Source organism: Bacteroides stercoris ATCC 43183, from assembly GCF_025147325.1.
GTDB classification, from domain to species: domain Bacteria; phylum Bacteroidota; class Bacteroidia; order Bacteroidales; family Bacteroidaceae; genus Bacteroides; species Bacteroides stercoris.
In genome coordinates this window covers 1,440,981-1,498,651 of sequence record NZ_CP102262.1, presented here as the reverse complement: position 1 = coordinate 1,498,651, position 57,671 = coordinate 1,440,981, and the positions used below count along the sequence as shown (strand labels likewise).

At 47.8% G+C, this 57,671-nt stretch carries 35 protein-coding genes and 1 pseudogene (2 of these 36 cut by a window edge); 22 read left to right on the top strand and 14 right to left on the bottom strand.

The genetic code is table 11. The annotated features are described in order from the left end of the window. The 11 genes and pseudogenes from NQ565_RS06140 to NQ565_RS06090 all read left to right on the top strand — a co-directional run. Positions 1-822, top strand: the final stretch of a protein-coding gene (locus tag NQ565_RS06140) for a hybrid sensor histidine kinase/response regulator transcription factor (protein ID WP_005658150.1). Its footprint begins 3,243 nt before the window's first position; only the last 822 of its 4,065 coding nucleotides appear in the window; its start codon lies off the left edge, out of view; its stop codon occupies positions 820-822. Between the two features lie 505 nt (positions 823-1,327). Further along, complete coding sequence (gene hepC / locus NQ565_RS06135) at positions 1,328-3,457, top strand: heparin-sulfate lyase HepC (RefSeq protein WP_005658153.1); 2,130 nt, start codon at positions 1,328-1,330, stop codon at positions 3,455-3,457. A gap of 3 nt (positions 3,458-3,460) precedes the next feature. Further along, complete coding sequence (locus NQ565_RS06130) at positions 3,461-5,641, top strand: surface glycan-binding family protein (RefSeq protein WP_005658155.1); 2,181 nt, start codon at positions 3,461-3,463, stop codon at positions 5,639-5,641. A 20-nt stretch (positions 5,642-5,661) separates the two neighbouring features. After that, positions 5,662-8,810 (top strand): annotated as a pseudogene (locus NQ565_RS06125) (SusC/RagA family TonB-linked outer membrane protein). Positions 8,811-8,829: 19 nt separating this feature from the next. Then, positions 8,830-10,542: a RagB/SusD family nutrient uptake outer membrane protein gene (locus NQ565_RS06120; RefSeq protein WP_005658161.1), complete on the top strand. Its 1,713-nt coding sequence runs from the start codon at positions 8,830-8,832 to the stop codon at positions 10,540-10,542. Between the two features lie 200 nt (positions 10,543-10,742). Beyond that, positions 10,743-12,020 carry a DUF4995 domain-containing protein gene (locus tag NQ565_RS06115; protein WP_005658163.1) on the top strand — a complete coding sequence of 426 codons (1,278 nt, stop codon included), beginning with the start codon at positions 10,743-10,745 and terminating at the stop codon, positions 12,018-12,020. Positions 12,021-12,047: 27 nt separating this feature from the next. After that, the gene (gene hepC, locus NQ565_RS06110; protein ID WP_005658165.1) at positions 12,048-14,048 is read left to right on the top strand and encodes a heparin-sulfate lyase HepC; all 2,001 of its coding nucleotides are present in this window, start codon (positions 12,048-12,050) and stop codon (positions 14,046-14,048) included. Positions 14,049-14,159: 111 nt separating this feature from the next. Then, on the top strand, positions 14,160-15,770 hold the full coding sequence (locus tag NQ565_RS06105; RefSeq protein ID WP_005658167.1) for a sulfatase family protein: 1,611 nt from the start codon (positions 14,160-14,162) through the stop codon (positions 15,768-15,770). A gap of 19 nt (positions 15,771-15,789) precedes the next feature. Then, positions 15,790-17,418 carry a CehA/McbA family metallohydrolase domain-containing protein gene (locus NQ565_RS06100; protein WP_005658169.1) on the top strand — a complete coding sequence of 543 codons (1,629 nt, stop codon included), beginning with the start codon at positions 15,790-15,792 and terminating at the stop codon, positions 17,416-17,418. A 2-nt stretch (positions 17,419-17,420) separates the two neighbouring features. After that, entirely contained in the window at positions 17,421-18,374 is a 954-nt protein-coding gene (locus tag NQ565_RS06095) for an ROK family protein (RefSeq protein WP_117740305.1), read from the top strand. A 1-nt stretch (position 18,375) separates the two neighbouring features. Then, complete coding sequence (locus tag NQ565_RS06090) at positions 18,376-19,641, top strand: sugar MFS transporter (RefSeq protein ID WP_005658173.1); 1,266 nt, start codon at positions 18,376-18,378, stop codon at positions 19,639-19,641. Between the two features lie 110 nt (positions 19,642-19,751). Here NQ565_RS06090 and NQ565_RS06085 read toward each other — a convergent pair whose 3' ends face one another. The 5 genes from NQ565_RS06085 to NQ565_RS06065 form a co-directional block, all read right to left on the bottom strand. Continuing rightward, the gene (locus NQ565_RS06085) at positions 19,752-20,915 is read right to left on the bottom strand and encodes an OmpA family protein (protein ID WP_005658175.1); all 1,164 of its coding nucleotides are present in this window, start codon (positions 20,913-20,915) and stop codon (positions 19,752-19,754) included. 56 nt (positions 20,916-20,971) lie between these two features. After that, positions 20,972-22,141 (bottom strand): OmpA family protein, encoded by a 1,170-nt coding sequence (locus NQ565_RS06080; protein ID WP_016661590.1) that lies wholly within the window; start codon positions 22,139-22,141, stop codon positions 20,972-20,974. Positions 22,142-22,166: 25 nt separating this feature from the next. Continuing rightward, positions 22,167-24,413, bottom strand: a complete 2,247-nt coding sequence (locus NQ565_RS06075; protein WP_005658178.1) for a collagen-like domain-containing protein — start codon at positions 24,411-24,413, stop codon at positions 22,167-22,169. A gap of 217 nt (positions 24,414-24,630) precedes the next feature. Further along, complete coding sequence (locus NQ565_RS06070; protein WP_016661592.1) at positions 24,631-25,248, bottom strand: hypothetical protein; 618 nt, start codon at positions 25,246-25,248, stop codon at positions 24,631-24,633. Positions 25,249-25,252: 4 nt separating this feature from the next. Then, positions 25,253-26,110: a helix-turn-helix transcriptional regulator gene (locus NQ565_RS06065; RefSeq protein WP_005658183.1), complete on the bottom strand. Its 858-nt coding sequence runs from the start codon at positions 26,108-26,110 to the stop codon at positions 25,253-25,255. Between the two features lie 455 nt (positions 26,111-26,565). On the opposite strand from NQ565_RS06065, the gene NQ565_RS06060 reads away from it, so the two are divergent. After that, on the top strand, positions 26,566-26,886 hold the full coding sequence (locus NQ565_RS06060; protein WP_016661593.1) for a hypothetical protein: 321 nt from the start codon (positions 26,566-26,568) through the stop codon (positions 26,884-26,886). A 64-nt stretch (positions 26,887-26,950) separates the two neighbouring features. Next, positions 26,951-29,254, top strand: a complete 2,304-nt coding sequence (locus NQ565_RS06055) for a TonB-dependent receptor (RefSeq protein ID WP_016661594.1) — start codon at positions 26,951-26,953, stop codon at positions 29,252-29,254. Positions 29,255-29,399: 145 nt separating this feature from the next. On the opposite strand, the gene NQ565_RS06050 is transcribed toward NQ565_RS06055, so the two are convergent. Then, on the bottom strand, positions 29,400-31,406 hold the full coding sequence (locus tag NQ565_RS06050) for a hypothetical protein (protein ID WP_005658187.1): 2,007 nt from the start codon (positions 31,404-31,406) through the stop codon (positions 29,400-29,402). Between the two features lie 449 nt (positions 31,407-31,855). On the opposite strand from NQ565_RS06050, the gene NQ565_RS06045 reads away from it, so the two are divergent. Genes NQ565_RS06045 through NQ565_RS06005 form a run of 9 tightly spaced genes read left to right on the top strand, consistent with a single transcriptional unit; the run spans position 31,856 to position 47,254 of the window. Continuing rightward, complete coding sequence (locus tag NQ565_RS06045; RefSeq protein ID WP_005658188.1) at positions 31,856-34,789, top strand: SusC/RagA family TonB-linked outer membrane protein; 2,934 nt, start codon at positions 31,856-31,858, stop codon at positions 34,787-34,789. 20 nt (positions 34,790-34,809) lie between these two features. Then, complete coding sequence (locus NQ565_RS06040; protein WP_005658189.1) at positions 34,810-36,342, top strand: RagB/SusD family nutrient uptake outer membrane protein; 1,533 nt, start codon at positions 34,810-34,812, stop codon at positions 36,340-36,342. A 12-nt stretch (positions 36,343-36,354) separates the two neighbouring features. Next, a complete protein-coding gene (locus NQ565_RS06035; protein ID WP_005658190.1) occupies positions 36,355-37,269 on the top strand; it encodes a DUF4984 domain-containing protein in 915 nt (304 codons plus the stop codon). Positions 37,270-37,288: 19 nt separating this feature from the next. After that, positions 37,289-38,983, top strand: a complete 1,695-nt coding sequence (locus NQ565_RS06030) for a DUF5003 domain-containing protein (protein WP_005658191.1) — start codon at positions 37,289-37,291, stop codon at positions 38,981-38,983. Between the two features lie 53 nt (positions 38,984-39,036). Next, positions 39,037-41,832, top strand: coding sequence for a DUF4458 domain-containing protein (locus NQ565_RS06025; protein ID WP_005658192.1), 2,796 nt, complete (start codon positions 39,037-39,039; stop codon positions 41,830-41,832). A gap of 18 nt (positions 41,833-41,850) precedes the next feature. Continuing rightward, complete coding sequence (locus NQ565_RS06020) at positions 41,851-43,821, top strand: BACON domain-containing protein (RefSeq protein WP_005658194.1); 1,971 nt, start codon at positions 41,851-41,853, stop codon at positions 43,819-43,821. A 45-nt stretch (positions 43,822-43,866) separates the two neighbouring features. Then, complete coding sequence (locus tag NQ565_RS06015; RefSeq protein ID WP_005658196.1) at positions 43,867-45,963, top strand: S8 family peptidase; 2,097 nt, start codon at positions 43,867-43,869, stop codon at positions 45,961-45,963. 17 nt (positions 45,964-45,980) lie between these two features. Further along, positions 45,981-46,754 (top strand): DUF1573 domain-containing protein, encoded by a 774-nt coding sequence (locus NQ565_RS06010; RefSeq protein WP_005658198.1) that lies wholly within the window; start codon positions 45,981-45,983, stop codon positions 46,752-46,754. Positions 46,755-46,777: 23 nt separating this feature from the next. After that, a complete protein-coding gene (locus NQ565_RS06005; protein WP_005658200.1) occupies positions 46,778-47,254 on the top strand; it encodes a lipocalin-like domain-containing protein in 477 nt (158 codons plus the stop codon). An 88-nt stretch (positions 47,255-47,342) separates the two neighbouring features. Here NQ565_RS06005 and NQ565_RS06000 read toward each other — a convergent pair whose 3' ends face one another. From NQ565_RS06000 to NQ565_RS05965, 8 genes are all read right to left on the bottom strand, one after another. Further along, positions 47,343-48,410: an SGNH/GDSL hydrolase family protein gene (locus tag NQ565_RS06000; RefSeq protein ID WP_005658202.1), complete on the bottom strand. Its 1,068-nt coding sequence runs from the start codon at positions 48,408-48,410 to the stop codon at positions 47,343-47,345. 144 nt (positions 48,411-48,554) lie between these two features. Beyond that, positions 48,555-50,102 (bottom strand): Gfo/Idh/MocA family protein, encoded by a 1,548-nt coding sequence (locus NQ565_RS05995; protein ID WP_040316337.1) that lies wholly within the window; start codon positions 50,100-50,102, stop codon positions 48,555-48,557. 53 nt (positions 50,103-50,155) lie between these two features. Then, positions 50,156-51,256, bottom strand: a complete 1,101-nt coding sequence (locus NQ565_RS05990) for an Mrp/NBP35 family ATP-binding protein (RefSeq protein ID WP_005658207.1) — start codon at positions 51,254-51,256, stop codon at positions 50,156-50,158. 48 nt (positions 51,257-51,304) lie between these two features. Further along, on the bottom strand, positions 51,305-52,063 hold the full coding sequence (gene trmB / locus NQ565_RS05985) for a tRNA (guanosine(46)-N7)-methyltransferase TrmB (protein WP_005658209.1): 759 nt from the start codon (positions 52,061-52,063) through the stop codon (positions 51,305-51,307). Between the two features lie 9 nt (positions 52,064-52,072). Next, on the bottom strand, positions 52,073-52,879 hold the full coding sequence (locus NQ565_RS05980) for an MBL fold metallo-hydrolase (protein WP_005658211.1): 807 nt from the start codon (positions 52,877-52,879) through the stop codon (positions 52,073-52,075). A 3-nt stretch (positions 52,880-52,882) separates the two neighbouring features. Further along, positions 52,883-53,902 (bottom strand): branched-chain amino acid aminotransferase, encoded by a 1,020-nt coding sequence (locus NQ565_RS05975; protein ID WP_005658213.1) that lies wholly within the window; start codon positions 53,900-53,902, stop codon positions 52,883-52,885. Positions 53,903-54,553: 651 nt separating this feature from the next. Beyond that, positions 54,554-55,999 carry a clostripain-related cysteine peptidase gene (locus NQ565_RS05970; protein WP_231292998.1) on the bottom strand — a complete coding sequence of 482 codons (1,446 nt, stop codon included), beginning with the start codon at positions 55,997-55,999 and terminating at the stop codon, positions 54,554-54,556. A 55-nt stretch (positions 56,000-56,054) separates the two neighbouring features. Then, positions 56,055-57,671, bottom strand: the 3' portion of a protein-coding gene (locus NQ565_RS05965; protein ID WP_005658218.1) for a hypothetical protein. Its footprint extends 273 nt past the window's final position; only the last 1,617 of its 1,890 coding nucleotides appear in the window; its start codon lies off the right edge, out of view; it ends in the stop codon at positions 56,055-56,057.

Genomic DNA, 57,671 nt, shown 5'->3' with positions numbered 1-57,671 from the left:
GAAATGTATTTCATCGATACGGAGAAAATGGAGAATGAAGCCATAGAGACGGGCGACAAGAAACGCGGAACCATCCTTATTGTGGAAGACAATCAGGAGATTCGCCATTATCTCAGCAGCGGTTTGGCTGCATTGTTCAACATACTGGAAGCCGGAAACGGTGAAGAAGCCTTGGAAAAACTGAAGAACCATGAGGCGGACATTATTATCACCGATGTCATGATGCCTGTAATGGACGGTATCAAGCTATGTAAGAATATCAAACAGAATATTCGTACCTGCCACATTCCGGTTATCATCCTGTCTGCCAAAACCGACATAAAAGACCAGTTGGAAGGCCTGCAAGTAGGTGCGGATGATTATATCTCCAAGCCTTTCTCCATCGCCGTCCTCACTTCCAAGATACAGAACATGATGCGTACCCGCCGCCACATGCTCGAGAAGTACGCCAAATCCTTGGAAGTGGAACCGGAGAAGATTACTTTCAATGCCATGGACGAAGAGTTGCTGAAACGCGCCGTAAGCATCGTAGAAGAAAACATTGATAATTTTGAGTTCTCTACCGATGAATTTGCGCAAAAGATGAATATGAGCCGCTCCAACCTACATTTGAAACTGAAAGCAATCACCGGAGAGTCAGCCATCGACTTTATCCGTAAAGTACGGTTCAAAAGGGCTACCGAACTGCTGAAAAGCGGACGTTATACGGTAACCGAAGTCAGCAGCATGGTGGGATTTAATTCATCTTCTTATTTTGCAACTTGCTTTAAGAAGTATATAGGCTGTTTGCCGACGGAGTACATTAAAAAAGTAAAAGGATAGTCCTTATCCCGCAAGGCAATTTTGCTTTTCAAAACACCGCATGTTAGCGTCCGAAACACCGCGTCTTTGCGAGTGAAATGCCGCGCTATAACAGATAAAATCCCTGAGGTTTGCCTAACAAATGCCTGCACTTTCGGGTGGTAAGGTGTGGAGTTTTAGATGCAACTGTATAGCATTGCCAATGAAGCTCTACAACCGGGCTTCACCCGCTATCCCGCATGAATAAAGAGTTGTGAAGGGTGAAGGAGGTACAGGCTAACATTTTTTCTGATAAGATACTGATAGAATGCACATAAGAAAGGATAGTTCCTATTCATCCAAACACCCCTCTCAGAATACCCCATGCAGGCTTTTTAAACAAATACGATATTTCATTCAACAAATTTAATAATAAAATTCAGATTTCAAAGAAAGCATAAACAAGAGAGATTAGCTCTTAGAAATCAATGTAATATATTTGCGGCAAGGAAAATTGAAACTTTTACTAATAAAAAACAACTTAAGTATGAAGAACACTCTTTTTATCTGTTTGTTCGCAATGTTTGCACTCTCCGGATGTGTTGACGACGAAGAAGAATTCGCCACAGGCGGAAACATCAGTCCTGAACTGACTCCTGAGAACAAAGAAAACGCAGTATTGAACACTGCTGTTTTTGACCAACTCAACCTCGACTATCCCGGCTTGGAAAAAGTAAAGCAATATCATGAAGCAGGTGAGGATTATCTTGCTGCCAGCGCATTGTTGGAATATTACCGAACACGAACTAATGTTATAAATCCTAATCTCTCATTGGTCGATGTAACTTACAGCGATGCTGATTTATCCAAAGCAAATTATGCATTAGAATATCGTTTTTATGTTAACGGACAACTTGAAGATCCTGCTATAGGAAAACCATATTCTGTAGGAAAAGCAGGAGCTATCAATTGGGCCAATAATCCTAAAGGAACAAGTGCAGAATATCAGAAACAGTTACACCGTCATCAATGGTTCATACCGCAAGCTAAAGTATATCGTGGAACCCATGATGAGAAATATATCAATTCCTGGATTGAAGTATATAGCGATTGGATTGTCCAAAACCCGAAGCCAGAAGCAGGACCTATAGACGAAGGTCCTTGGTGGCAGCTACAAGTAGCGACACGCGTTCTTGATCAAGTACAGCTTTTGGATTATTATAAAACATCTTCCAATTTTACTCCTGAATGGCTCACCACATTTCTGGTATCCTTTGCAGAACAAGCTGATTTTTTGCAGGCGTATCCTTATAAGTCTGGTGGAAACATCCTTATAACACAAGCCAATGCGCTTGCTACAGCCGGTACATTAATGCCTGAATTTAAAAATGCAGAAAACTGGAAGAACAAAGGAAATGAAATCTTAAATACTGAGATACAGCAATTTCTTGCAGACGGTTGGCACAAAGAATTTTCTCTGCACTATCATATTGGAGTAATTGATAATTTTTATGAAGCAATGAAGTTAGCTAATGCTAATGGACAATCAGTAGAGTTTAAAGATGCACTCCGAAAAGCAGTCGAGGTGGTAATGCACTTTACCTATCCTAATTTTTTTGCCAAAGGTAGCAGCAGTGACAGCGAAGAGAAATTAGACCAAATAGTTCCTATGTTTAATGATTCATGGAATAAGACTCGTAGTATACTTACTAAAAATTTCAAAAAATACTCAGAAATGTTCCCAGAGAGTGACGAATTGAAGTACATGGCCACATCAGGAAACGGTGGTGCATCTCAAGGTAATACTCCAGGAAACGAAATGAAACTATTTGAAGATGCAGGATTTTATATCATGCGTAATGGATGGGTTCCCGAATCAACAGTAATGATTTTCAGCAATAACAAATTTAATGACGAATCTACCAGTTTTGCTTCTTATAGCCATAACCAGCCGGATAATGGTACATTTGAACTATATATCAACAAGCGAAACTTCTTCCCTGATTCGGGTGTATGTGCTTATGAAAGTAGCGACAAGACCATACAAGGCTACCGTAACTGGCATCGTAAAACAATGCACCATAATACATTGACACTTGATGACCGGAATTGTGAGAAAGCTGACGGTAAGTTACTACAATCTGAAATTAAAGGGAACGTTGAGACACTTGTTTTTGAAAATCAAAGTTATCCCAATATGCGTCATCGCCGTGCCGTATTCTATGTAAATAAGGAGTTTTTTGTATTGGTAGACGAGGGTATCGGCAGCGCGGCTGGTTCTGCAAATTTAAGTTTCAATCTTTGCAGATATGAGTCGGAAATAGAATATGATGCCAATAAAATGGGAGCTCATACTACATTCACAGATAACAATATCGTAGTACGGACATTTACTAACGAAACAGCCACTTTCAATGAAATGGAAGGAAGAGTAGCCTATGTTGTAAAAAATGATGTATTTGACAAGCGCAAAGCTTATCAAATTAAAATAAATAAATTAGCTAATAAAACAGCTCGTTTTATTACAGTTATTTATCCTTGTAAGAAAACAGAAGGACAAACTATTGAAGCAGTATTCACAGATAATGGATACAGTGCAAACGGAGCATCAATCAAAGTAACTATTAATGGTATAGAATACCCATTATCTTATATCTTGCAATCCAATAATTTTTAAAATATGAAATCTAAATTATCAAGCACGTTCAACAAGCTACGAATTATTATGGTAGCTGCATTAACTGTGTTCTGTGTCTCTTGTGATAAGACAGAGACAACAGATACAACAGGGTTTATTCTTCACTATCTGGGTATAACAGATATAGGCCCCAGCATGTCATACACATTAAAAGCACCTGCTTATAAAGGCAGTACGCCTTATGATTTTACAATCACAAAGATTACACTTGATAACGAATCTTTCAGCAACAATGACAACTTTGTGATAAATTCCGAAACTGGTGAAATTACAGTTCAGAACACTGATGAGATGAAACCAGGATTATACAATATTAGCATAGGTTGCTATTCTAATGGCAAATTCTTTGATTTCAAAGATGCTGTGCAAGTAAATATGCTACTCGCAGTACCCGAAGGTGTATCAGTAGAACCTGCAGAAGTATTAGTAAAAATGGAGGATGAAAATTGGTGGGAAGCCAGTGCTAAAGTAATTACCGATGCAGAAAAGCATGTGAGCATCATCAAATACGAATTTGCAGAGGATGAAAGCAGAGAGTACCGGAAATATTTCACCATTGAAAATGGTATCATTACTTTCAATCCTGACCAGAAAGATAATATCGTTCCTGGTGAAAAGTATGTCTTGAGCCTAAAACTTACCACCAAAGCCGGAGAGCATCTCTATCCGGATGCAGTAACATTCAAAGTGATTTCCAAGCCATACAATCTGCAATACAAGCCTAAGGAAGTAAAAGTAGAAAAAAATACAGCACACGAATCACAGTTACCTACTATCCAAGGTTCAGAGGGAATGAACTATTCCATCAAATCTATTTCACCGGAAGCAACCGGATTTACGATTGATGAAAAAACCGGTAAAATTAGCATAGCAGAGAATAGTTTATCTACAATTGGCGCTATCTACAATATCAATGTTATGGTAAGCAACGAATACGGCAGTGCGGAATTCCCCGAAGCCTATACAGTAACTGTTGTAGACTTTATTAACCCTATCGATCCCACAACTTTCAGCTATGTAGTTCCAGAAACTTATGAAGAAATGGAATATACAATACCTGTAGCAGGAGGGCTTATCGGCGATGAAGTAATATATAATTTTGCTGACAACAACTCCGAAGCAATCAAAGAACAAATAGAGAAAGGAAGAATGAGCATTGATATAGAAAGTGGTAAAATTTTCATTGCAAAGAAAAACACATTAGCACCTGGCGATTATACCGTTTCTGTAAAAGCAAGCAATGTTAAAAGCGAAGTTACAACTTCTTTTACACTGACAATCAAAGCTAATCCCAATAAATTTACGTTCTATTACGGTAACAACTTAGGATTGAGCCCGGCAGAGAACTATGCTAATCAATATGAAGTAGATTATGATGGTACTTTTTCTGAGTTAAAAGCTTTGAATTTAACGCCTACAACAACTCTTAATGGCAAAAATGCAAAATGGGAATTAGTCGTTAAGAAAGTATTAGGGGGCAAAGATCAACTATTAGAAACTACAATTAATGAAAATACAGGAACTATTGACTTCTCAAATGCTAAACTACAAAGCGCAGACGTGTGTGTTGGTATGCTTGTTGTAAAAGCAACTGTTGGCGATGGTCCATTAGCTTATTCTGTTACCGCTCCCGTTTTTGTTAGAAGTAGCAAAAAAGCAAGTAAAAATTTAATAAAATACACTCCCTTTGTCATCCAAATGAACCCAAAAACAGGTGGACGCTCGGCAATACCAACAACGGTTGCCTCAGATAATTTAATAATGGACTTCCGTACAAACTTCAACTTCTTCGAGGTCAATACTACAACTGCGAATGGTGTACAACCGTCAACGGCAGGTAGCATAATGAATGATTTATGGGTAAATTTCTATAAAACAACTGGAGCAAACAGTGGCAATGTTAACACTGGTGCTAAAAAGCCTATGTCTTCTTTAGATACATCTAATGGATTTGACAATACAAAGAATTTAGATATGACATTAGGATATTTCGACCAAACAGATAGAAGTATAGTCATAAATCCAGATATGTGGAAATCTGCTACAGGTGAGTATGCCAATGGTGTTTTAATCCCTCAGGTTGCAGTAAGTACCGACGGTAGCGTTCCTGACAAGACAAGAATCATACCAATAGCTATCTGGTTCGATGAAAATTTTGAATAATACTAAAACGACAAATAATTATGTATAAACCAACATATCATACATTGAGCAAAAGAGGGTACATCACCCTCTTGGCTCTCCTCGTTTCCATTATTACTTTTGCACAAGGTGTTACTGTAAAAGGAACAGTGCTCGACGAAAATAAAGAGGCTCTAATTGGTGCTACAATTCAAGTAAAAGGTGAGAACAACGGTGTTGCAGCTGACCTAGATGGTAACTTCACTCTCAAAGTAAAGAAAAACGCCACACTGGTAGTTAGCTACATCGGATACTTGACGCAGGAAGTCCGCCTGCAAGGAAAAACACAGATAACAGTACAACTAACTCCTGACAGCAAAACTCTGGATGAGGTAATTGTCGTAGGCTATGGTACCATGAAAAAAAGCGACTTGACAGGCTCTGTTGCTTCCGTAGCTTCTAAGGACATTGAAGGCTTCCAAACAAGTTCTGTAGCCGGAGCTTTAGGAGGCCAAATTGCCGGTGTTCAAATTACGTCTACTGACGGAACTCCTGGTGCAGGCTTCAACATCAGTATTCGCGGTGTGGGAACATTAACTGGAGATGCCTCTCCGCTTTATATTGTGGACGGATTCGAAGTTTCGGACATAGATTATCTTTCAAACTCCGATATTGAGTCTATCGAAGTATTAAAAGACGCCTCTTCATCTGCTATCTATGGTGCACGTGCTGCCAATGGTGTTGTGTTAATCACTACTAAATCCGGTAAAGCAGGCAAGACAACTATTTCTTACAATGGTTCTGCTACCTACCGTAAAATCTCAAAGACATTAGACCTGCTCTCTCCATATGAATTCGTAAAACTACAAGGAGAAGTCAACGAAGCTTACAGTAGTACTTATTTCAAAGCAGAGAATGACGCAGATGGTAATCCTTATAAATACCAAACACTTGATGATTATATTGGTGTAACCGGAGTAGATTGGCAAGGTGAAACCTTCAACCCTACTTGGTCACAAGACCATAACATAAGTATTATGGGAGGAACCGACAATACTAAATACAACGGCTCACTCTCACGTTATGTGGAAAACGGTATCTTCAAAAACAGTGGTTTCGACAGAACTACAGCTAAATTCCGCTTAGACCAGAAGATCAACAAAAAAGTATCTTTCAATCTAACGGTAAACTATGCCATGACTAACCGTAAAGGTGTAGGTACATCTGGTGACTCCGGTCGCTTCAACATGTTGGCACAGATATTAAGTGCACGTCCTACTGGTGGTCTGAAAATGACTAATGAAGAACTTTTGGAATCGGCTATTGACCCTGAAATGTTAAGTACTGGTGAAAGCTTGGCACAAGTAAATCCCGTAAAACAAGCAGAATCTGTAACGAATGATAAGCGCGCTGAAATGTGGTCGGCCAATGCAGCCGTAAATTGGCAGATTATCAAAGGGTTGACATTCAAGACAAGCGGTTCCTATAACACAACCAATAACCGTACAGATATATTCTACAGAGATGGCTCGAAAGAGGCTTACCGTAACGGACAGAAACCATACGGAAGAACGCAGATGGGACGTGATGTCCGTTGGACTAATACAAATACACTGACATGGAAAGATAAGGTAAAAAAACACAACTATGATGTGATGTTGGCTCACGAAGTATCTTTTAGAAGCAGTGAGTATTTACTTGGTGAAGCAATGGACTTCCCCTTTGATAATTTGGGTAATGACAACTTAGGGTTGGGAGCTACACCAAGTAAAGTTAATACCAACTATTATGACAAAACTTTACTTTCTTTGCCCGTGCCAACTATAACTATGACAACCGTTACTTACTGACAGCAACTGTACGTACCGATGGTTCTACTGTATTCTCTAACAAGAATAAATGGGGTTTCTTCCCCTCATTCTCTGCCGCATGGCGAGTATCGGAAGAAGCATTTATGAAAGACCTTAAATGGATTTCCAATTTCAAAGTTCGTTTTGGTTGGGGTATTGTAGGTAATGACCGTATCAGTAACTATTTGTCTATGGATTTGTATACAGACAACAAATATGGCATTGGTAATAGTACAGTAACTGTTTTGACACCCAAGCAACTAAAAAATTCCAACTTAAAATGGGAAGGTTCAAGTTCTGTTAACTTAGGTTTGGATTTAGGCTTCTTCGATAATCGTTTGAATGTAACAGCCGATTTCTTTATCAAGAACACTAAAGACCTATTATTAGCACAATCGCTGGCACAGGCAACCGGCTTTACCTCACAATGGCAAAATATCGGTAAGATTCAGAACAAAGGTATCGAATTGAGTATAACCTCTACCAACATACAGACTAAAGAGTTTACATGGAATACCAATTTCAATATCTCATTTATCCGGAATGAGTTAAAAGCATTGGCAGACGGTGCAAGCCACATGTATGCACGTTCTGGTTTTGATAGCAATTTTACCAGTTACGACTACATTGCTAAAGTTGGTGAATCTTTAGGATTGATTTACGGTTACGAATTCGATGGAGTCTATCAATATGATGATTTCTATACTGATACAAATGGCAATTTGGTATTGAAACCGGGAATCACCCAAAACTCACGCTACAGCAAGGATAAGAAAGTAGGCGCCCGCCCCGGTGTTACAAAATATAAAGACCAAGATGGCGACGGCGATATTACAACCAATGACCGTACCGTTATTGGTAATGCCATGCCGAAATGGTTTGGTGGAATCACCAATACATTTGAATACAAAGGCTTCGATCTGAGCTTTATGTTCCAATTCAACTATGGCAATGACATCTACAACGCTACACGTTTATATGCTACACAAAGCCGTAGCGGACGTCGTAATATGCTTGCTGAAGTGGCAGACCGTTGGAGTCCGACCAATGCCTCGAATGTGGTTCCTGCTTACGATGGCTACATCACTAATGATGTATACTCACGTTTCGTTGAAGACGGTTCATTCCTGCGCCTGAAGAATCTGACATTAGGATATACTTTGCCGAAAAAATGGACGAACAAGTTCCATGCTTCCAGACTTCGTGTGTATGCTACCGGTCAGAATCTGTTCTGTTTGAGTAATTACAGCGGCTACGACCCGGAAGTCAATAGTCTGAACAACCCAATGATGCCAGGCTTGGACTGGGGTGCTTATCCTAAGAGCCGTGTATTCACAGTAGGAATCGACCTTCAATTCTAATTCATAAAATAATATACATATGAAAAAGTTTATATACTATATAGGAATTTTAGCCTTATGCCTTCTTCCAGCTGCATGTTCTCTGGAAGAAGAAAGTAGCACTGAAGTAGAAAAAAATAAATATATGAATGACGCCAAAGAGGCACAAGATGTACTACTTGGAGTATACCGTTCTACTATAGAAGAAGGAATGTATGGTCATCATCTATCCATTTATTTCTCTATGGGAACAGATATTTCACAAGTAGAGGGAAGCACAACTGAAAATTTCCGTATTCTTCCTACGAACGCATATTCTGCTTCACAAGCTGAAGTACAGACCTCATGGGCATCTCTTTATAGCGGAATCTATAATGCAAATGATTTTCTGGAACGCATTTCTGTGAAAATGGATTCGTATAATGAATCCGACAAACAATTGGCAACAATTTATATTGCCGAAGCAAGAGCTTTACGAGCATTGTACTATTTTGAGTTAGTTCGTCGTTGGGGAAATATTCCTTTAATGACTAATACAGCTATGGCTAATCAACACCCCTCAACTTTCGTACAAGCCGACCCTGTTGATGTTTATAAATTTATCGAAGACGATTTATTGTATGCCTGCGATATTCTTCCATATGCCAAAGATGACACTTATCGTAGTAGTAACGATTATCGTTTTTCAAAAGGAGCAGCTTTGGGATTACTCACTAAAGTATATGCCACTTGGGCTGGATATCCCATACAGGACACAAGCAAATGGGAAGCAGCTGCGGAAACAGCACGTATCCTAATTGAATCGGGCAAACATGATTTGCTGACTGACTATGAAAAATTATGGGAAAATACTTGTAACGGAATTTGGGACCCAACAGAAAGTTTAATTGAAGTATCTTTCTATTCTCCCACATATTCAGGAAACAGTGATCCTGTAGGCCGTATCGGAAAGTGGAACGGCGTAAAGACCACAGTCGATGCCGGTCGCAGCGGAAGTACTGCTGCCAACGTTCAGGTTGTTCATTCATTTGTACTTAATTGGAGAGAAGAGGCACAACCCGATGCAAGCACTGGCATAAGTCCCGACAGACGTCAAAATTTGTCTATAGCCAACTATAAACATGGACACAATGACAGCAAAACCGGAGCAGTTTATTTAGGCGATTACTATTTAGCGGCCAACATTCCAACCGATGATGAAGCCACAGCATTAAGCAAGGATTTAGATCCTGAAAAATCTCAAAAAGCCAAACAAACTTACACGCCGGCCAAATGGGATATTGATAAATACATGGAAAGTATACCTTTTGTCAACAACGACAAATCAACTGTAAACTGGTATGTTTTACGTTATGCGGATGTACTGCTACTATATGCAGAAGCACTGAATGAGTGGAAAGGCGGACCTACCACAGACGCTTATGCCGCTATTAATAAAGTACGGAAACGTGGTTATGGAAATAAGGGCAACTATTCGTTACCAGAAGGTATGGATCAAGCTACTTTCCGAAAGGCTGTTCATAAAGAACGGGCCTATGAATTAGCTTTCGAAGGTCACCGTCGTCTCGATTTAATACGTTGGGGTATTTACTACGAGACCATTCAAGAAACATATAATGAATTGAAAAACTGGTGGAGTTCTGCGAGCTATGTAGTATACGACTACACGAAAAAAGGTCAGCACGAACTGATGCCTATTCCGCAACGCGAAATGGACTTGTGTACCCAGTTCAACCAAAACCCAGGTTGGTAACAACCACCCCAAATACATCTCCAATATGCCCCTCCCCGGGCATATTGGAGATTTTCTAAACTCTTTTCAACAAAAGTGACATTCAAAGAACGCGGATTAATTGCCTTTTCAACATTCTTGCTACAAGAACCATAAAAAATCCGTTAGCTTTGCTTTCGTTACAAAATCTACTAAAATCAATTATTTTAAAAACGAATAACATGAAAAAGAACCTTGTTCTCTTGGCTTTGGGTGCATTGACTTTCGTGTCATGCCAAACACAACCCAAAGAAGACTACAGTTGGATTAAAAAAGGCTTGGACGCAGCCTCTGCGCAACTGCAATTAACCGCAGAAGAAATTTCGTCCACTAATATGCTGCCGCGTTCTATCCGTACAGGCTATGACATGAACTTCCTGTGCCGCCAGTTGGAAAGAGACTCGCTTACTTTCAAGGACTCGCTCCGTGCGCAGCCTACAGCCGACCAGTTGGGAAAACGCCGTTTGTGCAGCGTTTATGACTGGACCAGCGGTTTCTATCCGGGCTCTTTGTGGTATGCCTACGAACTGACGGGCAACGATACACTGAAAACATGGGCCATCCAATATACCAACCTGTTGAACCCCGTTCGTTACTACACCGGTACGCACGACCTGGGCTTCATGGTAAATTGCAGTTACGGCAACGCAGAGCGTCTGGCTCCTAACGACACCATTGCAGCCGTAATGAAAGAAACAGCCGACAACCTGTGCGGACGCTTCAACGATTCCATCTCGGCTATCCGTTCATGGGACTTCGGAACATGGAACTTCCCCGTTATCATCGACAATATGATGAACCTGGATTTGCTGTTCAATGTAGCCAAGGCAACCGGCAACAACTCTTATAAAGACATCGCCGTAAAACACGCAATGACTACCATGAACAACCACTTCCGCCCCGACTATACCTGCTGGCACGTAGTAAGCTACAACAACGACGGTACGGTAGAGAAGAAACAGACATTCCAGGGCAAGAACGACGACTCTTCATGGGCACGCGGACAAGCATGGGCCGTATACGGCTATACCGCCTGCTATCGTGAGACGCAAGACACTACTTTCCTGAATTTCGCCGTAAAAGTGGCCGACATGATTATGAACCGTGTCAAGACCGACGATGCCATTCCTTACTGGGACTACGACGCTCCCGTAACCGAAGAGACTCCGCGCGACGCATCCGCCGCTTCCGTAACCGCTTCCGCCCTGATAGAGCTGAGCACAATGGTTCCCGACGGAAAGAAATACCTGGATTATGCAGAAAAAATCCTGAAGAGCCTGTCGGGCGACGCCTATCTGGCAAAGGTCGGCGAAAACCAGGGATTCATCCTGATGCACTCTACCGGTTCGCTGCCTAACGGTTCGGAAATCGACACTCCGTTGAACTATGCGGATTACTATTACCTGGAAGCTCTGAAACGCTTCATGGACTTGAAAGGTATCAGCTACAAAAACCTCTAATAACCAGACTGTAAACCAACAAACATTATGAATAAGACTTTTAAATATATCGTCCTGCTGGCACTTGCCTGCTTCGTTGGCAAAGCAAATGCCCAGGAATTGAAAACCGAAGTGTTCTCGCTCCTCAATCTGGATTATCCCGGACTGGAGAAAGTAAAGGCCCTGCACCAGGAAGGCAAAGATGCCGATGCAGCCAAAGCATTGCTCGACTACTACCGTGCACGTACCAACGTGAAGACTCCCGACATAAACCTGAAAAAGGTTACCATCGGCAAGGACGAACAGAAAATGGCCGACGAGGCTCTGCAACATACATTCTTTGCCCACAAAGGCTACCAGCCGTCATTCAACTACGGTGAAGACATCGACTGGAGATACTGGCCGGTAAAGGACAACGAACTGCGCTGGCAGTTGCACCGCCACAAATGGTTTACTCCCATGGGCAAGGCCTATCGTGTAAGCGGCGACGAGAAATACGCCGTAGAGTGGACCAAACAGTACATCGACTGGATCAAGAAAAACCCGTTGGTGAAGGTCGACAAGAAAGAGTATGAAATGACCGGTGACAACCAACTGAAAGGTGATGTGGAAAACGCACGTTTCGCATGGCGTCCGCTGGAAGTGAGCAACCGTCTGCAAGACCAGACCTCACAGTTCCAACTGTTCCTCCCGTCTCCCTCTTTCACCCCGGAGTTCCTGACCGAGTTTCTGGTAAACTACCACAAACATGCCATCCATATATTGGGCAATTACTCTGCACAGGGCAATCACCTGCTGTTCGAGGCACAGCGTATGATCTACGCCGGCGCTTTCTTCCCCGAATTCAAAGAGGCTGCTGCCTGGAGAAAGAGCGGTATCGACATCATGAACCGTGAAATCAACGTACAGGTGTATAACGACGGCGGACAGTTCGAGCTCGACCCGCACTACCACCTCGCTGCCATCAACATTTTCTGCAAGGCACTGAACATTGCCGACCTGAACGGTTTCCGCAACGAGTTCCCGCAGGAGTACCTGGATACAATCGAGAAAATGATTGTATTCTATGCCAACGTTTCTTTCCCCGACTACACCAACCCGTGTTTCAGCGATGCCAAACTCACCAATAAGAAAGAAATGCTGAAGAACTACCGCAACTGGAGCAAGATGTTCCCGAAGAACCAGTTCATCAAATATCTGGCAACTGATGGTAAAGAAGGCGCACTGCCCGAATATCTCTCCAAAGGTTTCCTGAAATCCGGTTTCTTCGTATTCCGTAACTCTTGGGGAACGGATGCCACGCAAATGGTTGTAAAGGCCGGCCCGAAAGCATTCTGGCACTGCCAGCCGGATAACGGTACTTTCGAACTCTGGTTCAACGGCAAAAACCTGTTCCCCGATTCCGGTTCGTATGTATATGCCGGCGAGGGCGAAGTGATGGAACAACGCAACTGGCACCGTCAGACCTGCGTACACAACACCGTAACGCTGAACAACAAGAATCTCGACCAGACCGAATCCGTAACCAAGCTGTGGCAGCCGGAAGGCAACGTACAGATATTGGTTACCGAGAATCCGAGCTACAAGAACCTGAAACACCGCCGTTCCGTATTCTTCGTAGACAACAGCTACTTCGTAATTGTAGACGAAATGGTGGGAAGCCAGAAAGGCTCCATTAACCTGCACTACCAGATGCCGAAAGGCGAAATTGCCAACAGCCGCGAGGACATGACTTTCGTCACTCAGTTTGAAGAAGGAAGCAACATGAAGCTGCAATGCTTCGGCCCCGAAGGCATGACGATGAAAAAAGAGCCGGGCTGGTGCTCCACCGCTTACCGCAAACGCTACAAACGCATGAACGTATCCTTCAATGTGAAGAAAGACAGCGAAGATGCAGTACGTTACATCACCGTTATCTGTCCGATAAAGAACAGCGCAGACGCCCCCAAATTGTCTGCCAAGTTCAAAAACAAGGCATTCAATGAAAACGGACTGGAAGTAGAGGTGAAAGTAAACGGCAAGAAACAGTCTTTAAATTACAAATTATAATATAAAAGCAACATGACGAAAGGGAGTGCCCAAAAATGAAAAGCAAAGCGATAGCGATTTTAGTTTTTGAGCAGTCCCTTTCTTCATAATGAAAAGCGATACATCCCGGTTATGAAAAACAATCTTTCCAATGTACTTCTTCCGTTAGCCACATTAAGCCTCGCTTCCTGTGCCGGCCAGCAAAAAGAAGAACCCAAGCGTCCGAACATAATTTTCATGATGACGGACGACCATACCACACAAGCCATGTCCTGCTATGGCGGTAATCTCCTGCAAACTCCCAACATGGATCGTATAGCCAACGAAGGTATCCGTATGGACAACTGCTACGCGGTCAATGCCCTTTCCGGCCCGTCACGCGCCTGCGTCCTTACCGGTAAGTTCAGCCACGAAAACGGCTTTACGGATAATGCAAGCACCTTCAACGGCGACCAGCAGACATTCCCGAAACTGCTCCAGCAAGCCGGCTACCAGACGGCCATGATCGGCAAATGGCACCTTATCAGCGAACCGCAGGGCTTCGACCACTGGAGCATCCTGAGCGGCCAGCACGAACAGGGCGATTATTACGACCCCGATTTCTGGGAAGACGGCAAACATATCGTAGAGAAAGGCTATGCCACGGACATCATCACAGACAAGGCCATCAAATTCCTCGAAGGCAGGGACAAGAGCAAACCGTTCTGCATGATGTATCATCAGAAAGCGCCTCACCGCAACTGGATGCCGGCTCCGCGCCACTTGGGCATCTTCAACAATACCACATTCCCGGAACCCGCCAGCCTGTTCGACGACTACGAGGGACGCGGCAGAGCAGCCCGCGAGCAGGACATGTCCATCGAACATACCCTGACCAACGACTGGGACTTGAAACTGCTGACCCGCGAAGAGATGCTGAAGGATACCACCAACCGCCTTTACAGCGTGTACAAGCGCATGCCTGCCGCCGTACAGGACAAATGGGACTACGTATATGCGCAGCGCATTGCCGAATACCGCAAGGGCGACCTGAAAGGTAAGGCATTAATCAGTTGGAAATACCAGCAATACATGCGCGACTACCTGGCTACCGTACTGTCTGTGGACGAAAATATCGGCCGCCTTCTGAACTATCTTGAAAAGACCGGAGAGCTGGACAATACAATCATCGTCTACACTTCCGACCAAGGCTTCTTCCTCGGCGAACACGGCTGGTTCGACAAGCGCTTCATGTACGAGGAATGCCAGCGCATGCCGCTTATCATCCGCTACCCCAAAGCTATCAAGGCGGGAAGCACAAGCAATGCAATCTGCATGAATGTGGACTTCGCTCCCACTTTCCTCGACTTTGCCGGTGTGGAAATCCCGTCGGACATTCAGGGAACTTCCTTGAAACCGGTGTTGGAGAACGAAGGCAAGATACCCGCCGACTGGCGCAAGGCTGCCTATTACCACTATTATGAATACCCTGCCGAGCATTCGGTAAAACGTCATTACGGCATCCGTACACAGGACTTCAAACTGATTCATTTCTACAACGACATTGACGAATGGGAAATGTACGACCTGAAAGCCGACCCGCGCGAAATGAACAACGTGTTCGGCAAGCCCGAATACGCCGAAAAGCAGAAAGAGCTGATGCAACTGTTGCAAGAGACTCAAAAACAGTATAAAGACAACGACCCCGACGAAAAAGTAAACGAGCTTTTCAAGGGCGACAGAAGATTAATGAAAAACAGATAAAACCATTAAATTTATTATCATGGATAGAAGAAGTTTTCTAAAAAACACAGGCTGGTCTTTTCTCGGACTGGCAGCTTCGGGAAGCCTGCTCGGCTCTTGCGTGGCAGGAAGCAAAGAGGCAAAGAAGATTATGCCGTCGGCAAGCAACCTGAAAGTATTCTGGGGCGACTTGCACAACCACTGCAACCTCACTTACGGACACGGCGATATGCGCGATGCTTTCGAGGCGGCCAAAGGCCAGCTGGACTTTGTCAGCGTAACGCCCCATGCCATGTGGCCGGACATTCCGGGTGCAAACGACCCTCGTCTGAAATGGGTAATCGACTACCATACCGGAGCTTTCAAGCGTCTGCGCGAAGGCGGCTATGAGAAGTACGTAAAGATGAGCAACGAATACAACAAGGAAGGCGAATTCCTTACCTTCATCGGATACGAGGCCCACAGCATGGAGCACGGCGACCACGTGGCGTTGAACTACGACCTGGATGCGCCGCTCGTGGAATGTACCTCTATCGAAGACTGGAAAGAGAAAGCCAAAGGACATAAAGTATTCGTTACTCCGCACCACATGGGCTATCAGGGCGGTTACCGCGGTTACAACTGGAAATGCTTCACCGAAGGAGACATCACTCCGTTCGTCGAGATGTATTCCCGTCACGGCCTGGCGGAAAGCGACCAGGGCGACTACCCGTACCTGCACGATATGGGTCCCCGCCAATGGGAAGGAACCATCCAGTACGGTCTGGAGCAAGGACATAAATTCGGTATCATGGCTTCCACCGACCAGCACTCCGGCTACCCGGGCAGCTACGGCGACGGCCGCATCGGTGTCCTGGCTCCGTCACTGACCCGCGACGCCATTTGGGAAGCTCTCCGCACCCGCCACGTATGTGCCGCCACCGGTGATAAAATCATCATCGACTTCCGCCTCAACGACGCTTTCATGGGCGATGTAGTCCGTGGCAACAGCCGTCGCATCTACCTGAACGTAACCGGCGAAAGCTGCATCGACTATGTAGACGTTGTCAAGAACGGCCAGATACTGGCACGCATGAACGGCCCGTTGACCCCGGTTGCACCGGAAGGCGACACCGTCCGCTGCAAAGTAAAAGTGGATTTCGGCTGGAACCGCGAAGAGCGCTATGTGCACTGGCAAGGCAAGCTGTCTGTCAACAAGGGCCGTATCGTAAGCGTTACCCCCTGCTTCCGCGGCGCTGCCTTCACCTCTCCTCAGGAGGGCGAAACCGAATTCAAGACACATGTCAACCGCATCCTCTCCGTAGGCGAGAAGGAAACGGAACTGGACCTGTACAGCAGCAAGAACCCGAATACCACCACCGCAGCCATGCAGGCGGTAATCCTCGACTTGGAGATGCCGAAAGACGGCGTGCTTACCGCAGACTTCAACGGCAAGAAGTTCGAACACACATTGGGCGAACTGCTCGAAGGCTCACGTTCGCACTTCATGATAGGCTGGTTGAGCGAAGCCATTCTCTTTAACCGCGCCATGCCCGAAAGCTGCTTCACCGTAGAGCACTATATGGAAGACAAAGAGCCGCAGCGCGACACCGATTATTATTATGTACGCGTGCGCCAGCGCGACGGACAATGGGCATGGAGTTCTCCTATATGGGCTGAAAGAGTTTGACAATCATGAAAAAATACGCTATAGGAATTGACCTTGGCGGTACTTCCGTGAAATACGCCCTTATCGACAATGAAGGCGTATTTCACTTTCAAGGGAAGCTGCCGTCGAAAGCCGATGTATCTGCGGAAGCGGTAATCGGCCAGTTGGTAACCGCCTGCAAAGAGGCAATGGCTTCGGCCCTGCAACTCGGAGTAGCGGTGGAAGGAATAGGTATAGGCACTCCCGGCATTGTGGACGAAACCAACCGCATTGTGCTGGGCGGAGCCGAGAATATCAAAGGCTGGGAGAATCTGAATCTTGCCGACCGCATCGAAGCGGAAACGGGGCTGCCCGTGCAGATGGGCAACGACGCCAACCTGATGGGACTGGGAGAAACGATGTACGGAGCCGGACAAGGCGCACAGAATGTAGTGTTCCTGACCGTGGGAACCGGCATCGGCGGCGCAGTGGTCATCGGTGGCAAGCTGTTCAACGGCTTTGCCAACCGCGGCACCGAACTGGGCCATGTGCCCCTCATCGCCAACGGCGAACCCTGCGCATGCGGCTCTGTGGGCTGTCTGGAACATTACGCCTCCACTTCCGCACTGGTGCGCCGTTTCAGCAAGCGTGCCGCAGAAGCAGGCATCTCGTTTCCGGGCGAGGAAATCAACGGAGAGCTTATCGTACGCCTCTACAAAGAAGGAGACAAGCTGGCAACGGAATGCCTGGACGAGCATTGCGATTTTCTGGGGCACGGCATCGCCGGATTCATCAACATCTTCAGCCCGCAACGCATCGTAATAGGCGGCGGACTGTCCGAAGCCGGCGACTTCTATATCCGGAAAGTCAGCGAGAAGGCACACCGCTATGCCATAGCCGACTGTGCCGTGAACACTCAAATCATGGCTGCATCTTTAGGTAACAAGGCAGGAAGCATCGGCGCCGCGTCACTGGTCTTCTCACTAAACACGAAATAGTATGAAAAAGAATTTAGGAATGCTGGCGCTGATTATGGCGTTCTGGTTCACCATATCGTTTATCACCAATATCCTGGGACCGCTCATTCCGGACATTATCCATAACTTTAACCTGAGCGACCTGGCGATGGCGGGCTTTATCCCGACTTCTTTCTTCATCGCCTATGCCATCATGTCGGTTCCTGCCGGACTGATGATCGACCGTTTCGGCGAGAAACCGGTGCTGTTTCTGGGCTTCCTGATGCCGTTCATCGGCACTACGCTGTTTGCCTGCATACACACCTACCCCATGCTGCTTGCCTCATCGTTCATCATCGGCTTGGGCATGGCTATGCTGCAAACTGTGCTAAACCCGTTGCAACGCGTTGTAGGCGGCGAAGAAAACTATGCTTTCGTGGCGGAAGTGGCCCAATTCGTATTCGGCATCGCTTCGTTCCTGAGTCCGCTGGTATATACGTACCTCATTCACGAACTCAATCCGGACATATACACGGAAGGCAGGAACTTTTTCATCGACCTGCTGGCAGGTATCACCCCGCCCGACCTGCCTTGGGTATCGCTTTACTGGGTATTCACGTTGCTGTTGCTGGTGATGCTGGTTGCCGTAGGGCTTTCCCGTTTCCCGAAAATCGAGTTGAAAGAAGATGAGAAAGGCGGTTCGAAAGACTCCTACCTGGCACTGTTCAGGCAGAAATACGTATGGCTGTTCTTCCTCGGCATCTTCTGTTATGTAAGTACGGAACAGGGAACTTCCATCTTTATGAGTACGTTCCTCGAACAGTATCACGGAGTGAACCCGCAGGTGGAAGGCGCAAAGGCCGTAAGTTACTTCTGGGGACTGATGACTGCCGGCTGCCTCGTAGGTATGGTACTGTTGAAGCTCATTGACAGCAAACGGCTGCTCCAACTATCGGGCGGACTCACCATCATCCTACTGCTCACCGCACTCTTCGGAAGCAAGGAAGCATCCATCATTGCCTTCCCTGCCATCGGTTTCAGCATTTCCATGATGTACTCCATCGTGTTCTCGCTGGCGCTGAATTCGGCATCGCAACACCACGGTTCGTTTGCCGGCATCCTGTGTTCGGCAATCGTGGGCGGAGCAGGCGGCCCGATGATTATCAGCATGCTTGCCGATGCCACTTCGCTGCGTACCGGAATGCTGATTATCCTCGTATTTGTAGGCTACATCACATTCATCGGTTTCTGGGCGCACCCGCTGATTAACAACAAGACGGTAAGCCTGAAAGAGCTTTTCAAGAAGTAAAAGACAAGAACGGCACACAACAAAAAAGAGACCGCAACGGCTTGCTGCCGCATGCGGTCTCTTTACTTTACACAACCCTTTTTATATCTAAAATCTACATAACTGGTTCATTACTTTCCTTCCGCAGCATCCGGCCGGGTATTTATGGTACAGATGCTCACCCGGTTCCAGTCCGGTTCTTCAAACATATAACCCACTCCCTGACCTTCGGCCACAATCCGGTCTTTGGCGATTCTATATCTATTGACCAGCATATTGCGCACGGCCTCGGCACGTTGGCGGGCGATGCGTTCGTTCACCTCCGCACTGCCTTCGGGAGAGGCATACCCTTTGATAACGACTCCCGCTTCCTTATGATTTCTCAGATAAGTGGCGATGCGCTCCACATTGGGCAACTGTGAATTATCGATGCCGATTCTGCCCTGGCGGAACGTAATCACCGACTCCAACAGTTTCTTGCTGTTGTCGATAGTATCCTTCACCACTTCCGGTTTCCGGTTCCGGCAAGCTGCCAGTTCACTTTCCAAATCGGAAACTTTCCGGTTGGCATCCTGCAATACTTTGGCAGTATTGTCGGCCTCGGCACGGAGACGGTTGATTTGGGCGTTCAGTTGGTTGACTTCCGCCTGGTCGTAAGGTCTTACTTCGGTGAAGTAATGGCGGCCGTTGCTGCATCCGAAATGGTAAGTCAGCCCGGCGCTGATTTCCCAGGCTGCACGGTTGGCATGGAAACGCACGGCTTCCGTACCCATAGCGTTCATATCATACACCAAAGCCGGTTTCACAGCCAATGTCCATGCCTTGCTTTCTCCCAGGTTGAAGTTGAAATTCAGTCCCAGTTTGCTGGACATACTGTTACGGTCTTCGCCCATACCGGAGTTTACATAATAATGCAACCAGCCGATACCTGCCACAGCCTCAACCTCAAACAGACGGGGAGCACCGTTATACCCCGCAAACAGATTACCTAAGTTGACCAGCCCCAGCAGACTGACGTTTGACGCGTCAAAAGCCGTTTTGCTGCCCGTAGTGTTAAAGCTGCCCATAGCCTCCAGGCTCAGGCCGAAGGCAGGTGTCAGATACTTATCCACATGAACGCCCACTACCGGACGCATGTTCTTAAAGAACGAGTGATGCGTCAGCGGAGTCGTTCCACCCGCATTGACACCTATCGCCCAGTTGTCGGCAAACTTGTTTCCGGTCAGCGCCGTTTGTCCGTCAGCGTAGCCAACCGCAACACTCAACAATAATAAACTCGCTAAAATCTTTTTCATACAATTTTCTGTTTTAAGTTAGTACATAAATTTATAAATAGATGTTGAAAGCCTGTTTACAGAGCTTCCCAGTACTTCATATTGGTAATTCTTTCCAGCAGCACTTTTCTGTCGCCCTCGCGTACACTGTTGCCTGCCGCAACCGGGATGATGCTTGCCCGTTTGCCTATACCGTGCCATTTCAGCATAGCTGCCGGAACGCCACGTTCGAGCAATGCCTCATACACTCTTTTGGCACGGCGGTTGGAAAGGTCCGTATTATAAGCGCTGCTTCCCCTTGCATCGGTGTAGCCGGTAATCAGGAAGCGGGCGTCGGGATAGCTTTTCAGAAGCCCGGCCAGCCTGTCGAGCGTCTTTTCCGAAGCAGCCGTGAGCACATCCTTGTCAAACTCGAAGTAGATATTATCCAGCAGGTCGCACGCCATTGCTTCGACAGAACCGGCTGTATCCGCCTGCTTCTCTACAATCCGCTCAACAATCTTTTCCACTTCAACAGGTTTCTCTATCTCCACATACTTCACTACCGGAGCCTGCTTTTTGCTCTTTCCGCCAATGCGCCAGATGACGCGGGCAGACACCTGCACAAAGTGAGGAAGATTCTTCTGCACCGGCAGGAGATATTCACCTTGCAGGCCAAGCCCGAAGGAATTGCTTAGCCACGCATTTACACCTGCACCGAACGAAAGCGGAACAAAAGAATTCTTATCCGATGAGCGCCCGTCGGGATTCCACACATCGGACGATTCCCAGTGCGCCTCTCCCGTGGGGTCGTCCACAAAATTGCCGCCATAGGCAGACGCGAAATTCTTATGCAGGTAATTCACCCCCACTCTGAGGTAGGGTTCCACCCATTGAGACTCAAACAAGGGAGTAAAGCGGAACTGCATGCCCAAACCGCCCATATACAGCAGGTCGTGTTTCCGGTCATTGCCCGCAATCCGGTTCTTGTTTTTCGCCACGCCTACCGTACCTTGCAAATCCAGATAAAACCACCGGTTCAGTTCCCGTGCCACATACAGGTTTGCTCCTCCCATCAGGTGGTTGGCCTTCAGGTTGTACATATAATTATCCGGAGTACTCTGGAAACCGGTGACAGACACGCGGCTCCAGTTTATCAACGAACCGCCTGCACCTATTTCCCATGCTTTCCTGTCCTGGCCTCTTCCCGTCAGAGGAACTGACAGGAAGAAGAGGGAGACAAGATATAGTATTGTTTTTTTCTTCATATTCATATATATTTATCTACGTAAATCAATCCATCCAGTCTGCCGGGCACTCTTTTATCTCCAAAGGCATACGCTTGGTTCTGTCCGCAAAGTCAACCAGGAAATACTGCCCACCTTCTTTCAGCAGATAGTAAATAAATCTACTGCGATATTCGTAACTCATGTTATATGTTATCTGATTGGTTCCCTTTTGCCTGCGTCGGATATCCACACCTATCCAATTACCCGGATAAGCGCTTGTCAGTATAAAGCGTTTGCCACCTTTCGAAAGCGGTACAGTACCGGTGTGCACAGTACCTCCCGTTCCGTTAATGAATGTACGCATTTGGATGTATACAGCACGGTCTTCTGCCAAATCTGAAGCAGGCAACTTGCCTTCCGGAGATTTCCAGATATCGGTATCCGGGTCTTTCGTAAACTTATCTTGCCCTGTCGGATAAGCATACGTTTTATAGAAATCAGGCAATTGGTCTGTATCGATTTCACCCCATAAAGTGGTTACTCCCTGTTTGATTTCCAAAAAGACAGTTCCTTCCTTAAAACCCGGAGCCGGATATATTTCCGGAATATGAATCTTATCCTGCAAATATACGGTCTGTCCGTAATCATTATAAGGACCGGCACCGTCACCGAAATAAAGGCCTGAATAAAACTCGTTCCCATCCCACTCGTATTTTAACAACCCATTAATCGTATCATTCTTTGCCACGTTAGCTTTTTCCGTAGGAGTCAGTACCAAAGGACGCCGTATATAGATATATGTGTCGTTAGTACTATAAATGTAACTCGTGCTTTTATCCAAATTTCCCTCATTTACAGGTTGATTTATATCTTTAATTTTAGCAGTTTTCATCATATAAGACTTAAGATTACTTGGATAACCGCTCCACTCTCCGTCTATCTGGCGCTCATATTTAAAGGATACATATGTATATCTGGTTGCATTTATGTCAGACGAATTATAACTCAAATATACCGTACTCACCGTAGCCCTCACATTTACCCTATTCGGAACCAGCGTATTATTGGCACTTGTTTCCTGCACTCCGCCAACCGTTACGGTTACACTACCTGTCCGGCGTGATAAAGGTTGGTTGTCCGGCAACTTATCCCATGTCACCTTGAACTGTCCGTTGTCATCGGTTGTGAAGGTTTCCGTTGCTCCTACTCCGGGCAATCCGCTTACCTGCACGCCTGCGGCTACTTTCTTTCCCGTTTTGTCATACACGGTAAAGAGCACCGAACCGTCCGTAGGAATCACATATTCCCGTAACTGGGAGTTCCAATAATCAGGAATGACATTATATTTTCCTACTTGTATTTCAATCACCGAAGACCTACCCGTCAGGAAATCCCAGAAGTCCGTCTGCTTGTTCCGGTCTGCCGGCCATTTCTGGTCGGGTTTATGAGGATTATCCACTTCACCGGATGCGATGTATTCTTTCCAAAGTTCATAGGCACTCTTTCCGTTCGTACCATTCGTGCCGTTTGTACCATTTGTTCCGTTTGTACCATCCTTACCGGCTTTACCGAAAGACGGCTTTCCGGTATCCGTACCATTGATATACCAGTTACCGTTCTCGCCAATGGCCACTTCCGGAGATTTCCCGTCGACACCGACGGCTTTCTTACCCGTATCCGTACCGTCTACGAACCAGTTGCCGTTATTACCGATGGTAATCGTGGGCGACACGCCGTCTTTTCCATTCGTACCCGTGGCTTTCTTACCGGTGTCCACACCATTGACAAACCAGTGGTCGTTAGCACCGATGGTTACGGTAGGCGGCACGGCATCTTTACCGTTCGCACCGTCCTTGCCTGCTTCTCCCTGCGCGGCAATGCCCGTATCCTCATTTCCAACAAACCAATGGCCGTTATCGCCGATATGCGGTGTCTGGCCGCTCTCGCCGGTAGCGCCTGTGAGGAAATACCAGAAATCTTGCACCGTATTGTTGCCGGCAGGCCATTTGCTGCCGGGGTTGTGCGGATTATCCACACTGCCGTCGGCAATCATATCCTTCCACTGGTCAAAAGCACTCTTTCCGTCTTTCCCGTCATTTCCTTTAAGATACTTGAAAAAGTCCGCAACTTCCGTCCGGTCTTTCGGCCAGTCTACCGTTCCGTCCGCTACTTTTTCTTTCCAAAACTCATAGGCCGAAAGCCCGGTATCACCTTTAGGCCCTTTGGGCATGGTGATATCAACATCGGTACAGGCGGCCATCAACAGGCATACAACTATCCCGTACCATTGTACAAATTTAAATTTACTCATCTGAATTTCAATTGTTTAATTAGCTTATAGTTTGTATATACTGTTTATAAGATGCAAATGGCAAACGGATGTAAGTTTCGGGCAGCCAGAAGTCCTTTTATTTCGTCTGCAAAAATACATACACATTTACAACGCATCATTTCAGATAAAAGACAATTAATTTCCCTTTTCGGACAAAATGCCCGAAAAAAGAATAAACAAGCGGTAAACATCTGTTTCACACCCATATATACTGAAACAGATGGCAGTTGTCCTTACTCTCCATGATGCCTTTCCGCTTCAATGCCGAATACAAGTCCTCGCACGATTTCATGCCTATGCCGTGCAGCTTTGCCAAGGCATTGAATCCGTTTTTCTTGACGAAGCGCAGAAGGTCTTCCAGCAGATAGATGTTATACTCCCTGAGCCTGCGCAGGATTCTCGGAGTTATCTCAAGCACTGCCAGAGGCGTCGACAGCATTTTCAGGTATTCAACGGGGATGCCCCGCTCCTTGAACGGTACGACAACCCTCACCGGAGTACGGTCGATGTTCCTTTTGGACAGAAGCGACCGGCAGTTCCTGTATCTCACCCTAATTGCCTGAAGCTCCTGCCGTTCCTGCGCCATGGCATCCCAATCGTCCATAATCTCTTCTACCGACCTCTCATACATAGAGGCCAGCTCTTTTGCCGAAAGGCCGTATTTCTCCGCAAGTTCCTGCATGCCGTCTTTCCTTGTCAGCAGCGAGCAGAAAATATCCTGCTCCCTGGGGTCTTTTATCTGCATGGACATCTTCCTGACAAGCCGTTCAAAACTGTGCATGCAGTGGTTTTTCTTCTCCATTAAATATTTCATAGTGTTACGATTGTTTTTTGATGTGGCTCTCCTCGCGCAGGTGGGTCGGGGTTGTGCCGAACTGTTTCTTGCAGTAGCAGGTGAGGTGCGCGGAAGAGCTGAAACCGAACTCCCTGGCTATTTCCCGGAAAGCGATATCCGGGTTACAGATTTTCTCGTGGATAAGTTCGGCTTTCCGTTCCTGCATCCACTGATAGGGACTTTGATTGAAATAGTGCTGGAACTTCCGGTTGAAGGAGCGTTCCGAAACGCAGCACAGACTGGCAAACTCCTTGACGGTCTTTACCTTCCGGTAATTGTTCAGGATGAGGTTCTCGAACTTGCTTCCTATTCCGGAAGCGCCGGCAAAAAAGCCAGCCAGTTCGTTTTTGGCATAAAAGCCGCGCAGTATCAGAATGATTTCCTGCTGTTTAAGAATATGCATGTGCCTGCACAGCAGTCCCGTTTCCAGATAGAACAGCACCTGCCTCAAGGCATGAAGCAGTGGTTTACGGATGGGCAGGGTGTGGTCGTTGGTGGCAATAGGTTTCTCATGAGAAATGGAATCGAAATACATCTTGTCGCACACCGTTATTTCCTTGTTCCAGAACAGCAGGAGGCATTCTGCCGGGGTGATGCCCGTCAAGCGGTTCTCTTCCCGCTGAGGTATGAGCAGCATCCTGTTGGCATGCACGGAGATGGTATGCTCCCTGCCCAGCTCTACCAACACCTCTCCTTTGAGCACGAACAGTACACAGAAGCAACCGTCATTATCAATCCGGCCTTCTTCGTGTGCAGTTAATTCGTACCGTGAAAATCCGCTTTCATACCTCAGTTGATAATTGAAGCAGGAACGATGCTCTGACAAATAAAATAATCTCATTGATAACTTTTTAATTTATACGCCATAATAACGCATCGCTTTTTTAGATTGTTTTTCACAAAAAAGACATTTATTTATAAATTTAAGACTATCGTAAGGTTTCGCAGGGTTTTATAAGTATTTGAAAGGTGTATTGATTCCGCTCATTAGCAGCAAGATGGCTGCCAATAAAGTCAAAGCAAAAGATTATCCCGTTCCACCGTGGAGTAGTTTTCATTCCACCGTGGTGGAACAAAAACTACTCCGTGGCAGAACAAAACTTTCTCCACGGTGGAACGGATTGGTTCTTGCATGCTTTCTGCCTGATACTTATAGAGGAAACACTCGAAGATGCGCTTTGGAGGGAAAGATAATGGCTGTATTTATTATCCCCATAAATAGGGATTGTTCCATTATGGAATACTTTGTATCTTTGCCACAAAACTAAACGGATGAAACAAGGGTGCCTGAAAATAATGAGATGGTTTCTGCCTGTACTATTTATATCGTACATGGCAGGTATCACACTCTTTACTCACTCGCATGTAGTGAATGGGGTGACCATTGTCCATTCGCACCCGTTTAAGAAAGACTCTCCCCATAGTCATACCACAGTCGAATTTCAATTGATTCATTTGCTGAGCCACGTGGCGACTACCGGAGCCGGTATCTTTTTTCTCTCTTTTCAGTTTATTGCTTATCTGCTCTATACCCTTTCGTGGCGTCCGGATAGGGCAGGATACTGTTCGTCCGTCGTGGGCGTGGTATCTTTGCGGGCACCTCCTGCCGGAAGATAGAACCTCTCTCTCACTGCATTATTTAGAAAAATTTATTTAGTAATTCTACTATCCAAAAATGAAAATGAAGAAATATATATTTTTCCTCGTTGGCCTGTGTTGTGCCCTGTTGCCTGCTATGGCCGACCAACCGGAACAGCTGGAACTGAAAGCGTCTGATGCCAATATTATCGGTCATGTACTCGATAAAAAAACGGGTGAACACCTCTCTTATATAACAATCGCCCTGAAAGGAACTACCATTGGTACGGTGACGGATGCCACCGGACACTATTTCCTGAAAAACCTTCCCGAAGGGAATTTTGTGCTCGAAGCCAGTTCGGTGGGGTATAAAACCATCAGTCGCAATGTCAGTCTCAGAAAAGGAAAGACACTTGAAGAAAATTTTGAGTTGGAAGAAGATGCCGTGGCGCTTGACGGAGTGGTGGTATCGGCCAATCGCAGCGTGACCAAACGGCGCCTGGCACCTACATTGGTCAATGTGGTAGATATGAAGATGTTTGAGAATACAAACTCGCCTACACTTTCGCAGGGGCTTAACTTCCAGCCCGGTGTCCGGGTCGAAACGAACTGCCAGAATTGCGGTTTCCAGCAGGTGCGCATCAACGGACTGGACGGTCCGTATACACAGATTCTTATCGATTCGCGTCCCATCTTCAGTGCCCTTTCCGGTGTTTACGGGTTGGAGCAGATTCCTGCCAATATGATCGAGCGCGTAGAGGTGATGCGAGGCGGAGGTTCTGCCCTGTTCGGTTCGTCCGCCATTGCCGGAACCATTAATATCATCACCAAGGAGCCACTGCGCAATTCGGGGCAGTTGGCACATACCCTTACTTCTATCGGCGGCAGCTCGTCTTTCGATAATAATACTTCGCTGAATGCATCGCTGGTGACCGATAATCATCGGGCGGGACTCTATGTGTTCGGGCAGAACCGTCATCGGGATGCGTACGATCATGATGGAGACGGTTATTCCGAAATGCCGAAACTTAAAAACCAGACAGTCGGCTTCCGTTCGTTCCTCAAGACAAGCACTTATTCTAAGTTGACATTCGAGTATCATCACTTACAGGAGTTCCGTCGTGGCGGAAACCTGCTGAACCGTCCGCCTCACGAGGCTGACATTGCCGAGCAGATTCAGCACTCTATCAACGGCGGCGGCTTGAAATTCGATTATTTTGCTCCGAATGAAAAACACCGTCTGACCGTTTATACTTCGGCACAGCATACGGACCGCGACAGTTATTATGGCAGCAAAAAAGACCAGAACGCCTATGGAAAGACAACGGACCTGACCTTTATCGGCGGTTCTCAATATGTGTACAGTTTCGGTAAATGCCTTTTCATGCCTGCCGACCTGACTGCGGGATTGGAGTATAACCGGGATAACCTGAAGGACGATATGTGGGGATACAACCGTTATACGAAGCAGACGGTAAATATCGGTAGTGCTTTTTTGCAGAATGAATGGAAAAACGAAAAATGGAGCATTCTCTTGGGCGGACGTCTGGATAAGCACAATCTAATCAACCACGTTATCTTTAGCCCTCGTGCCAATCTCCGTTTCAATCCTTCCGAGGACATTAATCTCCGCTTGAGTTATTCGTCGGGCTTCCGTGCCCCGCAGGCTTTCGACGAAGACCTGCATATTGAGAATGTAGGCGGAACGGTGTCGATGATTGAGCGTGCCAAGAATCTGAAAGAGGAAAAATCTCAGAGTTTCAGCGCCTCAGCCGATATGTATCACCGTTTCGGTGCTTTTCAGGTGAACTTCCTGGTTGAAGGTTTTTATACCAGACTGTCGGATGTATTTGTACTCGAGAACATCGGAGAGCGGGACGGCATTCTTATCAAAGAGCGGCGTAACGGTTCAGGTGCCAAAGTATTGGGACTATCGATGGAGGGAAAAATGGCTTATCTCTCTTTGTTCCAGTTACAGGCAGGAGTCACCTTGCAACAGAGCCGTTATGACGAACCGGAAAAGTGGAGCGAAACGGCACCGGCCGAGAAGAAGATTTTCCGTACACCGAATACCTATGGGTACTTTACGGCAACGTATACGCCGATCAAGCCTCTCTCATTATCCCTGTCGGGCACGTACACCGGCTCGATGCTGGTGCAGCACATGGCCGGTTATATTGACAAGGATGTGGCGGTGAATACACGCGATTTCTTCGATATGGGAGTCAAGGTGGCCTATGATTTCAAACTTTATAAGTCGGTGGACCTGCAATTGAGTGCAGGTGTGCAGAATGTGTTCAATGCTTATCAGAACGATTTCGACCAGGGAGTGGAGCGTGACTCCGGATATATTTACGGTCCGGCTGCTCCGCGAAGCTATTTCGCCGGAATAAAGATCAGCTATTAACTCCATTACATTTGAATGGAAACCGAACTGCTGTTCGGTCGAAATGAAAAAGAGCGTAATGAACGGCGTTTACGCCTGCTCATTACGCTCCGAAGTTATAAAATACTATTTACTGGTTTTAGGAAGTTGGTTTGGAAATAAGGTTTTAGTTACCACTACTGATATTATCATTCATAGTACCATAACCGTAGATGTAGTAATCAGCCATACTAAACTTTCCGTCATTATCCAACGTGACAAAAATGCGGGCACCACCGCCCCATTGTGCTTCATATTCAACATCAAATTTTTCAGTTATCTCCTTTTCTGATGTATTTTCATCCAAAATAAGGCTTACCATACCTGTTGGAACTGCATCGGAGGTATATTCTTTGAAGAATTTTTGGTCTTTTACATAAGCTTCGAGACCATTAGGCTTTTGGTCACTTCCCTTTACCATATAGACTTTGCTGGTATTTTGTCCTTTGGTTACCTTTAACTTGGCAAAATATCCCCAACCGGCCTCTTCATCATCACCGCTTGACACAACCGCCAATGTCAGTGCTCCATTACCTGAGAAGTCAGCTTCTTTCGGTGCTTCCACTTCTGCCGCTTTAGTCTGAATACCATTCTTACCTTCACCAGCCTTATCCACCAAGTCAACAATCTCACTCAGCTTACCATCTTTATCAACCGTTACAGCTCTTAAGTGATAAGTAGAACCCGGACTTAAAATATACAATCCGCCGTTGTTTTCCTCAGTCTTAAGTTTGCCCAAATCTTCTACTTTATATTCAATCCACTGTACATTGCTGGAAGCTTCATCCACCATTATCCAATCAAGGTTAGCAGGAACAGATGTTTCCCAGAATACACGAACCGCTGTCGTATTTTCATTGACACTGATATCTACAAGCAGTTTCTCCGGAGATGTCTGTTCGGGGAAGCTGACACTTGTAATACTACCTACTCCCTCAAAAGTAGGACGTCCCGTTGTAACTCCGGTATAAACAATCTTACCAAGCTTGCCTTGCTTGTCGATAGGTATGGCATATACATAATACTTGGTATTAGGAACCATATCCTTGCTGGCAAACTCTTTTGAGAACGGTTGAGTGTATGTAACAGGAACGCTTGCACCCAACTTAAGAATGCTGGCTTCGATTTCGGCTACAGACATCTCTGCAAAAGGCTTACTACTGTTTTTAGCAATAGCACCTGCATCTGTCTGTCCCACAATCATTTTGGCACAATTGGCATCTGCCGTAAAGGTAGCTTCAAAGCTTCTCAAAGCAATCTTACCGGCAGGAATCTCTATGCTTGCCACCACTTGTCCGTTAAGTTCTGCATCGGGCACAGTGACTTCTTTTGTAAAGACCGTTCCCTTACCCTCTGCATCTACCGCATAAATGGCAACAACCACCTCGGTTTCATCTGTTTCCAATGCGGTCAGAATAATACCCTTGCTTTCACTGATATCCTTATCCTGCAAAGCACTTCTTACCAATGTCTGTTCATTAAACGTAGCGCTTACGTCCGACCAGTTGTAGGGCTGCATAGGATAATCCTTGTTGGGATTCAAAGAAAGTTCAGCACTTTCAATAAATTCTGCTTCCTTGTAGATTTCTTCATACTTATCCTGTCCGGTTTCAAGGTCTTTACCCATATATCCCTTTATAATTGCCCCAATCACATACTTGGCGCACTTAGCCCCTTTCTTCACCTCTACATCCATAGAGAAAGCGGAAAGGTTCTTGATTTCAAATTCCACCAATTCGTCCATCAGGTCCTCATACTTGAATATGAACTCCTTGACAGCTTCCTGGCTCTTGCCGCTCTCATTCTCGGCATAGACAGTCAGAACATAATCCTTATCTATATCGATGGGGATTTCCAGTTTAGTCTCTTCCTTGCCGGTTACAGCCGTATATGCGGCAGCAGACTCGCCTTTCGGTTCGCACTTCCAGTACCATTTTTCCGTATCATCGGAAGGGGTAACGGTTACTACGGCTTTGGTATTGTCGGCGCTAAGAGCAGGTTCGCTCACCGTGATAGTAGGTAAAGCCGGCTTTTCCGGTGTCGGATCGTTTTTGTCTTTGTCGTCCGAGCAACTTGTCCATACGCAAGCAGCCATTGCCAGTATGGGAAGCATTGTCTTAAAAATGTTTTTCATACATTATTAATTAATTAGTTAATAAATAAAGATAAATACTATAAGTAGAAAACAGGGAGATAATATGGGAAAAACAAAGAGGAAAAAGAGAGAGTTACCACACTGTTATCTTTTTGCAAAATTATAAATTATTTATAAAAACAAGATAGAATATATAATTTTTTTCGGAACTTTTTCTATATTTGTTGCAAATATATCCAAAGAAAGTTTTAAACAAAGGGCTTTTTGTAAATATAAAATTAACATTATTACAGCATTCTTAAAAGCAGACAAACAACAAGCAACCCCGATGTTATCCTTTAATTGGACTGATATTATAGAAAAACGTAAGCAAACAAAACTGTAAAAAAAATAAAAGGACGGCAATATACACTTTAAAAATGTCTCTTTCCGCTCCAGACTAAAAAACAGAAACATTAAGTATTAATCAAATCATTAGAAGAACAAAGATGAGAAAATCAATTCTCTTGTTTGTGCTTTTAACTCTGTTCGGAATCCCGTACCTATTGGCACAGGGCGGATTCCGGATTACAGGACAAATCCTATCGGCGGAAGACAACCTGCCGGTAATCGGAGTATCTGTAGTTGAAAAAGGCACAACAAACGGTGTAATTACCGATATCGACGGAAATTACAGTATCACGGTAAGCAAGTCTCCCGCCACCTTGCAGTTTTCGTACGTAGGCATGAAGACGGTAGAAAAGCTGTTTACAGCGGCAACCCGCTACAATGTGATTATGCAACCGAACACCGAAATGGTGGACGAAGTGGTAGTAGTGGCATACGGCGTGCGCAAGAAAGGAACTATAGCCGGCTCCGTATCCACCGTAAAAGCGGAAAAGATGGAAAATGTGCCGGCAGCCGGCTTCGACCAGGCGTTGCAGGGACAGACACCGGGATTGTCGGTCATCTCCAATTCGGGAGAACCCAGCAAAGCCGCCGTGTTCCAGATACGCGGCACAAACTCAATCAACTCAGGCACATCGCCGCTGTTTATCCTCGACGGCGTGCCCATTGCAAGTTCGGACTTCAACACCATCAGCCCGGGCGACATCGAATCCATTTCCGTGCTCAAGGACGCCTCGTCCACCTCTATCTACGGGGCACGCGCTGCCAACGGCGTAGTGGTAATCACCACCAAGCGCGGGCTCTCCATGGACAAGGCGAAAGTAACGCTGCGCGCGCAATACGGATTCTCGCAACTGGCATCCGACGGCAAATGGACCATGATGAACACCCCCGAACGCATACAGTTTGAGAAAGAAATAGGCCTGGACACCGGGCAGGACTACGACCTGCTCTCACGCACCAACGTCAATTGGCTGAAAGAGATATTCAACGACCGCGCACCGTTGCAGAACTACGAAATCTCCGTGAACCGCGCCACCGACCGCCTCAACTACTACGTATCGGGCGGGTTCTACGACCAGGACGGTATCGCCCAGAACTCTTCCTTCCGGCGCTACAACATGCGCGCCAATGCCGAAGTGAAAGCCAGCAACTGGCTGAAAATAGGCACAAGCACCATGTCTGCCTACGAAGAGGTGCAGCAGGCGGAAGAGGGGGAAATGGCGATTTACACGCCGATAGCCGGCTCGCGCTTCATGCTCCCCTACTGGAGCCCCTACAACGCAGACGGCTCGATAGCCTCGGAGAACAACGGCACATGGACGGGCACGGGACAGAACCCCATCGAATGGATGGCGAACAACCCGGTGAGCTATAAGAAGTACAAGGTACTCTCCACCGTATTTGCCGACATCACCCCGATACAGAACCTGACCGTACGCATACAGTTCGGCGCCGACTACTCGCACGCCACCACTTTCATGCAGTCGTTCCCGAGCTACGTCATTAACAACGAGCAGGGCACTGCCGGACGCAACTCCTCGGACGTGCTGAAACTGAGCGAAACCGCCACCGCCAACTACCGCTGGGCGCTGAACGACGACCACTCCTTCAACTTCATGCTGGGGCAGGAAGCCATGGACTACCAGTCGAGCGGCTTCCAGGTAGTGACGAAAGGACAGTCCAGCGACTTCCTCACGAACATCAGCTCCGGCACGCGCGCCTCGTCCTGGGACGACACCACCAGCGCATATTCCTACCTCTCGTTCTTCCTGCGCGGCGAGTACAACTACAAAGACCTCTACTACGGCGAAATGGCACTGCGCACCGATGCCTCCTCGCGCTTCGGCAAAGACCACCGCTGGGGTATGTTCTGGTCGCTGGGATTTATGTGGAACATCAAAAACGAATCGTTCCTGAAAGACACCGAATGGCTGACAAGCGCGCAAATCGCACTCAGCACCGGTACTTCGGGCAACTCGGAGATACCCTACTACGACCACCTGGCACTCGTTTCGGGCGGGCCGAAGTATAACGACGAAGCCGGTATCTACCCCAAACAGAGCGGCAACGAAGAGCTGAGCTGGGAACAGACCTGGTCCAACAACATCGGGCTGCGCCTGGGCTTCTTCAACCGCGTCAACCTCGACATCGACTTCTACCACAAGAAAACCACCGACATGCTGATGTCCGTACCCGAAAGCTATGCCATTACCGGCGAGGGCTACCGCTGGGACAATATCGGGGCGATGGTGAACCGGGGCGTGGAAGTGTCGGTCAACGGCGACATCATACGCACCAAAGATTTCACCTGGAACCTCAACGCCAACGTGTCCTACAACAAGAACAAGCTGGTGGAACTGTACAACGGCGTGCAGGAGTACGTAAACTCCACCACCGGACTGAAATTCGTCGTGGGGCATCCGGTACATGAATACTTCCTGAACCGCTATGCCGGCGTGAACCCCGCCAACGGCGACGCCCTGTGGTACACCAAAGACGGCGAGCTGACCACCGAATTCAACGAAAGCGACAAGGTAATGACCGGCAAGACGTTCGATTCGCCGTGGGCGGGCGGCTTCGGCACTACCTTTGCCTGGAAGGGCCTTTCGCTGTCGGCACAGTTCAGTTGGATGGCCGACCGCTGGGTGATGAACAACGACCGCTTCTTTGAAGAGAGCAACGGACTGTACAGCACCTACAACCAGTCGCGCCGGCTGCTGTACGACCGCTGGAAGAAACCGGGCGACATCACCGACATCCCCCGCTACGGCGTGACGGCGCAACTGGACGACCGCTTCCTGGAGAACTCCTCGTTCCTGCGCCTCAAGAACCTGACACTGGCATACGCACTGCCGCAGCCACTGCTGAAAAAGACCAACTTCTTCACCTCGGCACGCGTGTACCTGCAAGGCCAGAACCTGCTGACCTTTACGGGATTCACCGGACTCGACCCCGAAATGTCGAGCAATATCTACCGGGCACAGTATCCGGCTTCGCGCCAGTTTACGCAGGGCATCGAAGTATCATTCTAACCCTATCAAGCAAAAGAAAGATGATTAAGAAATTCAAACTATATATCATGCTGGTTGCCGTGGCGCTGTCGTCCGTCTCCTGTCTGGACAAAATGCCGGAAGACGGCATTCCTTTCGACGAGTCGCTGCAGACGGTATCCGACATAAACCTGGCGGTCATAGGTATCTACGACGCTTTCAGGAGCAAATACCTCTATTCGGGCAACCTGACGCTGCTGCCCGACATACAGACCGACCTGGTGTACGGAGTGAACGGCAACACCAATGTGTACGGCGACATCTGGCGCTGGAAAGAAATCAAACCCACCAATACCGACATCGAAGCCGTGTACGGTGCGTTGTACGATGTTATCAACCGCTGCAACTTCATGCTCGACCGCGCGGACGCCGTGCGGAAAAAGACCACCGACGACAAGGATCTCGACAAGCTGGACCAGTGCTGCGGCGAAGCTTACTTTGCCCGTGCACTCGCCTACTCGGAGCTGGTGAAGCTCTTCTGCAAGGCATACGAAAGCGATGAGGACGCCGCCGGCCAGTTGGGAGTTATCCTGAGCGAACACTATCTGGGCGATGAAACCATGAGGCGCGCTTCGCTGAAAGACTCCTACCAATTTATCCTCGACGACCTCGACCGTGCGGCAGAGTTGCTGGAACTCGAAGAGGACTTCGACACCGACACGCAGGGAACGCTGTACGACAGCATCTACTTCAACGAATATACGGTGCATGCCCTCCGCGCCCGCGTACTTCTCTATATGAAGCGGTGGGACGAGGCCATCAAGTATGCCACCAAAGTCATCGACAGCGGTTACTACTACCTGTCGAGCTGTACGCGCGCAGCCACCTCAAGCGCCAGCTACTACAAGTATATGTGGACGAACGACTTCTCCACCGAAGCCATCTGGAAAGTGGGCTTTACCGTTAATGCCTACGGCGGCGCACTGGGACAGGTATTCGCCAACTACGACTACAGCACCCTGCGCCCCGACTACGTGCCGGCTACATGGGCCGTCAACCTGTACGACATGAACGACCTGCGCGTATCCGCATTCTTCCAGAGCTTCACCACCGGATACAGCCACGGGCTTACATGGCCGCTGCTGATAAAATACTTCGGCAACGAATCGTTCACCAACTACAACATCCTGCACGTCAGCATGCCGAAAGTGCTCCGCCTGTCGGAACAGTACCTCATCCGTGCAGAAGCATACGTGCAATGCGACCAGCCCGACTACGGCAAGGCGGGAAGCGACATATCCGTACTGCGCACGGCACGCTACTCCTCCTACGGCGGCTCCACTTCCCTGAACAAGGAGAACGCGATGGACGTCATCGAACAGGAGCGCGTAAAGGAGCTATACATGGAAGGCTTCCGCCTGCACGACCTGAAACGCTGGCACAAGGGATTTGAACGCACGCCGCAAGACCAGTCGCTGTCCAACGGCAGCAGCCTGAAAGTGGAAAAAGACGACCCGCTGTTCGTATGGCCCATACCCCAGCACGAGCTGGATGCACCGGGCTCGGAAGTAGAACCTAATGAAAGTAACAAATAAGCCAAAAGATTTATGATAATGAAGAAACTATTAACCGGATGTATGGTAGCCCTTGCCATCCTGGCAGCCCTGGCAGGACTTGCCGGATGCGACCAGGACAAGGTGCTGTACAGCGGACGCAACTACCTGATGTTCTCCGATACGCTTTACCACTATGCCGTACAGGAGAGCAACGAGAAGTTCGAAGTTCCCGTATCCGCTACCAGACGTGCCGACTACGACCGCACGTTTGCCGTGGAAGTGGTGGACAAGGAAAGCAATGCCGTGGAAGGAAAACATTACAGGATTCTTTCCAATACCGTAACCATCAAGGCGGGCGAAACCGCCGCCAATGTCGAGATAGAAGGCGTGTACGAGAATATCGGCATCAGCGATTCGCTGGGATTTGCCCTGCGGCTGATAATCCCCGAGACCGAACAGTGGCACAAATACGGAACGGAGACCAAAGTGGTGATGCAGAAAGTATGCCCGTTCGACATCAATGCCTTTACCGGCTATTGCAAGGTCACTTCCTCGCTTTTCAATACCTATATGACGAATACGACCCTGCGCCTGATAACGTCCGAAGTCGTGGAAGGGGAAGAGAATACGATTGTACTGCACGGACTCTACTTCGACGGATATGACACCAAGCTGAAATTCAACTACGACGATTTGCTCGAACCCAGCATCGAAATGGAAGAACACGTCTGCGGCAGCACTGCCGAACTGTTCGACACCACACATGGCAACGGCAAGCTGATGATGACACAGCCGTCGGGCTATCCCGCCTACTTCAGCACGTGCGAGAAGTTCGTGTTCCACTACGTCAACATCCGGGTAGACAACAAGGACGGCTCGCTGGTGGGCGTGGTGGATACTCCCGCCAACATCATCGAATGGATAAGCGAAGCGGAAGCCGAAAAGCTGAAAGAACAAGGATATTAACTTTATAACCCCTACAATTATGAAAATAACAGAACTGAAAAGCATGAGCCTGATTATGGTGCTCGCCATGATGATAATGACAGCGTTCACCGCCTGTTCGGACGACGATAACGAAGGCAACAAAACCGTTGTTTTCCCTGAGCTTGCAAACATCAGTAGCGCAGCCGGAGAAACTACCGAACTATCTTTTGAAGCATCTGCGGACTGGGAACTCTCCAGCAATGCCGGCTGGTGCAAATTCCAGAACGGCGAATTCCTGGAAAGCCTCATCTACGGAAAGACCGGAAAGCAGACCGTTACCATTATGACCTCCGCCGACGGACAGAACTACAACGAGGATGCCGTAGCGGAAATCACACTGAAAATGGGCAATGCCTCGCAGGTAATCTACAAGGTGACGCGCGCCAAAAGAGAATATGCCGACCTCGTTGTCAGCGATGAAGCAGGCAATATATATGACCGGACGCACCCGCTGACCATCAAGGGCAATACCGCTACCTCACCCGTCTATACCGTTATCAAGGCACAGGCGGAAAACGGCGTGAAGATAGGCTTCACCAATCCGGAATGGCTGAGCTATGTCATAGACGAAAAGGCGGGAACGTATCAGTTTACGTTCAATACGGCAAACACGAGCGGACTGAATCCCAAGTATCCGATTACCGGAAACAGCTATACCCTGACTTTCGTTACCGAAGACGCCACGACCGCCAAAACGGACAAGGTGCGCAAGGTGGAGATTCCCGTCGTGTACGAAGGACTGCAACGGGACGCTATCGGCATCAGCCCCACGTATCTGAACGCGCTGGCAAGCGTGACGGGAAAAGAACTGTCGGACGATACTGGAATTCTGGAACAGATGCAATCGACCGTTACCGTATATAATGATGAATTCGAGACTGTGGTATTCGCCATGAAGAACCAGGACGGTGAATTCAGTTATGATTTCAACAGTACGGTAGACTGGCTGCACGCCGTTACAGGAACAGGCAGTAATAAGGATAAGGTAACGGTCACCGCCGACCTTAACGAGAATACGGAAGAGCGAGCAGCTACCGTCATGGTATTCCCTAAAGCCGTTTATGATGAAATAAAGAGCAACTGGGCAGGCAACCTCATCGACGAAAGCACGGGAGACATCAAGTCCAACTATGCGAACAATGTCATGACCAATATCACACAGGAAGCCTGGCAGAAACAGGGTGACAGAATTAAATTCAAAGCGCTGTTTATGTATGCGTACGATTACGACCAGACCGGGTTCAGAAACATCAAGGACTTCTTTGAAGGCACTGTTATCAAATTTGAGGACTTGGAGAATTCGGACGGTGTCGGCGAATATAATGTAACCGGCAACAATGTATGGAAAGCCACCATCCCCAAAAGCCTGCTCAAGAAATTCGACGAAATCGGAGAACCGGGACACGGTCCGGGAAAAATCATTTTCGAGCCCGTTGAAGCGGCTACCGACCAGGAAATAACGGAAAAAGCCTCTCATGCAGGTATTTCATCCGAAAAGATGTCAGGTCAGGCATGGTCACAGGACGCACGCAAACTGGTACGTATCAACGGAATAGGTTTCTGCTTCGACAACACCAGCTATGAAACATACGCCAACGATTACCAACTGGTGGTCAAGGGCGAAGGCGAAGAGATTCTTGCACTCTGCATCGTAGAAGTATTTGACGATACACAAAGCCAAACCACCTTCTGACGGAATATGTACAAGCAACCACTGTAACTCAAACTACAGAAAAGAAAGAATAAATGAACTCAAAGAGAATTATAAAAGGAAAACTGTTTCTTGCAGCACTTGTCACCATGCTATGCGGCATGGTGGCAGGCGGATGCTCTGACGACAAGGACGAACTGGCGGGCAAACAATACGGTCACGTACAGTTCAGGCTCTACAAGTCGGCATCCTATACGCAGGAAGAGACAACCCGGGCCGGCACGGCATCTACGCGTGCCACCGCAATGGACCGGTTGAGCGACGCCCAGAAAGTGGAAATCGAAATGCAGCACAACGGTATGAGCATCACCCAGACCCTCGTGCTGAACGCCTACAACGAGAGCAACGCCGAATACGGCATGAGAAGCGACAAACTGGAGCTTCTGACCGGAACGTATAAAATCGTAGGTTACAAGCTGCTCGACAAGCTGGACGAGGTGATTACCGGCATATCTCCCGGTGCGGACGAGACGTTTGAAGTCGTTTCGCGCGGACTGACCACCAAAGACCTTGTTGCCGACTCGCAAGCGCGGGGCATGGTGACTTTCAAGCTGATAAAGTCCGGACTCACCACACGCGCCGCCGACGGTGAGAGCATCGACTACCTGTTCAGCGACATAAAGGTTATCGACATAACGGTGACCAACACGTTTACACGCGTGCCCGTCACTATCAAGAACCTGAAAGTGACTTATAAGGAAGAGTATGAAGAACATCCGAATACGGACTATACCGACGACAACAAGCACAAAGACAAATATAAGGATATCGGTACCGCCAAATGCGACTCGGCAGTATGGCTGCCCGCCGGCACGTATCAGGTAACCTCTTACACCATTTATAAGAAAAGCGGTTCGGTAACCTCTACGCTCGACTCCAGAAGCCAGCTTGCGGGAGAGATGTTCAGCGTAGAAGATAACAGACAGACGGACGATGCCCTTGTGCCCATCCAACTGTCGCCGACAGCCGCTTACATCAAGGACTACATCGCACTGAAAGCCATTTGGGAAGCGCTCGACGGAAGAAACTGGCACTATACCGGAGAGACAAGCCCTGCCGGAGCAACCTGGAACTTCAATAAGGAGGTAGACATGTGGGGCGACCAGCCCGGCGTGTCGCTGGACAGCAAAGGACGCGTTATCAGCCTGTCTCTCGAAGGCTTCGGCGCCAAAGGCAGAGTGCCCGACGCCATCGGCCAACTGACCGAATTGAAAGTGCTTTCCCTCGGGTCGCACAACGAAAAGCTGGGCGGCAGACTGTTCGGCGCAGGCGGAATAACGCCCGATATGAGCGATGCACAGAAACAGAAGATGCGCATGCACTACAAGGAACTGTTCCTCGACTACGACCCCAGGGAGAATATGTCGGAACTCCTGCAGGACGGCATTAACCGCGACCCCGAAATGGCAAAGATAAAGAAAAGCAACCGTATCAGCATGAAAGATATACAGATAGGCCAGACAACCAACAACATTACTTTCATATCCAAAGCGGTAATGCGGTTGAAGAACCTGCAACAACTTTATATTGCCAATTCTCCCATTAAGGCTGAGGACATCTGCACAGATTGGGAAAACGAAAATTCCGAATATGCCAAGTCATTTAAAGAGGAAAGCAGCTCCTGGGCATGGAGAACCCTGACCGACCTGACGGACGTAGAGGTGTACAACTGCCCCAACCTGACGAAACTTCCGGAATTCCTATTCGAACTGCCCGAAATCCAGTTGCTGAACATCGCCAACAACAAAGGCATTGACGGACTGAACGGAGCAAGAGACGGAAGCGGCGAGCAACTGACAGCCGACTGGAAGAAATTAGCGGATGCAACTGTAGGAGCCAAACTCCAGATTCTGTATCTCGGCAACAACAACCTGACTAAATTTCCGGAACACGCATCATTGAATAAAATGAGGAAACTGGGACTGCTCGACTGTATCAACAACAACCTTACAGGAAAGCTGGAAGCCTTTGGCAAGGAAGTGGAATTCACTACCCTGACTCTGGACAACAACCAAATTACCGAAATACCGGAGAACTTCTGCGGTTTCACCGAGCAGGTAGAAAGCCTGAGTTTTGCGCACAACCTGATAGAATACATCCCCAATATCTTTAACGCAGAATCCGTCTATACAATGGGGTCTGTAGACTTCTCGTACAACCGGATAGGACAGAATGACGGGAAAAACATTAATTGCAGCCTGGACGACTTCAAGGGAATTAACGCCTCAACGATTTCTTTGTCGAACAACCTTATCAGTAAGTTCCCCACGGAACTGTTTGCCAAAGGTTCCCCCATCTCCACCATCGACCTGAGCAACAACCTGATGACGGAGATTCCGAAGTACTCGCTAAGGTCGGAAACTGGTAACTACAAGAACACGTATCTGCTGACCGTTATCGACCTTCGCTTCAACAAGCTGACCAAGCTGTCGGACGACTTCCGCGCAACCACGCTGCCTTATCTGAAGAACCTCGACCTCAGTTATAACTGTTTCTCGAAGTTCCCGACCGAACCGCTGAACAGCAGCCAGTTGCAAGCTATCGGCATCCGCTTCCAACGCGATGCCGACGGCAACCGCATCTTGCGCGAATGGCCTACGGGAATTACCAGTTGCCCCAGCCTTATACAGTTGCAGATAGGCTCAAATGATATCCGCAAGGTAAACGAAACGCTGACATCGCAACTCTACATCGTGGACATCAAGGACAACCCGAATATCAGCATCGACGTAACAAGCGTATGCTCGCAAATAAGGGCAGGCATGTATAAACTGATTTACGACAAGACTCAGGATATCCGTGGCTGTGATGCTTTAGACATAAAACGATAAACCAATAAGATTCTACCAATGAAATATGTATATAAAATAATGACGGGGCTGGCTCTCTTCGCAGGGCTGGCAAGCTCGTGCAAAGACGACGACGCAAGCATCCCCGGCGGCATTGCAGTGGATAAGGAAGAGATAACCGTAGGGCCCGAAGGCGGAACCGAAAGGATTACGGTCAACTCTTACAAGAACTGGGTGGCCGGAGCATCCAGACCGTGGATCGCCGTATCGCCCGCAAACGGTTCGGGTACGGCGGAATGCCGGCTTGCCATCGACTCTACCTTAGAGAACACGGCACGCACCTCGCAAATACGCTTTGCACTGGAAGGCCAGGAATCCAAACTGATAACCGTTACCCAGTTCGGTTTCGGGAAACAAATCATCGCTAAAGAACCGGATGTGGACATCGAAAGTTCGGCAGCTTATAACAAACGCCTTTTCGAGGCTGTCATATCCAGTAACGTCAACTTCCTGATTGATAAAGAGCATATCGACTACTCCTTTGCCGAAGAAGAGACAATGACCAATGAGGATAAAGCAGAATTCGGAGCCGACCGGACAGGCTGGATTACCCCTCCCAAAGATACGGACCTGAAACTGAACCTCGACCGGAAAGCCCGTCCGCGTACGGTCAAGGCAAAATTCCGCTGGGAAATGAATACGACTCCCTACACCCGGATAGCGAAAATACGCTTTGTTCCGCAAAATCCGGATGAGGACCAGTTGGTGGACGACAACGGCAATCCTATCGAAGCTTTCATTTTGACTGTGACCCAAAAGGCAGCTCCCAAGATTGAGGACAACCGTTCGGGAGACTCGCTGGCAATCATCACCATCAACGAGAAGATTCAAAGCATGATGTCCTTCGATACAAGTGAGAATATGCAGAACTGGGATAACGTAACCCTATGGGAGGCAATCGACAAGGATGTACCCGAAGGTGCGGTAGGACGCGTGCGTTCCGTCAAATTCTCCCTGTTCGACCTGCAGGAAGGTGAAACACTGCCCAAAGAAATACGTTATCTCAAATACCTGGAATCGCTCGACATCCAAAGCAACTCCAACAATCAGATACGTATCGTAGCGTTGGGCGAGGAAATCTGCGAACTGAAATACCTGAAATCGCTGAGTGTATCCGCCTATGGCATGAACGAACTGCCCGAAAACTTCATCAAGCTGGGCGGCAAGGCAGACAAGAGTTATCGCGGACTGGAAAAACTGGACTTGTCGGGCAACAACTTCCCGTCGCTGGCTGCCATTACCGAAGTGGTAAATGAAGAAAACTTCCCGAATCTGCACGCGCTCAGCCTTGTCGGAAACCGCCGGAGCGACTCCTACTCCGACCTGAGTCAGGGACGTACCCACAATGGAAGGGAACTCGGTCTGTACATCGACATCAGTGCCGGAGCGGAAAAGGAAGCATTCCTGCAACTGCTCACTTGGGACAAGCTGAGAAGCCTGCGGTTCTCGTACAACTTCATTGAAGGGACATTACCTACGGATGAAGAGGTAGATACCGCACTCGAACGGGCAAACAAACCCAAACGTTATCAGGACGACGACTTCTCCGACAACAAGGAAGAGTACAAAGACAAACTGGTAGGCGATACCTGCATCTGGCTGAAAACGAGTGACAACGAAGTCACATTCACCGAAACTGGCGGAACCACCCTGCAAGTGAAAGGACAGGATGTGCCGCGCGTACTGCCGAAGGCACGCTCCTTCTCCATCAACCTGAACTTCCTGACCGGTCCGGTGCCCAAATGGATTCTGTTCCACCCGTATTTTGTAGAATGGGACCCCATGACACTGCTCTTCAACCAGCAGGAAAACGGCAAGAACTCCGCAGGATTCAAAGTGGGATTCAATAACGTCGATGCGGTGAAGTTCAACTTTGAGTATTACTACGGCAAAGAGAAGCCGGAAGGTACCAAAGTAAACGGAGTAGCTTATCCGCTATACTATTACAGGTATGTGGCGGGAGTCAACTAACCCCCAAACAGGTACTTATTAACAAGATAATATTAAACAGAAACAATGAAGAAAAGATTCTTATACATCGCACTCATTACCCTGACGCTAGGTGCCTGTACGGAACAGGATATCGTCGAACAGCCGTCCATCCCCACCGACGGGGGGACGGAAGTCCGGCTTCCCACCGATGTCAACTCGGGTGAACTGCTGATTAAGTTCAAACCCGAAATGACCGACATCCTCGACCGTACAATGACCCGCGCAGCGGGAAACGGCGGAGTGATGACCCGTTCGGGCATCCCCTCTACCGATGAGGTACTCGAAATTCTGGGCGGATACCATTTTGAACGTATCTTCCCGGTAGACAGCAAAAACGAAGAACGCACCCGCATAGCCGGCCTTCACCTGTGGTATCAGGTGAAGTTCGACGAAGGTACAGACTTGCAGGAAGCTGCCAGACGGCTTTCCCAATTAGGAGAAATCTCAAAGGTACAGGGCAACAGCCGCATCAAGCGCGCCTACAACCCCAAAAGCCGCCGGAGCTATGTGAGCCAGGCAGCCCTGCAACAGCGGGCAGCCACCCGAAGCGGAGTAGCGGCCGGAAGATTCTCCGACCCCGGACTTGCCTACCAGTGGCACTACACCAACTCCGGCAACAATGCTTTCGACAAGACAAACAGTACGGGAGAAACCCTTGCTGGCTCAATAGCCGGATGCGATGTCGGCTGCTACGAAGCATGGCAGAAATGCACGGGCGACCCGTCCGTTATCGTTGCCGTATTGGACGACGGAGTGATGTATACGCATCCCGACCTGGCAGGCAATATATGGGTAAACGACAAAGAGGAACTCTATGCCGGCACGGATGCCGACGGCAACGGATACAAGGACGACAGATACGGATATAACTTCGTACACAATACCGCAGCCATTTCGTGGACGGATGTAAGCGACATCGGTCACGGCACGCACGTATCCGGTACGATTGCCGCCATGAACAACGGATACGGAGTCTGCGGCATTGCCGGAGGAGACGGCACGAAGGATTCGGGCGTGAAGATTATGATTTGCCAGGTATTCGCCGGAGAAAACAGCGTGAGCCTGAACGGAGAAGCCCAAGCCATCAAGTATGCCGCCGACAACGGCGCCGTCATCCTGCAATGCAGTTGGGGATACAACTCCTCGGAAGCGAACGAAGTGGAAGGATACTCTCCCGGACCGGCTACCGAAAAGGAATGGGCGGATACTTATCCGCTGGAAAAGGAAATCCTGGATTATTTCATCAACAACGCCGGTTCTCCGAACGGAGTCATCGACGGCGGTATCGCCATCTTTGCATCGGGCAATGAATATGCGGGAAGCGCCTCCTATCCGGGAGCTTACTCCAAATGCGTAACTGTAAGCGCGGTTGCCGCCGACTTCACCCCGGCATCCTACACCAACTTCGGTCCGGAAGTGGACATATCTGCACCGGGCGGTGACACTGAATATTATAACGCTATAGGGGAAGAGGACAATGAGTTTTGGGAAAACAATGAGGTTTCCGGCTCCATCCTTTCTACCATGATTCGGAACGGAAGCCCTGCCTATGGTTATATGGACGGCACTTCAATGGCATGCCCTCATGTATCGGGTGTGGCTGCATTAGGTCTGTCGTATGCCGTGCAACAGCGCCGCCATTTCAAGGCAAGCGAATTTGTGGCACTATTGAAAGAGTCCGTAAAACCGGTTGATAACTGGTATAGCGGCGGAAAGAAGAAAACATACTACCGCAACCATAACTCACCGGCTGCCGCTCCCTCCGTCATGGAGCTGTCCAAATACATCGGCAAAATGGGCACGGGCGTAGTGGATGCAGGAAAGTTGCTGAACAACATCGAAGGAAGCGGTTCGGATATGAAAGTGCCGAATGTGTACGTTGCCGAAGGAGGCACATCGACCGTGAACCTTGCCTATTACTTTGTAAACGGTGAAACGCTGACCTATACCTGTACATCGGACGATGCCGCCGTGGCAACGGTAACCGTCGGCAACAGCCTGATGGAAGTAACCGGCGTAAAAACCGGCGCCACACACATCACAGTGAAAGTGAGCAACGGAAGCGAACAGACAATCACCGTTACCGTGCGCAAGAATGCCAACGACAACGGCTGGATGTAATTTAATGTAATTGATTAATGAAACTAATTACCTGGATAGTGCTATTGGTATTTGCCCGTTCCCCTTGGCAGCAAAAAGCCGACTCGCTGATAAATCCGCCACTGATGCAGCAGGCGGAATCCATACTGCGTTTCGACAAAAGCACGCTGGACATCGGAACGCTGACCGAGGATGATGCTCCGCAGGCCTACCGTTTCACGGGCAGGAACATCAGCAAGGAAGCCGTTACCGTCACAAAGGTACGGACCACCTGCGGATGTACGGCAGCAGAACTGCCTGCCGGAAAGATACTGCCGGGAGAAACCGCTACGATTGTACTGACTTATCATCCGAAGAATCATCCCGGAACGATAGATACGGACGCATTCGTCTATCTGTCCTGCTCGGAAAAGCACCCCGTAGCACGTCTGACCCTGACCGGGAATGTTCTTCCCGGAGCGGATGAATGGGCACGCTACCCGTATGCAATGGGCCGACTGAGACTGAAACAGAACCGGATGGAATTTCAGGAAGTGATGCCCGGAAAGCGACCTTCCGAACGGATTCTATGCGGAAACAGCGGAGACAAGCCGCTGCGCCTGTCGGCACTCGTCATTCCGAAGTTCGCAACTTTCCGGACGGAACCGGAAGTGATACAACCGGGCAGTGAAGCCGACATCGTGGTAACGGTAGACGCTTCACTGATTCCCGCCGGAAAGGAAAAGACATTCACATTCCCGATTATCATCGAAGGAGTGGATGCCCGGCCTTCGGACCGGACCCTGAATATAAAAGTAAACTATACCAAGTAACGATAAAAAACAAGAAACCCGAAATGAAGAATATTTTCAAACTAACGGCTTTGGCAGTCTTTCTGTGCTGCCTTGTGTCCTGCGATGACGATGAGCCGATAATACCGACCCTGGAAGTGACTCCCGCCAACCTGAACGGCACGTGGGAACTTTCCGAATGGAACGGAACTCCGCTGGCGGAAGGTACATACTGCTACGTGGTTTTCAACCGCAAGGAACAGACTTTTGAAATGTACCAGAAGTTCGACAGCATGTACACCCGCTACATCACCGGAAGTTTCAGTATCAAAAACGACCCTTATCTGGGCGCCGTCATCAGCGGAGAGTATGATTTCGGCAACGGTGAATGGAACAACAAATACATCGTGACCGACTTGCTGGAAAGCGGCTCGATGATATGGACGGCAAAAGACAACGAGAACGATGTAAACAAATACATACGTTGCGAGAAAGTACCGGAAAACATAATTGCGGAAGCAAAAGTGGACAAGGGCGAGTAAAGCAGAATTTCAGCTTTTTTTTCATAAATTTTTACTCTAACAATTATTTGTGGGGAGTCTGTGAGGATTCCCCACAAGTGCGTTTGCACTAATCCTTTATATGCTTCTTCAAAACCGGATACAACACTTTTGCATAACGCATAAAACCTAAATCCGTAAAATGAACACCGTCTACGGTAGCCTCTCCATCATGCCCGATAATATCTTCGGAAGAGAGCAGGTAGATGTTCTTCTCTCCCCGCTTCTTCAGAGACCGGAACACAGCCTGCAAAGTCTCGTTCTTATTCTTCACTTCTCTGGCTACGGTCCTGTTAAAACGGGAATGGGTAAATATAGGATCCTCCACAAAAAGTACAGGCGTATCAGGATGCTTGCTACGGATAATGGAATAGAACTCACCGGCACGTTCCTTTATCTGCTCCACACCGGCATTCGGAACAAAATCAAGTACAAATACGGATGCATCCACACCCGCCATCACATAGGCAATCTCCAAATCCAATAAAGCATTGCCGCTAAATCCCAGATTGATACATTCCCGATTGAGCCAACGCTCCAGGATATTGGTATGCGCCATACCCGGACGGGAAGCGCAGCCTCCCTGCAGAATGCTTGTTCCGTAAAAGACAACCGGCTTCTTACGCACCGGCAGTTCCGTTGCCGGCCCGCTGATTTGAGACAGCGAGTCGATGCCGATGGAAAGAGAAGTCACCCCGTCGTATAAAGAAAGGAATAAAAGATATTCACGCTCTTCGGGCAGCATATCCTTCACGATGGTTGCCTCATTCACCTTTCCTTGCGGACGACCGCTTCCGGCAAACAGCCACTTCCCGTCTTGCAGGCAATACAAATCAAGTCCTTTAATGCCCGTAGGGGTCATGTGATTCATATTCCTGTTGAGCAGTACCTCCCATTTGGCGGCAATCCGGGTGGAATTGGAACGGAAACGTACGGCAAGCCCGGCACTGTTACGTCCCAACTCCCATAGAGGCTTACGGGAGATATTCCGTAAAGAGTCCGGCAAACGTTCGTAGCGTGTAAGGGTTGTCTCGGTAGCTTTTCCTAAAAGAGGAAAAGCGGAAGCGTCGTGATAGACGATTTGTGCATTGGCGGAGATAGCCAACAGCAGGCACAGAAGAAAAAAATTTGTTTTCATAGCAGTTAAATAATATATGGAATAAGGATTTCGGAGACTGAAACTCAAGTCTTCTGTCCCTTATTCCATATAAACTTTATTATAGATGATGTTAAGAATCCGTTTGAACTTTGTTCAAAAAGTATTTTCCGAAAGTGAAAAGTATCATTTCTTTTCAGCCTGCGCCCATTCTTTAGCCCCTTGCTCTTTCAGCTTGGCAGTAAACGCCTTTGCCTTTTCCATAACGGCGGCTTCTTCTTCGGGAGCGGCATAAGCATGCTTATACCCTTTCACCACGTTCCACTCGCCACGGGTAAAGTCGGGGAATGCCACCGGAGCGCAATTATTGTCCATGGAAAGTTCTCCTAACTCTGCCAGGCAGCACCACTCTGCCAAATCGTATACATCCATATCCAAAGGCAAACCGTTCTGCAGGCAATAAACCAGACGGCTATCCATGATAAAGTCCATACCGCCGTGACCGCCCACTTCTTTTGCCATCTCACCGTATTTCTTCAAAATAGGATGCTGGTATTTGGCTACAAGCGCTTCCATTTCCGCTTCCGGCAAGAAACCGTGCGAGTTCAAATCATCTACCTTAGGCTGCACACCCGAAGCAGTCAGTTGGTCGGCATCGAGCGCATACCCCTCTACAGGATACTTATTGGCAAATCCTTTCGAACCGGTCAACTGATACAGACGGTTATAGGGCTGGGGAGTCATCACGTTATGCTGTATCTCAATCACCTTACCGTTGGCGGTACGAATCAGCGTGGTGGTATGGTCGCCATTGCGGAAACCATTGCAGGCAGAGTCCGTCCTTGCCTCGACCAGAGCCTTTCCCACAACCGATTTGGTATCCATGGCAACCAGTGTCTGCATACGGTCGCCGCGGTGAATGTCGAGCGCCTGTGCCACAGGGCCGAGACCGTGAGTGGCATACACATCGCCGCGATGCTTCATGTTGTAATCCAGGCGCCAGCCCAGCTTGTCGCCCTCGCCGTTCTTCCAATAATGGTTCCAGAACGGGCTCAGGTTATGGATGTACGCACCCTGCGCACGGATTACCTCACCGAATACGCCCTGCTGCGCCATATTCAGCGTATTCATCTCGAACCAGTCGTAGCAGCAGTTCTCCAGAATCATACAGTGCTTGCGGGTCTTTTCACTCATGTCGACCAAGGCCCAGCACTCTTTCAGATTCATGGCGGAGGGCACTTCGATAGCTACATTCTTGCCGTTCTCCATAGCGCACATCGCCACGGGGAAGTGATGCAGCCAGTCGGTGGCGATATACACCAAATCTATATCATCGCGCTTGCAGAGTTCCTCATACCCCTTTTCGCCAGAATATACGGCTGCTTTGGGCAAGGATGCCTGCTTCAGATATTTCTGGCATGCCTCGGCACGTCCTTGTTCGTAATCGCAAAGCGCCACGATCTGCGTACCGGGGATATGGGTAAACCGCTCCACAGCTCCGGGGCCACGCATCCCCAAACCTACGAAACCCACGCGCACCACCTCCATTTTAGGCAGTGCCAGACCTATCACGCTTTTCCGGTCTGCCGGACGTTGGGGAGTTTCAACGACAATCGTTCCATTCTCCCACTGCCACTGAGTTCCTTTGTCGTTTGTCTGCACAGTGGATGTCGGTGAAGAACAGGCGCATAATGCGACACATGCGCCCAATAATAATACTTTCAAGCTCTTCATGCTTCTCAAATTTAAAGTTAATCGATACGGATACATCTTTTCGCTGTTCCGGTTTATTTATGTGTCTCCACAATCTTGGTAGGCGCCATTTCCATATTCCGGCGGTCAACCTGGCGGACTACGGCAGCAGCCAGTTGCAGGAACGCGCGTCCGGTCACGGTATTCTCGTCCAAAGCGACGGGGGTACCCTTGTCACCGCTCTCACAGATGCTTTGCACAATGGGAATCTGCCCCAGCAGAGGAACGTTCATCTGCTCCGCAAGCTGCTTGGCACCTTCCTTACCGAAGATGTAATACTTGTTCTCCGGCAGTTCGGCAGGCGTAAACCACGCCATGTTCTCTACCAGACCAAGGATAGGCACGTTCACCTTATCATTCGTAAACATGTTGATACCTTTGCGGGCATCGGCCAGAGCCACCGCCTGCGGCGTGCTGACAACAATAGCTCCGGTCATGGCAAGCGTCTGCACTACGGTGAGGTGAATGTCGCTGGTTCCGGGCGGAAGGTCTATCAGGAAATAATCCAGTTCGCCCCAGTCGGCATCGGCAATCAACTGTTTCAGGGCATTGCTTGCCATACCGCCGCGCCACAGGGTAGCCTGGTCGGGGTCTACGAAGAAACCGATAGACAGCAGCTTGATACCATACTTCTCGATAGGGATAATCAAATCACGGCCGCCGATGTTCTCTGCATACGGACGTGCATCTTCCACCTGGAACATCTTGGGCATGGACGGACCGAAGATGTCGGCATCCAGCAAACCTACCTTATACCCCAGTTTGGCAAGGGACACAGCCAGATTTGCCGATACGGTGGACTTGCCTACACCGCCCTTACCGGAAGACACGCCGATGATGTTCTTCACCTGCGGCAACAGTTTGCCCACTTCCGGGCGTGCCGCCTGACGGCTTTCCGTGGCAATCGTCACTTCCACTTCCGGTGAAACGTAAGTATGTATCGCTGTCTCGGCAGCTTTCACCATAGACTTCATAAAGGGATCGGTCGGCTTCTCGAAGATAAGCGAGAAACTGACCTTCATCCCGTCGATACGCAGATTGTCGGCAACCATTTCGGCCTCAACGAGGTTCTTCTTGTTGCCGGGATAACGCACCGTTGCCAGTGCATCGAGAATTAATTTAGGATAAAGAGTCATGTTATTTACTATTTTACGATTTACTATTCACTGTTTGACAACCATTGTTTATTTGCCGGTCTGGAGACTACTGCGCTTACTGCGGTTGTAGCTGCGGTACTCGTCCAATTCTATCTCTACATCGGGTTCTTGCAACTCTCCGCACTGAGGAAGCTGGAACTTGACGTATTTTATGGTCAGGCCACGGTCCAGCCACTGCTGTTCGTAATAGGTACGGATGCCGAGAATATCATCCACCAGTCCGGAGTGGTAGAGGTCGTCGGTGATGAACTCTACGGGAAGCCCGTTCTTCTCTATCATGTATTTGGTGTAGGTGAACATGAAGTTGCTGTCGGTCTTTACATGGATAGTGCCGCCGTCTTTCAGGAACTTGCGGTAGCGTTCCATGAAGTAGGTGGACGTAAGGCGTTTGGTGGCTTTCTTCATCTGCGGGTCGGAGAACGTGAGCCATATCTCGCTCACTTCGCCCGGAGCGAAGAAGCGGTCTATGATTTCGATGTTGGTACGCAGGAAGGCAACATTCTTCATGCCCGACTGCAAGGACTCGGTAGCTCCCGTCCACATGCGCGCCCCTTTGATATCTACGCCAATGAAATTCTTGTCGGGAAACATGCGTCCCAGTCCCACCGTGTACTCTCCACGGCCGCAGCCCAGCTCCAGCACAATCGGATTATCGTTCTTGAAAAACTGTTGATGCCAGTTACCCTTCATCTCAAACGGCACGTTGTCTACCGCCGAGTACGGATATTCAAACACGTGCGGATAACTTGCCATATCGGCAAACTTCTCTAACTTATTCTTTCCCATTCGTATGTATTAAAGTGTTTCTACCCGACCGGTATAATTATAAAAAGTACGGTCGGCAAAGCATTGGTGAAACAATGCGTATTTATCAATGCCCGTACAATGACAAACGCCCAGCCGTTGCGGCAAATGGCTTTCAAGGAAACGGGCTATCACATCAAATTTCTCTTTCTCGGTATTACGGATATGGAAACCGCCCAATACCAGTTTCAGCGAGGTCTGCGGAAAATACTCCTGCACCGCACGGATGATATTCGTAATGCCCCGATGCGAGCAGGCACTCAGCACGGACACTTCAGCGCCCTGTTTCAATGCCAACGCCAGTTCGTCCGTAAAGGTATCGGCCTGTTTCCGCCCTTCCGTCCACGTGAAGAAGTGTTCAAAATGCGTATCTTCTTCATCCGTAACGGGCAACTGCGGAAAGACAAACACGCCGCGGCACAATTCAGTAACCTCATCCACAAAACGGAAACGGGTGCTGTCCAAAGCATCGGGCTGCATCACTCCGTTTTCCCGTTCATCCTTGAACTTCGGCCGGAAGAGTTCTCTCTTGCAGACAACCTGTGCCTTGTCGTTCACGGCAAGAAAGTGATGCAGTCCGCCGGTGTGGTCGCGATGTCCGTGCGACAGTACCAGGAAATCCACCTCCTTCAAGTCAATCCCAAGTATCCGGGCATTGCGTATGAAAAGGTCGGAAGCTCCGGTATCGAACAGCAGGCGATGCTCACCCGTATCAACAAGCAGGGAAAGCCCGTGCTCTCCCTGTAGTCCCTTGCCGTAAACCGAATTTTCCACAAGGGTTGTAATCTTTATGCTCATGCGTTATTCCACGACAGTTACCCAACCGTGCGTATCAGGTTCGTCACCGTATTGGATAGCACGCAATTTGTTGTACAGCTTCGTGCAGACCGGTCCCGGTTTTCCGTCTTTGGCAATCACGTACGACTTACCGTTCTCCACATCGTCGATGCGCTCTATCGGACTGATAACGGCAGCCGTGCCACAAGCGCCCGCTTCCTCGAAAGTAAGCAGCTCTTCTTCCGGAACCGGACGGCGTTCTACTTTCATGCCCATATCCTCGGCCAGTTGCATCAGGCTCTTGTTGGTGATGGACGGAAGAATGGAAGTGGATTTCGGAGTGATATACGTATTGTCCTTGATACCGAAGAAGTTGGCAGCACCGCACTCGTCGATGTATTTCTTTTCCTTGGCATCCAGATAGAACTCGCAGGCATAGCCCAAATCGTGCGCTTTCTTATTGGCGCGCAAGCTGGCCGCATAATTGCCGCCCACCTTGTAGACACCTGTGCCCAAAGGTGCGGCACGGTCATATTCGCGGATAATAACGTACGGATTGGTGGAGAACCCTCCCTTGAAGTAAGGACCTACCGGCGTTACAAACACGACAAACAGGTATTCCTTTGCCGGATGTACGCCTACCTGTGCTCCCGTACCCACCAGCAACGGACGGATATACAGGGAAGCTCCCGATTCGTAAGGCGGAATGAAACGCTCATTCAGCTTCACAACCTTAAGAATAGCCTCTTTAAAGCGTTCCGTCGGCAACTCAGGCATCAGGATGCCACGGCAGGTAGACTGCAAACGCGCCGCATTCTCTTCCAAACGGAAAATACGTACCTTGCCGTCTTTGCCCCGGAAAGCCTTCAAACCCTCGAACGCTTCCTGACCATAGTGCAGACAAGTGGCTGCCATGTGCATAGGAATGGTTTCCTCGCTGCATACTTCCAATGCGCCCCACTGTTCGTTACGATAGTAAATCCTCACATTGTAATCTGTCTTCATATAGCCGAACGGCAGATTAGCCCAATCTAGTTCTTTCATATCTCGCTCGTATTAATTATTCGCTTTTATTAATTTCAAGACTAACTATTTGCAACAAAAGTAATGGTTATTCTTCATATTTCCTAAAGAAGCGGTGTTTTTTACGACATAAGAGCGACGATATGTTTTTTCCATTACATGCCAACTATGATAAAAAGATAAGCAGCCAGATTTTCATTGGTTGGAACTTTCTGTTTCCCTTAAGAATACCCTAAGTTTACCCTAAGTAAACTGATAGTTTAATGCGGTGAAACCAACAGTTTACTTAGGATAAACTAATAGTTTATCCGCATGAAACTTTCTCTATTTACCGGAAAGCGCCCAAATACACTGAGAATCAATTCATAGCCTCCATTTTACACAATAGGAAAAGCTATCGGGTCACTCTTTCCTTGTGGAGCATAACAGTGTGACAGATATTTTTCGTTTTTCAAACTTTGTGCAGGAAGCAGCAACAAGAATTAAACGGTGTGGAAAACGACATAAAAAAGACCGCTACCCAATAGCTGTCGGTAGCGGCCTTTATCCTTGTTAGAGAGAATTAAATTATCAAATGCTTGTTTTCACAAATTTACAGATGATATAAAAAATATTCCTAAAAAAGAGTTTATTCACACTTTCATTTATTCGGATAATTCCTTGACAGCAAGATTATCGTGCACCTATCGCTTTCGCCCATTCAGTGTCCAGCCAAGCTTTTTGAGTATCAGGAAACAAGTGGCTGTCAATAAAGCAACTGAGTCCGCAACTGCGAGACAGCCCGATGGGTTGCTGACTATAAGCACTGTAGAATTGTGGAGTGTGGTCTGTAAAAATCACAGCTTCTTTCAATGCCGCTTTAAAGGCATCAGTGTCATTGGTCAGTGCTTCAATATACTGCTCCAAGTCATAAAACAGGTGTGGATTAAGCCCTTCATAACCTTGAATGGCAGTCAAATCCACTTGCTTGTTTCCTACTGCAGTTACCACGTTTTTCACAGCAGCGGCCAAAGCTTCCAATTTATTGCTTTGTACCAGTGCGACAGTACCCGACGTTTGTCTGTATTTATTCATAAATGATTCGCAAGCGCCTTTCAAATCTTTTTGGAAGAGCTGCGATACGATTTCCTTATATGGGAATCCATCGGCCAGCACCTCTGTCGGTGAAGCTATTAAATAATCGGTTACATTTCGCAGATCATAAAGCGCTTCTATAGACGACATGAAGCAGGCATCGAATAACAAGTACTCGAATTTCAGTCCTTCAAACGCCTGTGCCAAAGCAGGAATTTCCATGTATTGAGTACCGTCCTGTCCGATAAACCGGGTGCTGGGTGCCATGACATGCTTGTCGAAAATAGAACTGGGCACCCAGCCGCTACCATGGCTGGAGAGTACTAATCCGTAGCTGTCAGCAGGCATTTCCTCCATCACCTTTTGCAAAACATTCTTCATGAATACGGGGTCTGTAGAAAGATCAGACTGAGTATATTCTTCGATAATCTGATGCGATGTCCGGTTATTCTCCTCATTGATGACCAGTTTGGTCAATGTAGACCGTTTGCCATTATCGTAGAATACAGCTACCTGATTTTTGTCGGACAGACGTATCAGGTGCCCGGCAGCTCCCTGAATAACGCGCAGGTTGGCCTCCATTTCCGTTTCCAATCCGGTATTGTCACCCATGTAATAGAAAATAAGCGTATGCTTCTTGTCGGGCACAGAGAAAGCCTTTGTTGCAATCTTTACACTAGCAAGCACGTTTTCTTCCTCTCCTTTGGCAGCAGCCAATACCACATATTGCGTGTTGGCATCCAGTTCTTCTATCAAGATATCCATCGGCTTGTTGGCAGTGGTCACAATACCTTTGTCCAGCACTTCCTGTGCATCGGGCATGATTTCGTTTTCTTCCATTACCAAATAAGCACAGCGCAAGGCATTGGTCGATTCCAACGTAATGTTTACAGTGGTGTAACCGGTCTCGCCGGCCGTGAGTGTCACGGTAGGTGTTGGAGGCAATATGGTTTCTTCCATCGGAGTGTCATCATCCGAACAGGCAGTGAGAGCAGACAAGCAGAAGAAAATACCTGCACCCCATTGGTATAAGGTTCGTTTCATGTTCATAATCTTTATATTTTAATAAATTATCGTTAAATTGTCTGTTGCGGGAAGTTTAAGGATTAAAATTATCCACCACGTTCACCGTACCTTTCCATTCTCCTGTTATTTCGTATCCCGCATCATCCCGGAAGTCGAATACGAATTTATAACCGTCGTTTTCTTTACTTACAGTCATTGTACCACTCTTGATAGGAGCCAATATATCTGTAGCCCCTGTCTCATCATCACTGCGCTTATCTCCATACCAGGTATACAAGATATCTGCTTTGTTGAACATCATGTATCCGGGAAGCGCATACATAGGTTCAAACTTATGTTCTATGGTGTAGACCCCTTCCTGAAGTGTGGCTCCTTTATTCGCATCAGTAAAGAATTCGATGGTAATCATCTCTGACTTTATCTCTTTCCCTTCTTCGTCTTTATCTTTATAGAAATTTATTTGCCAAGAACTCAATCCGGGATAGAGGTATTCTCCCAAATAATAAGCTTCTATCTCTGTCAGTTCTTCGGGCAGAGCCAATGTGACATTGTTCTTCAAAGTGCTCATCGGGCTGGCAGGCTTCGTATTGTCATTGTCGTTAAAATTACCCATAGGCAATGCCCCGCTGAAATTGCATGTTATGTTCAGACCGTCTGCACTTTGGAAATTGAATGCAATATCATAATTTTCACCGCTTCGTGTCACGGTCATGGTTCCACTGTTCAGGAAGGCAATATATCTCTTGCCTGTTCTGGAATCGACTTTCTCCAAATAAGAGCCCGTAGGATAATATTGCCCGTTTATGTCGGAAATTTGGCCTTTGTTGATAGTCATGGGGATTTGCATATATCCCTGTGCACTTCCTCCAAAGATAGACACTTGGTAAGTACCTTCTTCCAGTGGAGGATTTTCCATATTGTAATCTAACAATTTATGCATATAACAGCTTGACAATTGCAAATAATAGCCATTGGTCAGTACCTCGTTTTCATTGAAGTTTCCATGATAGAATTGCAACAGCATATCATCGGCATGCGGACAGAACCAGTTGCCGTAATATCTTCCTTTGGCTAAAGTGAAAGACACCTCTTGATCTTCCGTAAAAGGCTGGTAAGTGCCCTGTGGTGTTTCCGGCTCATATTTTTCAAAGATAATATCACCTTTGAAGTGTCCTCGGAAAGGCTCTCCGTCTTCCATGACGATATCCATATCAATGGTATAGGTGTCACCTTTACGCTGAACAAGTACGGTTCCTCCTGTGACGTAGCTGTAAACCACTCCATTGGCAGGGTCGGATGAAATACGGGTAAATACATTGGTTGTTTCCACATCCCAACAACCTATTTGTGCCGTCTCTTCTCCTGCATGATATTCTCCCGCCGGCAGAGTAGCGTTCCAAGGGTCGCTATCGGCTACATTATAAAGATCCAGGCGAACCAGATAGTCTCCAATATTGGTCGGTAAGTCGTCTTTTCCTATTTCCCCAGAGGCCAGGCGAATAACATAGTTACCGTTTCCAGGCTCATTGTCGGTACGGTAACTTGCCTTTTCCAATAATTTCAGTTTCACTACAGGTACATCATTTTCATAAACCGGTTGTGTCTTCATTTCAAGAGCCTCGGAAAGTAAATAGCGTCCTTGACTCACAACAGCTGCCTGAATGATGTAACAAGTTTCCGCCTCTAAGGC

Bases quoted from the DNA above. Each gene is read 5' to 3' on its own strand.
- hepC (WP_005658153.1), top strand. From the start codon at position 1,328: ATGAAGAACACTCTTTTTATCTGTTTGTTCGCAATGTTTGCACTCTCC.
- NQ565_RS06130 (WP_005658155.1), top strand. From the start codon at position 3,461: ATGAAATCTAAATTATCAAGCACGTTCAACAAGCTACGAATTATTATG.
- NQ565_RS06120 (WP_005658161.1), top strand. From the start codon at position 8,830: ATGAAAAAGTTTATATACTATATAGGAATTTTAGCCTTATGCCTTCTT.
- NQ565_RS06115 (WP_005658163.1), top strand. From the start codon at position 10,743: ATGAAAAAGAACCTTGTTCTCTTGGCTTTGGGTGCATTGACTTTCGTG.
- hepC (WP_005658165.1), top strand. From the start codon at position 12,048: ATGAATAAGACTTTTAAATATATCGTCCTGCTGGCACTTGCCTGCTTC.
- NQ565_RS06105 (WP_005658167.1), top strand. From the start codon at position 14,160: ATGAAAAACAATCTTTCCAATGTACTTCTTCCGTTAGCCACATTAAGC.
- NQ565_RS06100 (WP_005658169.1), top strand. From the start codon at position 15,790: ATGGATAGAAGAAGTTTTCTAAAAAACACAGGCTGGTCTTTTCTCGGA.
- NQ565_RS06090 (WP_005658173.1), top strand. From the start codon at position 18,376: ATGAAAAAGAATTTAGGAATGCTGGCGCTGATTATGGCGTTCTGGTTC.
- NQ565_RS06085 (WP_005658175.1), bottom strand. From the start codon at position 20,915: ATGAAAAAGATTTTAGCGAGTTTATTATTGTTGAGTGTTGCGGTTGGC.
- NQ565_RS06080 (WP_016661590.1), bottom strand. From the start codon at position 22,141: ATGAAGAAAAAAACAATACTATATCTTGTCTCCCTCTTCTTCCTGTCA.
- NQ565_RS06075 (WP_005658178.1), bottom strand. From the start codon at position 24,413: ATGAGTAAATTTAAATTTGTACAATGGTACGGGATAGTTGTATGCCTG.
- NQ565_RS06070 (WP_016661592.1), bottom strand. From the start codon at position 25,248: ATGAAATATTTAATGGAGAAGAAAAACCACTGCATGCACAGTTTTGAA.
- NQ565_RS06065 (WP_005658183.1), bottom strand. From the start codon at position 26,110: ATGAGATTATTTTATTTGTCAGAGCATCGTTCCTGCTTCAATTATCAA.
- NQ565_RS06060 (WP_016661593.1), top strand. From the start codon at position 26,566: ATGAGATGGTTTCTGCCTGTACTATTTATATCGTACATGGCAGGTATC.
- NQ565_RS06055 (WP_016661594.1), top strand. From the start codon at position 26,951: ATGAAGAAATATATATTTTTCCTCGTTGGCCTGTGTTGTGCCCTGTTG.
- NQ565_RS06050 (WP_005658187.1), bottom strand. From the start codon at position 31,406: ATGAAAAACATTTTTAAGACAATGCTTCCCATACTGGCAATGGCTGCT.
- NQ565_RS06045 (WP_005658188.1), top strand. From the start codon at position 31,856: ATGAGAAAATCAATTCTCTTGTTTGTGCTTTTAACTCTGTTCGGAATC.
- NQ565_RS06040 (WP_005658189.1), top strand. From the start codon at position 34,810: ATGATTAAGAAATTCAAACTATATATCATGCTGGTTGCCGTGGCGCTG.
- NQ565_RS06035 (WP_005658190.1), top strand. From the start codon at position 36,355: ATGATAATGAAGAAACTATTAACCGGATGTATGGTAGCCCTTGCCATC.
- NQ565_RS06030 (WP_005658191.1), top strand. From the start codon at position 37,289: ATGAAAATAACAGAACTGAAAAGCATGAGCCTGATTATGGTGCTCGCC.
- NQ565_RS06025 (WP_005658192.1), top strand. From the start codon at position 39,037: ATGAACTCAAAGAGAATTATAAAAGGAAAACTGTTTCTTGCAGCACTT.
- NQ565_RS06020 (WP_005658194.1), top strand. From the start codon at position 41,851: ATGAAATATGTATATAAAATAATGACGGGGCTGGCTCTCTTCGCAGGG.
- NQ565_RS06015 (WP_005658196.1), top strand. From the start codon at position 43,867: ATGAAGAAAAGATTCTTATACATCGCACTCATTACCCTGACGCTAGGT.
- NQ565_RS06010 (WP_005658198.1), top strand. From the start codon at position 45,981: ATGAAACTAATTACCTGGATAGTGCTATTGGTATTTGCCCGTTCCCCT.
- NQ565_RS06005 (WP_005658200.1), top strand. From the start codon at position 46,778: ATGAAGAATATTTTCAAACTAACGGCTTTGGCAGTCTTTCTGTGCTGC.
- NQ565_RS06000 (WP_005658202.1), bottom strand. From the start codon at position 48,410: ATGAAAACAAATTTTTTTCTTCTGTGCCTGCTGTTGGCTATCTCCGCC.
- NQ565_RS05995 (WP_040316337.1), bottom strand. From the start codon at position 50,102: ATGAAGAGCTTGAAAGTATTATTATTGGGCGCATGTGTCGCATTATGC.
- NQ565_RS05990 (WP_005658207.1), bottom strand. From the start codon at position 51,256: ATGACTCTTTATCCTAAATTAATTCTCGATGCACTGGCAACGGTGCGT.
- trmB (WP_005658209.1), bottom strand. From the start codon at position 52,063: ATGGGAAAGAATAAGTTAGAGAAGTTTGCCGATATGGCAAGTTATCCG.
- NQ565_RS05980 (WP_005658211.1), bottom strand. From the start codon at position 52,879: ATGAGCATAAAGATTACAACCCTTGTGGAAAATTCGGTTTACGGCAAG.
- NQ565_RS05975 (WP_005658213.1), bottom strand. From the start codon at position 53,902: ATGAAAGAACTAGATTGGGCTAATCTGCCGTTCGGCTATATGAAGACA.
- NQ565_RS05970 (WP_231292998.1), bottom strand. From the start codon at position 55,999: ATGAAACGAACCTTATACCAATGGGGTGCAGGTATTTTCTTCTGCTTG.